Source organism: Bifidobacterium jacchi (assembly GCF_009078285.1).
Lineage (GTDB): Bacteria > Actinomycetota > Actinomycetes > Actinomycetales > Bifidobacteriaceae > Bifidobacterium > Bifidobacterium jacchi.
In genome coordinates, this window is record NZ_RQSP01000001.1 from 32994 (window position 1) to 75088 (window position 42095).

Below are 42095 nucleotides of genomic sequence, written 5' to 3' on the forward strand. Positions count from 1 at the left end.
ACGATGAAAGTCACGGTGAAAGACATATCGAGGCGTTCTCCAGTGAACAAAATTCGGGAGATAGCCGTTCTTCTCCCGAATTATGATCGCCGGGACGGTCCCAGTGAGCGTAAATCACCGGCGTATCGATCTAATATTTGAAAGTAAGAAATCTATCAGAAAAACACAAGAGCAACCGTCGACAATGCGTCGACAAACCGACAAACCGACAACACCCGCCCCAAAAAACAGCAAATCCAAGCAAAGCCAACCATCGCGCCACAGCGCGGTGATACAGTGACGGCATGCTTTCCTTTGAAAACGACTACTCATGCGCCGCGGCACCGGAAATCCTCGCGGCGCTCAACGAAACCCAGGCCGAGCAGTTCCCCGGATACGGCTCGGACCGACTGTGCGCAAGCGCCAAGGCGCGCATACGCACGGCATGCGACGCACCCGACGCCGACGTATGGTTCCTCGTCGGCGGCACGCAGACCAATCAAACCGTCATCGACGCGATCACCCCACCCTATGCCGGCGTCATCGCTGCCACCAGCGGGCACGTCAACGTGCACGAGGCCGGCGCGATCGAGGCGAGCGGCCACAAAGTGCTCACGCTCCCCCAGCACAACGGCAGGATCGACGCGGACGAACTCGACCGATACTGCGCCACGTTCTACGCCGACGCCAACTACGAGCACATGGTCTTCCCCGGCGCGGTGTACATCTCGCAGTGCACCGAATACGGCACGATGTATGCAAAGGCCGAGCTGGAACGCATCGCCGATGTGGCGCATCGCCACGGCATGCCGCTGTTCGTCGACGGCGCACGACTCGGCTACGCGCTGACCGCGAAGGGCAACGACGTGTCGCTGGCCGATCTTGCACGCATCGCCGACGTGTTCTACATCGGCGGCACCAAGGTCGGCGCGCTGTTCGGCGAGGCGGTCGTCTTCACGCACCACGGGTCGTTGAGCAACACGCCGAGGCACTTCCTGACGCTGATCAAGCAGCATGGCGCGCTGCTGGCGAAGGGCTGGCTGCTCGGACTCCAGTTCGACACGCTGTTCACCGACGATCTGTATCTGCGCATCGCACGCCGCGCGAACGTCGCCGCCGAACGCATCCGCGAAGCGCTGACCGACAGGGGATATACGCTCACGTTCGACGCGCCGACGAACCAGATCTTCATCACAGTGGACAAGGCGACGCGCGCGCGGCTCGAAAGCCGGGTGCGTCTGGGATTCATGGAGCAGGCGGACGCCGACCACGACGTGATCCGCATCTGCACCAGCTGGTCGACCACCGATGAGCAGGTCGATCAGCTGCTCGATCTGCTCTGATCACGGCATAGCGCACACGCCGCCACACGCCGCCGATCCCGCTGCTGCACGGCGATCAGCGTCGCCCGTTGTCCGCGATCGCCTCCCGCTCCATCGCGACGAATTTCGCGACCGAGGTCTCGACCGAATAATGCTCCTTGGTGTGTTCGGCATATCGTGCGCCCCACGCGGACAGCTCGTCGGGATGGTCGATCCACCAGTCGATGCGGCGTGCGAGCGCGGCCGCATCACGCGCGGGGAACAGCGAATCGTCAAGCAGCGCGAACTGCCCGGCCGCGCTCAATTCGGCCGAGGCGATCACCGGCACCAGCCCGGAGGCCATGCCCTCGATCACGCTGAGCGATTCGATGTCCACGATCGAGGGGTGCACGAACAGGTCGCATGAGCGCAACAACGCGGGCATGTCCTCGTTGCGGTGGAATCCGATCGAAGCGGGCCTCGACAGCAGCCTCCCGGCACGGAAGCGCAGATAGCGCAGCAACGGGCCGGTGCCGCAGATGATCAGTTCGATGTCCTTGGCATGTCGGCATCGCGCGACGGCCTTGATGAGCGTGATGTGGTCCTTCTCGTGGGTGAGTCTGCCCGACGCGACGATGCGGAAGGGCACCGGCGCCGGCTGACCCGCCGAACGCTGGCGTTTGGGGGTGAACACCGCCCGGTATCCATTGGAGATCACATGCAGCTTCGCCTTGTATCCGTGGGTGCGCAGCTGGCCGGCGATCATCTCGGTCGGCACATGGATGTGTTCGATGCGCCGATACAGCCAGAATCGAAACAGCGAGTACAGTAGGCTCGACACGCCGGGCAGATACTTGAGGGGGCCGGCCGAATAGGTGACGTTCTCCGGCTGCAGATGGAATCCGGCCGTGACCGCGATGCCCATGGACCGGGCGACCTTGTACGCGCAACGCCCGAACTTGAACGGCAGATAGATATGCACCACGTCGGCGCCGGCGAACGCGGTGCGAAACAGCGTCTCGCTTGGTTCGGCGAACTGCATCTGCTGCTTGGACGCCACCCACGAAACCAACGGCACCTTGTTGACGCGGGCCGGATACTCGGGCGCGCCGATGCCGACGAGACGGACGTGGTGCCCCTGACGCTCCAGCTCCCGTGCGTACTGCAACGCGGAATTGGAGGTGCCGTTGCCCTTGTTGCCGATCGTGTCCATGACCAGCACGATGGTCAGCGGCCCGTCGATCTCGGGGCGTGGACCGCTGCGCGCCGCCCATGCGCCACTCGTGTCGCCTACCGATTCAGGTTGCGTCTGTTTGCTTATCGCCATTGCCTCATGCTATCGCGCGGTATTGCCCAAAGCTGCGCGTCGTCCAGAGCTGTGTCGTCCAACGCCGTGTTTCCAATGATGCAGTTTCCAATGATGCAGTTTCCAATGATGCGCCCCCTTCATCGCGAACGCATCATTCGAGCCTTCCCCCAAACACAGCCAGTACGTTGGCCCGGTGCGGGTGTACCGCCCGGTACATTCCATGATTCCAGCCCGACCCCAGAGGCGCAAGCGCGTGGCCATACGAAAAATCTATGGGATGCCATCACATCCCGTCGTCCCCGGCTTGTCGCCGTCATCGCGACCAGGCAACGTCGGCGGCAACCGTCGACGCCGGCTGCGGACACTCTTCAATGACACAGCGGACACCCCTCAATGGCACAATGGTGGGGCGATCGAATCGAATCATTCCAGCGGCACGACGCAACGCCTCGCTGCCAGCCGACCCGGCGATCCGGCACGATCCGACGATCCAGCTCCATCCAACGATCCACTTCAATCCAACGGAGACAGGCAGATGAACGAACAATCCGGCACGCATACCGGCAATCAGGTCACTCGATCGGCTGCGCATACGGCCGAGCGGACGTTGGGCACGCCGCTGGGAATCCATCCCACACGCGTGCTGTTCCTCGGAGCCGGGGAACTGGGCAAGGAGGTGACCATCGAGCTGATGCGTCTGGGCGCATGGGTGTGCGCGGCGGACTCCTATGCGGGGGCGCCGGCGCAGCAGGTGGCGCACGAACGCCGCGTGCTGGACATGGCGAACGCCGAAGCGCTGCGGGCGCTGTTCGCTGAGGTGAAACCGGACATCATCGTGCCCGAGGTGGAGGCCATCGCCACCGATGTGCTGGGCGAGGCCGCCGCAACGGGCATTCAGGTGGTGCCGAGCGCGCAGATCGCCGCGATCTGCATGGATCGCGAGCGCCTGCGCGTGCTGGCTCATGAGGAGTTGGGACTGCCGACGACGCCGTATCGATTCGCCGGGTCGCCGCAGGAGCTGTGCGACCGGGCCGACGAGGTCGGCTATCCGTGCGTGGTCAAGCCGGTGATGAGTTCGTCCGGTCACGGCCAGTCGGTGGTCCGTTCGGCCGATGCGATCGAGGCCGCGTGGATCGAGGCGCAGGAGGGGCGTCGCGCCGCCGATGAGGGTGACGTGTCGCGCGTGATCGTAGAGGCGTTGGCTCCGTTGGATTATGAGTTGACGATGCTGACGGTCAGCTCATCCGCCGGCATCGTGACGTGCGCTCCGATCGGGCAGCGTCAGGAATCGGGGGATTATCGCGAATCGTGGCAGCCGGCCGGCGCGCCGCGACAGGTATTGGAGCAGGCTCATGGGATCGCCCGACGCGCCGTCGAGGGGCTGGTGGCGAAGGCGAAGCTGTCCGGCGAGACCGGATGGGGCGTGTTCGGCGTGGAGCTGTTCGTACTGACCGACGGGTCGGTGCTGTTCAACGAGGTGTCGCCGCGACCGCACGATACGGGTATGGTGACGATGATCTCGCAGCGGCTGAGCGAATTCGCATTGCATGCGCGCGCTATTCTCGGCATGCCGGTCACCGACGGGCATGTGGCGCTGTCGTTGCGCGACGGTCAGGTGGCTGCCAGTCATGCGATCGTGGTGGAGGGCGACGGCGAGGCCGAGTTCGGCAACGTCGCCGCGGCTCTTGCCGATCCGGACACCGATCTGCGCATCTTCGCCAAGCCCGAGGTGCACGGCCATCGTCGTATGGCGGTGGCGCTGGCCATCGGCGACAATGAGGCCGACGCCCGCGCCAGGGCCGGCCGCGTGGCCGACGCGCTGGATATCACGGTGCGGTAGCCGACATGACGGATGGCTGGCGGCAAGGCGGGAAACCGCCTGTCGCCAGCCATCCGGTGCCAGCGAATCGTCAGGATTCGTCGGCAATCACCAACGATTCGTCAACGATTCGTCAACGAATCGTCAGCCTCCAGCCTCCGCCAGCCGATCGCCAGCGGTCGGCTGTCAGCCATCAGTTCAGCATGGCCTCGATGTTGTTGCCGTCCGGGTCGTGGATGAAGGCTGCATAATAGGTCGGGCCGTAGTCCGGACGAGGGCCGGGCTGGCCATTGTCCGTGCCGCCGGCCTCAAGACCGGCCGCATGGAACGCCTTGACGGCGTCCTCATCCTTGGCGCGGAATGCCACGTGCGTCGGCACCACCGGATTGTCGCCCTTCGGGGACTCCAGCCAGACGCTGTCGCCGTCCTCGTCGTTGGCGAAGCACACGGCACCCGGGAATTCAGCCTTCTTCACATAGCCCAGCGGGGCCAGCAGCTTCCCGTAGAATTCCGCACGCTCGTTAGCGTCCTTGACGAACAGTCCAATGTGATCGATCATGACGAACCTCCTTGTATCATTACGTCACTTCCCATTATCGCCTTTGTCGTGACTGGTATCCGCGATTCGCCGATAATTCGTCTCAGAGGTCAAGATTCCTTCATCTCAACAACGGACACCAGGAACAGGCGCTCCGACCATGCCGGTTATCCCCGCCGATTGGTACCCTTTTACCGTTAGTTCACCCAGAAATCCGCTCTTCAGCACGATTTGGAAGGCAGTCATGGAGAAACTGGAAAAGCTCTACGAGGGCAAGGCCAAGCAACTGTATGCAACCGACGATCCCGAGATCCTGTGGGTCGAATACAAGAACACCGCCACCGCCGGCGATGGCGAGAAGAAGGAGGACTTCACCGGCAAGGGCCGTCTGAACAACCTCATCACGACCATCATCTTCGATCTGCTCAAGAAGCGCGGCATCGACAGCCACCTCGTCAAGCGTGTGAACGCCACCGGCCAGCTGGTACGCAAGGTGACCATGTTTCCGCTCGAAATCGTGCTGCGCAATGTGGCCGCCGGTCACTTCTGCTCGCGCCTCGGCGTGGAGGAGGGACTGCCGCTCAAGGAGCCGGTGCTCGAGTACTTCCTGAAGAACGACGATCTGCATGATCCGTTCGTCAACGACGATGATCTGGTGGCCCTCGGCGTGTGCACCCGCGAGGACCTGGCCGAGATCGCCCCGCTCGCCCGCAGGATCAACGAGGCCCTCATCGAGATCTTCGCCAAGATCGACGTCAAGCTCGTGGACTTCAAGATCGAGATGGGACGCACCTCCGATGGCACGCTGCTGCTGGCCGACGAGATCACCCCGGACTCCTGCCGCCTGTGGGACCAGCGTGACCATTCCGGCAAGGTGGAGCATCTGGACAAGGACCTGTTCCGCCGTGGCCTCGGCTCGATCATCCCGGCCTACGAGGAGATCGAGGAGCGTCTGGCCGAGCTGGCCAAGTCCGAAGGCATCGAAGTCGCCGAGTGATTCCCGTTTCGGGCTCCCTCCAAGGAGGGAGCCCGATTGTATCCTGACTGCTATTGAGGCTATTGAGAAAGGAACCCCATGGTTTTCCGCGTGTACGTGGAGAAGAAACCCGGCTTTGATGTCGAGGCGCAGCAGCTTGCCGGTGAGCTGCGCACCATCCTGGGCATCAGCGGCCTTACGGCCCTGCGCATCGTGAACCGTTACGATGCGGAAGGCATTTCCGAAGACCTGTTCAACCAGACCGTGCCCACCGTGTTCAGCGAGCCGCAGGTGGATGACGTGTCCTACGATCTGCCCGATTTCGGCGACGCCAAGGTGTTCGCCACCGAATTCCTGCCCGGCCAATTCGACCAGCGCGCCGATTCGGCGGCCGAATGCATCCAGCTCATCTCCCAAGGCGAACGCCCGACCGTGCGCTCCGCGAAGCTGTACGCCCTCGAAGGCGATCTGACCGATGCGGATGTCGAAGCCATCAAGCATTACGTGATCAACCCGGTCGAGGCACGCGAGGCCAGTCTGGACACCAAGGCGACCTTGAAGACCCAGGTGCCGGTGCCGGGCAAGGTGGAGGTCATCGCCGGATTCAACGAGATGGATGCCGAAGCGGGCCAGCGGTTCATCGATGAACGCGGGCTTGCCATGGATCTGGCCGATCTGGAATTCTGCCAGCGGTACTTCACCGAGGAGGGCCGCGAGCCCACCATCACCGAAATCAAGGTGATCGACACCTACTGGTCCGACCACTGCCGTCACACCACGTTCGGCACCGAGCTGGACGAAGTGGACATCGATGATGCCGTGGTCAAGGCCGCCTTCGACCGCTACATGGCGATGCGCCACGAGCTGGGCCGTGACGCCAAGCCCGTATGCCTGATGGACATGGGCACGATCGGCGCCAAGTGGCTCAAGAAGAACGGTATTCTGACCGGTCTCGACGAGTCCGAGGAGATCAACGCCTGCACCGTCAAGGTCAAGGTGGATGTGAACGGCGAGGATCAGGACTGGCTGTTCCTATTCAAGAACGAGACGCACAACCACCCCACCGAAATCGAACCGTTCGGTGGCGCGGCCACCTGTATCGGCGGCTGCATCCGCGACCCCCTGTCGGGCCGCTCTTATGTGTATCAGGCCATGCGCGTCACCGGCGCCGCCGATCCGACCGTGCCGGTGTCGCAGACACTCGAGGGCAAGCTGCCCCAGCGCAAGCTGGTGACCACCGCTGCCGCCGGCTATTCCTCCTACGGCAACCAGATCGGTCTGGCCACCGGTCAGGTGGACGAGATCTACCATCCCGGCTACGTGGCCAAGCGCATGGAGGTGGGCGCGGTCGTGGCTGCCACCCCGGCCGACCATGTGCGCCGTGAGACCCCGGCCCCGGGCGACAAGATCATCCTCTTGGGCGGTCGCACCGGCCGTGACGGCATCGGCGGCGCCACAGGCGCTTCCAAGGCGCACAACGTGGAGTCGCTGGAGCTGGACGGCGCCGAGGTGCAGAAGGGCAACGCTCCGGTCGAGCGCAAGCTGCAGCGCCTGTTCCGCCGCGGCGACGCCTGCCGTCTGATCAAGCGCTGCAACGACTTCGGTGCGGGCGGCGTGTCCGTGGCGGTCGGCGAACTGGCGGACGGCCTGTACGTCGATCTCAACACCGTGCCCAAGAAGTACGAGGGTCTGGACGGCACCGAACTGGCCATCTCCGAATCGCAGGAGCGCATGGCCGTGGACGTGGCCGCCGCGGACGTGGACGAGTTCCTGGGCTATGCCCGCGAGGAGAACCTCGAAGCCACGGTGATCGCCACCGTGACCGAGGACCCGCGCATGGTGATGACCTGGAACGGCGACGAGATCGTGAACCTCTCCCGCGAGTTCCTGGCCTCCAACGGCGCATCCAAGCATCAGGTCGTGCACGTCGAGGCGCAGCAGGCGTACGAGGTGCCAGCCGAATGGCGTTCCGGCACCCTCGACGAGCGCATGCACGCGCTCGTCACCAACCTCAATGTGGCCTCCAACAAGGGTCTGTCGGAGCGTTTCGACTCCACAATCGGCGCGGGCACCGTGCTCATGCCGTTCGGCGGCGTCAAGCAGCTCACCCCGAACGAGGCCATGGTGGCGAAGTTCCCGGTGTTCGGCGAGACCACCACCGCCTCCGCGATGGCCTGGGGCTTCAACCCGTACATCTGCGAGAAGAACCAGTTCACCGGCGCATACCTGTCCGTGGTCGAATCGCTGTCCAAGCTGGTGGCCGCGGGCTTTGAGCACGAGAAGGCGTACCTGAGCTTCCAGGAATACTTCGAGAAGCTGCGCGATGAGCCGGAACGCTGGGGCAAGCCCACCGCGGCCGTGCTCGGCGCGTTGATGGCCCAGGTGGACCTTGGCGCCGGCGCGATCGGCGGCAAGGATTCCATGTCCGGCTCCTTCGAGGATCTGGACGTGCCGCCTACGCTCATCTCCTTCGCCGTGGCCGTGGGCAACATGAAGCGCGCCACCTCCCCCGAGTTCAAGGGTGCCGGCCACCGCATCGTGCGCATCGCGCCGCGGTATCTGGCTGATGGCCTGACCCCGGACAAGGATGCGCTGCTCGACGCGTTCGCGCTGGTCGAGGAGCTGACCGACCCGTCGCACCACACCGCGCTGGCCGTGTCCACGCCGGGCTATGGCGGCACCGCCGAGGCCCTGTTCAAGATGACCGTGGGCAACGGCATCGGCGTGGACCTCAACGACGGCATCGCCGTGGACGACCTGTTCGCCCCGGCATACGGTTCGTTCATCGTGGAGCTTGCGGACAACGAGAAGATTCCGGCGGTCTCCAACCTGGTCGAGGTGGGCGAGATCGGCGTGACCACGGAGGATTATGCCTTCCGCGCCGCCGGCGAGACCATCGACCTTGCCGAACTGCAGAACGCATGGGAGGGCGGCATCGAATCCGTGTTCCCGTACCGGTCCAAGGGCGCGGAAAAGAACCAGACCGTGGAGACCATCGATTTCCACACTGAGGCATCCGGCGTGAAGAAGACCGTGTACACGGGTGCTTCCGTGGCCAAGCCGCGTGTGATCATCCCCGTGTTCCCGGGCAACAACTGCGAGTACGATTCCGCCGCCGCCTTCGAGCGCGCCGGTGCCGAAGCGCACACGCTGATCGTCAACAATCTCACCCCCGAGGCCGTGGCCGAATCCGCCGCAGCGCTGGTGGAGGAGATCAACAAGAGCCAGATCGTGATGATTCCTGGCGGCTTCTCCGGCGGCGACGAACCGGACGGCTCCGCCAAGTTCATCACCGCGTTCTTCCGCTCCCCGGCCGTGACCGAAGCGGTCCGCGATTTGCTCAAGAACCGCGATGGTCTGATGCTCGGCATCTGCAACGGCTTCCAGGCACTGATCAAGCTGGGGCTGGTGCCGTTCGGCGACATCGTGCCGATGACCGCCGAATGCCCGACGCTGACGTTCAACACCATCGGCCGCCATCAGAGCCGTCTGGTGCGTACGCGCGTGGCCTCCGACCTGTCCCCGTGGCTGGCCAAGACCTCGGTCGGCGACGTGCACACCGTGGCCATCTCCCATGGCGAAGGCCGTTTCGTGGCCTCCGACGAGGTGCTGGCCCAGCTCAAGGCCAACGGTCAGATCGCCACGCAATATGTGGACGAGGCCGGCGTGCCGGGCATGGATCTTGCGGTGAACCCGAACGGCTCTCTGCTCGCCATCGAGGGCATCACCAGCCCGGACGGCCGCGTGTTCGGCAAGATGGGCCATTCGGAGCGTTCCGGCAACGGCCTGTACGCCAACGTGCCCGGCGACAAGGTCCAGCCGATCTTCGAGGCAGGTGTGGAGTACTTCACCGCATGACACGCATCTGAGTCCGGTCTGATATCCGGCACATGAGCGCAAGGCTGTTGCCCGTCGGAAGAGATTGTTTTTCCGGCAGGCAACAGCTTTCCCGTTTTTCCAGATATTTCGGACTCCCCCTTGGCTCAGGGTCGCAACTGTATCGCAGGCTCATCGAACCGGAACTGTCCGCCGCCGGCATCACGATACCGATGACGCCGCTGCCCTCCACCAGTCCCGCCAACGCCTCGATGCGTCTGCCGAATCTCGTCGCCACCTATCGAGAAGCTTTTCGGGCTTTCCAATAGATACATGCAATCGGGAAAAGCACACAGCAAGCTTCATACGGAACCTCGACTGGATTACAGACGGTTGAGGTATTCCGTCGGGGTGATGGCTTCGACTGGGGAAAGCGCAAAATCTTTGACGTTGTTGGTGATGATGTATGCCGCATGGTCGCGTTCTGCGATTGCAGCAACGAAACTGTCCTCGGTGTCTTTGAATCCGTAGGAGAGCCCGCGAAGGATGGCCGTCTCGTCTAAAGCAGCGACATGGGCGATGCCCAAGCATAGGGATAGTGCCTGTCGGGCTTTGTCTCTGCTTTTCGTGTTCGATTCCACGATATAGGCGATTGTTGATGCTGCATGCGCTGGCATCAACAGCTCGAAACCTTCTCGTGCCGATAATGCGAGAATACGTGCTGAATCATCGCACAATGGTTTGCGGGCCAGTATCACGTCCAAAAAAATGTTGGTGTCGATAACGAGACGCTGCATCAGTGCTTCTCCATGAGATGACGGCGATAATCTGATTCATCGACCGGCCCGCTGCCAATGCCCATGAGTGAGGATACGGCAGGAGGAAGAGCGCCTGGGCCTGTAGACGGTGTGAGCGAATTCAAATATGATTCAACGATTGACGACAGGGTGCGTCCTTGTTGTTGCGCGTATTGTTTGCCGTTTTCGATTGCGGTTTCGTCCACGCTGAGTGTGAGTTTCGACATCACAACACCTCCCTTTTACGTATACTAGAAGTAATTATATACGTATAATGAAGGAAAAGACACAGCATCGCGAGTACAGCCGTCACCACGAGAACCATCGTCAACAACACCACAGACCTGGATAGGCCACAGACCGACGGCAGCTTCCATTCCAGCCGCTGCCGGCCGGTTCGCGCGCCACGTGGCAGGCGGACCACCAGATCAACGACCTGCTCACCGACGAGAACCTCGACAAGGTGGAGCGTCTGCGGGCCGTTGCCGACGGGCTCGGCACGAACCTCGCGGTGCTGTCGATGGCGTGGATCCTGCAGCATCCGCAGATCAGCTGCGTGATCGCCGGCGCCAGCAAGCCGAGCCAACTGGAGAACAACATCAAGACCTCCGGCTTCGTGATTCCTGCCGACGCGATGGCCGAGATCGACAAGATCACCGGCTTCCACCGCTTCGAGCGCCACGTGGGCTGAGCGGGTCGCACATCCCTACGCGAGGGGCGGACGTTCCATGCATGTTGGCATCGCAACGAGCGTCGTCAAGGGGCTCATACCGGCCGGCACGCTCAGATGGTCCGTCCTCCAAAGCTGAATGTGCGACAGGATCATGCCAGGCATGACTCCGCACGACCAACATGTCGTGCTCCACACGCATCCCATCGGCTAATTCGGGTCTCAGTAGCCTCAATGCTCTGATGGAGCCAGCGAGCGAACACGGAGGCGATCAATCGGCACAATGGCAACAGATACAGGAAGACGGCGAACGGTGTCGGCGAAACGGTCTTACATCGGAAACGGCCACCGGAAAACGGCCCGTACGAGCGTCAGAACGAGCCCGGCGCCTTGTAGGCCGAACCGTCGCTGGTGGAGCTGGCGAACGTTTGAAGATCACTCACCTTCGTCCGGGCGTCCGCGATCTGCTCACGCACGCGATCAAAGGCGGTGCCTCCCTTGCCGTTGCGCGAATCGACCGAACCGTGGCTGGACAGCACCGTGCGCACCCCGGCGGCAAGATCGGCCGGCACGAACGAGGCGAACGTGTCGATGAAGTCCTGATCGCTCAGATCCCACAGTTCCTGTCCTCGCCCTTCGGCGAGCTTGACGCACGCGCCGGACAGTTCGTGCGCGTGGCGGAACGGCACGCCATGCTTGACCAGCCATTCGGCGATGTCGGTGGCGAGCGCGAAGCCGGTGGGCGCCTCGGCCTCCAGACGGTCGGCGTCGAATCGCATGGTGCGCACCATGCCGGTGAACGCGGGAAGCAGCACCTCCAGCGTATCGACCTGATCGAACACGGCCTCCTTGTCTTCCTGCAGGTCGCGCGCATAGGCGGTCGGCAGCCCCTTGAGCGTGGCGAGCAGCCCGGTCAGGTCGCCGATGAGGCGTCCGGACTTGCCGCGCGCCAGCTCGGCGATATCGGGGTTCTTCTTCTGCGGCATGATCGACGATCCGGTCGAATACGCATCATCAAGCCGCACGAACGCGAATTCCTGCGTATTCCAGATGATGATCTCCTCGCTCAGACGGCTGATATCGACGCCGGTCATGGCGGCGATGAACGCGAATTCGGCCACGAGATCGCGCGCAGCGGTGCCGTCGATGGAATTGTCGGTCACACGGGAGAAGCCGAGCTCACGAGCCACGGCCTGCGGGTCGAGACCAAGCGTATTGCCTGCGAGCGCCCCGGAACCGTACGGGCTGGCGTCGATGCGCCGATCCCAGTCGGCCAGACGCTGCACGTCGCGCAGCAGCGGCCAAACGTGGGCCATAAGCTGATGGGCGAGCAGCACCGGCTGGGCATGCTGCATATGGGTGCGTCCCGGCATCACCGTATGACCGGCCCTCTCGCTCTGCTCGATCAGCGCTTCGGCGAGCGCGAGCAGCAGACCCGCGATCACGCGGGAATGGCGACGCAGCCACATGCGGATCAGGCAGGCGATCTGATCGTTGCGCGAGCGCCCGGCGCGCAGCTTGCCGCCGAGCTCGTCGCCGGCGATGTCGATCAGGCCGCGTTCCAATGCGGTGGCTTCGTCCTCGTCCTCCTCCACCGGAGCGAACGTGCCGTCGTCCACATGGCGCTGCAGCGTATCCAAAGCCTGCTCCATGCGCGCAAGCTCGTCGTCGGTCAGCAGTCCGGCGCGGCCGAGAGCCCGCGCATGGGCGCGGGAGCCGGCGATGTCGTCGTCGGCCAGGCGCCAGTCGAACTGGGTGGACTTGCTCAGGCGTGCCAGCTCGGGCGAAGGACCTGAGGTGAAGCGTCCGCCCCACAGGGCGAGGCGTTCGCCGTGGCTCTCATCGTGCTGCGAGGCCTGTTCGGTGCCGTGTGCGCCGAGTTCGCCGTTGTCGCCGGGTGCAGTGCTGTATTCAGGCATGGATGCGTGCTCCTTATGACGGATATGGATGAAACGGATATTGGTTATGACGGATATGGTGAATTCTGCTGCGTTTCAGCGTATCAGCGAGGGGAGCCAGCCGCTGCGCGCGGACCACGGACGCGCACCTGCCGATCTGCAGGGGAACGCGCATGGGAGCCGCAGTCACCGGCTGATCATGGTTCGCAGGCCGATCACAAGCCATGCACAGACTGATCGCAGGCCGGTCACAGGCTGATCGTGGTCAGCGGCATCGCGGAGTCGATCGCGAAATCAGGCGCGGAGGGAGTCACGCCGGCTTCGACGAGATTGACACCGAGCATGGCGACCATCGCACCGTTGTCGGTGCACAGCCGTATCTCGGGGATGCGCACGTCCACGCCGCAGCGCTCACCGTAGTCGAGCAGCTTGGCGCGCAGCTGCGAGTTCGCGGAGAATCCGCCGCCGACGATCAGCGTGTTCGACCCGTACTGCTCGCAACCGTGCATGGCCTTCTTCGCAAGCACGCTCGCCACGGAATCGGCCAGCGACGCGCACACGTCGTCCACGGGAATCTCCCGTCCCGCCGCCTGCTCGCCTTCGACCCATCGGGCCACGGCGGTCTTGACGCCGGAGAAGCTGAAGTCGTAGGGATGCGCGGCACCGGCACGCCCTTGGGTAAGGCCCTGCGGCACGCGGATCGCCTTCGGATTGCCCCGTTGGGCGTGACGGTCGATATGGGGGCCGCCCGGATAGGGGAAGCCGAGCAGTCGGGCCACCTTGTCGAAGCACTCCCCCGCCGCATCGTCCAGCGTGGTGCCGACCACATCGACATGCCGGGCGACGTCGCTGACATGCAGCAGCGACGTATGCCCGCCGGAGACGATGAGCGCGAGCGTATCCGCGGGGAACGGACCGAACTGCAGCTGGGTGACCGCAATGTGCCCGATCACATGGTTGATGCCGTAGATCGGCTTGCCGCTCGCCCATGCGAGCGCCTTGGCACCGGAGACGCCGACCGCAAGGCAGCCGGCCAGTCCCGGTCCTGCGGACACGGCGATCGCGTCGATGTCGGCGAGTTCCAGTCCGGCATCGGCGAGCGCCTGTGAGACGCATGGCACGAACGCCTCGGCGTGGGCGCGCGATGCGATTTCGGGGATGACGCCGCCGTAGCGCGCATGCTCGTTCATCGAGGACGCGACGACGTTGGAGCGCAGCGTACGCCCCTGGACGATGGCTGCGGCGGTTTCGTCACAGGTTGATTCGATGCCCAGTACGATCGGTTCGCTCATCACTGCTCCTCGTCCGCGGCGATTGCGCCGCTGTCGTTGCCGTCACTGCTGTCGGTGGTGTTCCCGCCGGTGTTTCCGCCTCCGCCAGCGTCTCCGCCAGCGCCGCCGTCGGTGCCGCGGTTGATGCCGCCGCTGGCGCTGAAGCCGACGATTCGCGGATTGAGATCGAGGGCCATGACATGCGCGTCGATGCCTTCCGGCTGATAGTAGCGGCGTCGCAATCCGATCGGCGTGAATCCGAATCGGCGATACAACGCGATGGCCGGCTCGTTGAGCACGCTGACCTCGAGCAGCATGCGATGGGCGTGCTGCTCACGGGCGCTGTCGATCATGCGAGTCATCAGCGCGGACGCGATGCCACGACGCTGGTATGCCTTGGCGACGCCGATGTCCATGATTTCCGCGTCATCGCCGTCGAACCAGTATCCGGCGAATCCGCGGACGTCGCTCACATCGAGCGACATCGGCGCGTCGGCGATACCGCAGCCCGTCCCCTCGGCGGTATCAGGAACGGATGCAGCCTCGTGGGATACATCGAACAGATAGGTGCGTGCCGGCGCGTCCAGCTCCTGACGTATCGCGTTCTCGCTCCACGCGTGTCTGCCGAACAGTTCGGTCTCCAGCGAACGTATTGCGCGCACCGCGCTCTGGCGGTCGAATCGATCCAGGGAGATGATCATCACTGCTGCCTTTCGGCGCCTGCATGACCGAGCACGTGCTTGAGCGGTGCGGGAATCTCGGCATCAGGGCGGCGCAGATACAGCGGTTCGACCGCAGCGTCCGGCCCATCAGCCGTGCCCGATGCCTGACGCGCCGCCGTCGATGCGGTCAGTGCCGTTGATGCGAACAGGGCAAGACCAGCGGCACCGGCATCCAGCACCGAACCGTCCACCACGCAGCCGAGATCGTTCAGCCCATGCCAGGACTGCGCATATTTCGCCACGCCGTGCCCGGCCACATCGACGGTGTAGCGCACGCCATCGGCCTCGGCGTGTTCGCGAACCACGGCGTTCACCCGTTCGACGAGCCGTTCGGGATAGTCGATGTCCATGTCAATCCAGCGCCGTCCGTCCGTATCGCCATCGACACCGCCATGCTCAAGTGCGAAATACAGCTGCTTGCGGCGTGCGTCGTTCACGCACAGCGTGACATGCCGTTCGGCGGCATCCGACTGCGGATTGATCTTCGGCACGTTCGCGAGGAATCCGATGCCGTCGAATCGCGTATCGGCATCATCCATGGCGATCCGCAGCATGTCATGCTGGGGATCGAGCACGTTCTGCCCGATGAGCCTGGCACCGGTCGCGAATGCGATGGCCTTGGCCGCGACGATGCCGACGCGCAGCCCGGTGAACGGCGCAGGACCGACGCCCACGACGATGGATTCGATATCGGACGGGCTCATCGAGGCCTTGTCCAGCGCCTTCGCGATGTTGATCTGCAATCGCTCGACATGGGTGCGCGAATCCGTCTCGACAATGGGCTCATGGCCGACCAGACCCACCGTCGAACCATATGACGTATCGATCACCAACGTGCAGCCCATACATCCTCCATCATTCGTACGCGTGCCGTACTCTGTCGCAAAGCCTACACGAGTCTACAACGATGCGTCCCGCAGACGCCGCCGCCACGATTCGCCGACCGGCACGCACGTGACGATGCGCACGCCATCGCCGGAGATCTCCTCGCCGCTGCCACCGGCCGCGCCAACGGCTGCCGCGCCATCACCTGCCGCGTCAACGGCTGCCGCGCCATCGCCGACCGCAGGACGCGCGATATGGATGTCGAGCCGCTCATCGGCCAGCGCGGCGGCCATCTGCTCGCCCCACTCCATCAGCACGACCGTATGATCGCCGGGGTCCTCAAGCTCCTCGTCCAATCCCAGCGATTCAAGCTCATCGAGAAGACGACCCACCGCGTCCTGACCGGGCGCGTAGGCGTCGCCCCCCAAGCGGTAGGCATCCACATGCACCAGGTGTGCGGGAGTGCCGTCGGCGAAACGGCCCCGCAGTTCGCGTGCAATGGTGAATGTGGGAGACACGATCGGCTCGCTGATGCCAAGCCCACGCCCGAATCCCTGTGCGAACGTAGTCTTTCCGGCTCCCAGCGGACCGGATAGCAGCAGCACGTCACCCCCCGTGGTCAGACGCGCGATCCGTTCGCCCAGCGCACGCATATCCTCATCGGTGGGCACCGTGATGACTGATTCCACAATCAACTCCTTCTCGACGACTATCGACGAATATCGACGAACTCCTATGCGTTCGACCGCATACGACCACACACGACACACTAACCGCATTCGAGATCATGTACACCGTCGGCGGCCCGCAAACGGCCTATACAGGCGATCTACAGGCGCCCCTTCGCGCTGATGGCAGTCAGACAACGCTCCAGAGCATAGAGGGGATCGCCGCCGCTGGTCTTGCTTTGCTCGTCGGCCCACGCCAGCATGCGGATGCAGGTGGCAAGCCCTTGCGAACTCCAGCCGGGAAGCTGCTGCCTGGTCATCCTCAGCGCCCATTTGCTCAACTTCGCCTCCGCCACGGAGAGCGCACCGGATTCGACCGCCGCCACCTTGGCCACCGTGCGCAGCTTCAACGCGAGCGCGCCGATCATGGCGATCGGTTCGACGCCCTGCTCGACCGCCGCCCGCATCTGGATGATCGCATCCGCTCCCCGACCGGCCATGGCGGTGTCGGCGACGGCGAATCCGGAGACCTGCGGATTGGATGACAGATACTGGTTGACGCGGTCCAAGCCGATCGGATCGTCATCGAAATCAAAGCACAGCTGATCGCACATCGCGGCCAGCTCCCCCGTGCGCTCCCCCAGCACGGCGACCAGCTGCTGCGCGGCCATCGGCTCGACGCGCCGCCCGTTGCGCTCGAATCTGCCGAGAACGAAGTTGAGCTTCTTCTCCGGATACTTCAGATCGGGAACCTCATCGCGTGCGGCCCCCGCCTTGACGAGGGCCTCGACGATGCGCTTGCCTTTGACTCCGCCGTCATGCTGGCAGATGACGATGCTGGCGTCATGCCCGGACGAACCTGCGGTCTGACGGCAGTAGGCGGCGATCGATTCGCCCAGCGCGTCGTCCGCATTCTGCAGGCCGGTCACGACGACCACCGACCGGTCGGAAAGCAGCGATGGACTGACCGCCTCGTCGAAGGCGTATCGGTCGGCGGTGGCCGCATCGAGCTCCACCAGATCGGCATCCGGATTCGCCTTCAACGCCGCATGCTTGAGATCCCGAACCATCTGATCGTTGAGATACGGATCGCCCCCGAATACGATGCGTACCGGCGCGCCCGCCCTTGCCCGTGTTGCCATCTCTCCAATGTCCCCGCAAAGCTGGACATCGCAAAGCCGGGCATCGCAAAGCCGGGCATCGCAAAGCCGGGCATATTCGCGCCATGCCGCGATGCGACGCGAACGGCACGCTCAGTGCCGTTCCGGATGCATGCGACTGGCGGCGGCACCGCGCTCCAGCATGTGATGCGACACGGCCGCCGAAACCGCGACGGCGAGACCCACCGGCACGAAGTAGCCGACCGGCGCGGCGGTCAGCTCCATCACCAGGCACATGGCCATCAGCGGAGCCTGCTGCGAGGCGGCAAGCAGCGCGGCGGCACCGATCAGCGCGCAGGATGTGATCGAATCCCACGGCATCACCAGCGTCCACAGCACACCGCAGAACGCCCCCAGCGTGGCGCCCAGCGCAATGCCCGGCTGCAGCACGCCACCCGAGGCACCGGAGCGGATGGTGGCCAGCGTGATCAGCGACTTGAGCGCGAAGGTCAGGGCGAGCACACCAAGAACGGTGAGCACGACGGTCAGGCTCGGCGCGGAGCCATCCGTCGAGGCGGAATCAGGAAAACCCAGCAGCGCCCACGACGACGTCCCCGATGCCACGCCGGACGTCTCGCTCAATGCGCCGCCGGCCGGGCGGGACGCATCCGGCGAAACCGAATCCAATGGCCAGGACGCGCCGAAGCCGAGCTGTGCGGCCGCCCGCCCGTTGCCCATGATCTGCGGCACGAAACATGCGACACCCGCCGTGGCCAGCCCCGCCAGAGGCATCTGCCAGAGCACCGCCGCCCCCTTGGGCTGATGGGTCTGCGCCCAGCTTGAGCCGCGTCGGAACCATGCTCCCGCCGCGCCGCATGCCGCCCCGATCAGCAGCGCGAACAGCATCAGCGTGATCGTCGGTTCGCTTTGCGCGGCGGCGATGCCGTAGAACGTATGACGTCCCTTGATCAGGGAGGCCGTATAGGCGGCCGTGGCGGACATGCCCAGCGCAAACGCCGCCCTGTCGATCGTCACATCGGCCAGCAGCATCTCCACGGCGAAGAACATGCCGGCAAGCGGCGCATCATAGACGCCGCCGAGACCGGCACCGGCCGCCACGGCGACGATCACGCGCCGGTCGCGCGAATCAAGCGCAAACAGATCGCAGAACCGCTGGGCGATCATCGCGCCGAGTTCGCGCGGCGCGACCTCCCGGCCGATCGACGCGCCCGAGCCGACGATGCCGATCTGCAGACAAACATGGACCACCGTCTGCCACCAGGGCATGCGCTCTCCGGCGACCGCGCGCTTGACGGACGGCACCTTCGTCGTCCTCGTGCGCAGCAGCCACCAGATCACCGCAGCCACGGAAAGACCGATCACCACGGAAACGGCACGACGCCACGATGGCACGCCGTACGGCCCCGGCATGGCGGAACCCTCCACATAGCCGAGCATCAGCCGTTCGATCGCGTACAGCAGCAACGTCAGCAGACCGGCGCCAGCTCCGATGACCACGCCCAACGCCAGCATGGCGAACGCATAGATGCCGAATCGGCGGCCCTGCCGATCCTCGCTTCGCCGCATCCTCGACTCTCCCATCGCACCTCCCGGATCGTCATGCCGCCTGCATCATGCCGCTATCAGCATGCCGCCAGCGGATGCGTCGATGGTCTGAGCGCTCCGCCTGCGGACGCCCCCATGATACGACCTGAGGGCTGACCTTCTGCAGGCCGACCTACTTGGGACCGGTCACGACACGGCTGGCACGACTGACACGGTGGCACGACTGGCGAAGACCAGAATCGAGGAGCCGATCTCGAGTCGTGCGCAACGATGATGCGCGACAATGGCGTGAACCAATGCAGCGAAACAAGTCAGGAAAGCATGCAGGAAAGCATGCAGGAAAACGCTGAGGCCGGGACCTCGTTGAAGAGAATCCCGGCCTCAGCGTTACACGCGACACCGCATCAAACGCGGCGATGGCTCACTCGGCGTCCGTGGCCGGAGCCTCATCGCCATTCTTGGCGGCGAGCTCGTCGGCGACCGCGGCGGCGGCGGACGCAGCCTCGACGCTTTCGTTCTCGACGGCCTCCTCGGCAGCCTCGTCATCGCCGAGGAAGGCGCTCAGATCGAGCGGCTGGCCTTCGCTGGTGAAGCTCACGGCACGCATGCCGGCGAGCAGACCCTTGGAACGGCCGACCTCCTGCACGGCCGAACCCAGCTGGCCGTTCTTGATGATCGCATTGATGAAGGCGTTCGGATCCATGCCGTACTGCTGGGCGATCGAGGCAAGGAAGTTGAACACGTCGGACTGGGAGACCTGCACGTCAAGCTTGCTGGCGAGCGTGTCGAGCACGATCTGATCGGTGAGATCCTTGACGACGGTCTTCTCCGCCTCGTCCTTCTGCTCGTCGGTGGCCTTGCTCGGGTCGCCGGTCACGTTCTTGAGCTGCTCCTGGACCATTTCGTCCTTGACGCCCTTCGGCACCGGGATGTCGAGACCCTCCTTGAGGCGGGCGAGGAACACGTCACGAGCCTCGGTGGCCTGACGGGCCTCGCCGTCACGCTCGATCTGCTTGCGGATGTCGGCCTTGAGCTCGTCCAGCGTGTCGAACTCGGAGGCATCCTGCGCGAAGTCGTCGTTGAGCTCCGGGAGCTCCTCGGCCTTCACGGAGTTGACCTTGACCTTGACGACGGCCTCCTGGCCCTCGTGCTCGCCGGCCTCCAGCTTGCCGTTGAACGAGGTCTCCTCGCCGGCGGACAGGCCGTCGAGCGCTTCGTCAAGGCCGTCAAGCATGTTGCCGGAGCCGAGCTCGTAGCTGATGCCCTCCTGGGACTCGACCTGCTTGCCGTCGATCTCGGCGGTCAGATCGATGTTCGCGAAGTCGCCCTTGGCGGCCGGGCGATCAACGCCGACCAGCGTGCCGAAACGCTGGCGCAGGGACTCAAGACGCTTGGCCACGTCCTCGTCGCTGACCTCGGGCTTGGCGACCTCAAGGGTCATGCCCTCCAGCTCGGGCAGCTCGATGTCGGGACGCTTCTCGACGGTGGCGACGAACTTGAGCTTGGTCTCGTCCTTCGCGGACTGCGGCACCTCCTGCACATCGAACTCAGGCTGGGCCATGGGGTGGATCTGCTTCTCCTCCAGAGCCTTGGAGTACAGCTCCGGAACGGCGTCGTTCACCGCCTCGCCGGCGACGGCGGCAAAGCCGATGCGCTGATCGATGATCGGACCGGGCACGTGGCCCTTGCGGAAGCCGGGGATGTTGACCTGCTTGCCGATCTGCTTGCGGGCGGCATCAAGGTAGGGGTTGAACTCCTCCGGGTCGACGGTGATGGTGAGCTTCACCTTGGTGGGCTCGAGGTTCCTGACGCTGATCTTCACGCTAAACGCTCCTGAAAACGTATGACTTCATTCCTGCCCTCTACGGGCAACCGTTACACTATAGCATGCCATAGGGATTGCAGGCCTGCGCGCCGATCAGTCCTCGCCGGCGCGCAGAGCCCGCGCGATCGGAGCCGCCAGCAGGTCGATCTGCCAGTGCCGCGCACCCTGCTGCGCGAGGAACGAGGGCACGTCGCGCGATGCGGGATCGTCGGTCCAGCACAGGTTGCGCACGATCTGCGGCTTGAGCAGGATCTCCGCCGGCGTATGCGTGTCGTCGGATGCCTGCACGATGACCTTGCGCACACGTTCCAACGCGTGCAACCGTGCGGGATGCCGGTCCTTCCATAGACGCGTCGAACGGGGCGCGTTGACCTCCATGTGACTCTGCTCGATCGTGGGGATGCTGGGCCACTGACTGGGCTTGAGCGCCATCGCCTCACGGATCGCCTCATGCCATTTCGAGGGCTTCACCTTGTTCTGGATGGGAATATAGCGTGCGAACATGCGATCCTGCTCGCCGCCGGTATGGATGCGGACGCGCTCGTTGAGCGAGCGTATCGCACGGAACTCGCGCCCGTTATGGGGCTTGTTCTTCGCTGCTTCGATGATCGAGGAATCCGCGAGCAGCAGCCCGGGCGCGATGTCGTATCGACGTGCGAGCGCGTCCCTGGTCTGCCACAGCGCCTTGGCGATCGCCAGAGCCTGCCCGTCATTGCCAAGCGCGGTAATGCGAGAGATGCGCATCCACGGCACAGGATGGGGCGCACGGGGGCGCATCCCCTCGTCAAGCGCGTATGCGAACTCCTCACGGGCCCAGTCATCCTTGCCCTGGGCCTTCAGATCGCGCTCCATGTGTTCGCGCAGTTCGATGAGCAGCTCCACGTCAAGCGCCGCATAGTTGCGCCAGTCGCGCGGCAGCGGCCGATACGACCAGTCGGCGGCCGAATGCTCCTTGGCGAGCGTGATGCCCAGATATCGCTCCGTCACCGCAGCCAGTCCGAAGCGGGACAATCCCAGAAGCCGAGCCGCGATCTCCGTGTCGAACAGCGCGGCCGGACGCATGCCGATATCATGGAATCCGGGAAGGTCCTGCAGCGCATCATGGATGATCCACGTCGCGTCCCCGACCGCGTCGTTGAACTCGTTCCAGTCGGCACCCTGCCGGCCCAGCGTGACCGGGTCGAACAGCATGATCCCGGCGCCGTCGCGTTTGAACTGCACCAGCCAGTCCTCATGGCCGTAGCGAAAACCGGACGCTCGCTCGGCATCGGCGGCAAGCGGACCGGCCGCCTTCGCCAGACGATCACATGCCTCATGGAAGCCGTCAAGCGTGTCGATGACATCCGGCACACCATCCCTCGGCTCGCACTGTAGCCTGGGCTCATCGATCAACGAACGTCTCCTCCTCGTCTCGCGAGGCCGATCCGGCGACACGACGTGCACGGACCGGCAAATCGCCCACTATGCTATCAGACGGCATCCACGACGCCGCCGACGCAGCGGCAATGCGTCGTGATGATGCAGGTCGGCGCGGAAGCACAACCATGGGATGCAGGACGCGAATGCAAGCCGGAACGCCAGCAGACGTCAGTACACAAACGTCAATATACAAGCGTCAGTACACGACGAAGCCGTGCGATTCGAACTGTTCGGTCACGCGCTTCTTCAATGCCGCGGACGGACCCTTCTGATGCTCCAGCGGGTACGGGATGCGCATCTCATGCCATTTCGGCCTGCCAAGCTGGTGGAATCCAAGCACGTCGATGTGCTCCACCGCATCGCCGAACGACTCGCAGATGCGTGCCACGTTCTCGACGTTCTCCTCGGCGTCGGTGAGCCCGGGCACCAACACGAAACGCACCCAGATCTTCTTGCCGGCCCGCGCCAGACGCCGACCGAAGTCGATGGTGGGCTGCAGCGTGCCGCCGGTGACCTTGTGGTACGTCTCCTCGTCGCCGGATTTGACGTCGAGCAGGCACAGATCGATGTCATCGAGCATCTCGTCGGTGTAGTTGGTGTTGAGGAACCCGGAGGTGTCGAGACAGGTGTGCACGCCCATCTCCTTGGCGGCGCGGAACACACGCGAGACGAACGCGGGCTGCATCATCGACTCGCCGCCGGAGAACGTGATGCCGCCGTGCGTTGCCTTGAACAGCTCCTTGTAGCGGTCCACTTTGCTGATCATGGCATCCAGATAGACGGGCTTGCCGTCGCGCATCTTCCAGGTGTCGGGGTTCTGGCAGTACTGGCAGCGCAGCGGGCATCCCGACATGAAGACGGTCATGCGCGTGCCGGGACCGTCCACCGACGTGTTGATGTCCCACGAGTGGACGAAGCCGATGTCACCGGATTTGAGCGCGACAATGCGGTCGCGCCGATCGAGGCCGATGGGCGATTCAAAGCCGGACAGACCGCCCATAAGGGTCTGCGAGGCGTAGGTCTTGGATTCGCGCAGCATATGCCGCGTGGTGGTGCGGAACTGGGTGCCGGGCATCGTTGTCCTCCTGTTCCTGAATACGATTGTCCGAAAATGGGTTGGGCCGGGCAAACGGAAGGGGCGGGACGAATCCCACCCCTTCATCGTTCTACCGTGTCACACGGTCGCGGTCATTCGACGAATCAGTCGGTGACGGCACCCTGGTGGAAGGTGCGGGAGATCACGTCGAGCTGCTGCTCGCGGGTGAGCTTGACGAAGTTCACCGCGTAGCCGGAGACGCGCACGGTCAGGTGCGGGTACTTCTCCGGATGCTCGACGGCATCCTCCATGGTCTCCTTGCGCAGCACGTTGATGTTGGCGTGGTAGAGGCCGTGGCCGTTGCCGGCATCCAGGATGCCGACCAGGTTGCCGATGCGCTCCTCCTCGTCGCGGCCAAGGCCGTCGGGGGTGATGGTGTTGGTCAGCGAGATGCCGTCAAGGGCGTCGTTGTAGTCGATCTTGCCGACCGAGAACATCGACGGCAGCATGCCGTGGGAGTCCATGCCGTTCTCCGGGTTCGCGCCCGGGGCATACGGGGTGCCCTTCTTGTGGCGGGACGGGAAGGAGCCGGTGTTCTTGCCGTATTCGACGTTCGAGGTGATGGTCAGAATCGACTGGGTCGGCACCGCGCCGCGGTAGACCGGCAGCCTCTTGACCTGTCCCATGACGGTCGAGACGACCCACTTGGCGATGTCGTCGGCGCGATCGTCGTCGTTGCCGTAGATCGGGAAGTCGCCGACCGTCTTGTAGCCGACCACCAGATCGTCGTCGGCGCCCTCCACGTACTCGTACTCGTGGCCGGGGGTGTCCTTGGCGTCCTTGTTGTAGATCGGGTAGACCTTGGCGTACTTGCATGCGGACAGCGAGTCGGCGGCGATGGACAGACCGGACATGCCGCATCCGAGGGTGCGGTACACCTCCTTGTCGTGCAGGGCCATCTCGATGGACTCGTAGGCGTACTTGTCATGCATGTAGTGGATGATGTTCAGCGCCTTGACGTAGGTCTCGGACAGCCATTCGAGGGCCTTCTCGTAGTTGGCCTTGACCTTCTCGTAGTCGAGGGAGCCGTCGGCCTCGGGCTGGATCGGATCGATCACGCCCTTGTCGATGACCTGCATGCCGGTCATCTCGTCGCGGCCGCCGTTGATCGCGTACAGCAGCGCCTTGGCGGAGTTGACTCGGGCGGCGAAGAACTGCATCTGCTTGCCGACGCGCATCGGGGAGACGCAGCAGGCGATGGCGGCGTCGTCGCCCCAGTGGGCGCGGATCTCCTTGTCGGACTCGTACTGGATGGCCGAGGTGTCGATGGAGATCTTGGCGCAGAAGCGCTTGTAGCCTTCCGGCAGCTTCGGATCCCAGAAGATGGTGATGTTCGGCTCGGGGCCCGGTCCGAGGTGCTCGAGGGTGAGGGTGTTGAGCAGACGGAACGAGGTCTTGGTGACCATCGGACGGCCGTCATCGGCGAAGCCGGCATCGGACCAGGTCGCCCAGTACGGGTCGCCGGAGAAGATGTTGTCGTAATCCTTGGTGCGCAGGAAGCGCACGATGCGCAGCTTCATGACGATGTTGTCGATGATCTCCTGGGCGTCGGTCTCGTCGATCAGGCCGGACTTGAGATCACGCTCGAAGTAGCAGTCGAAGAACGCCGAGTTGCGGCCGAAGGACATGGCGGCGCCGTCCTGGCTCTTGACCGAGGCGAGGTAGCCCATGTAGGTCCACTGCACGGCCTCCTTGGCGGTCTGCGCCGGACGGGTCAGGTCGAGACCGTACTCGTTGCCCAGAACGATGAGCTTCTTGAGGGCCTTGATCTGCTCGTCGTGCTCCTCGCGGAAGCGGATCCAGTGCTCGATCTCGGTCTCGGTGAAGTCGTTGCGGTACGGGACGGAATCCTTGTCGCGCTGCTTGAACTTGATGAGCGCGTTCACGCCGTACAGCGCCACACGACGGTAGTCGCCGATGATGCGGCCGCGGCCGTAGGCATCCGGCAGACCGGTGAGGATCTTGTTGTGGCGGGCGACCTTGATGTCCTTGGTGTAGACGCCGAAGACGCCGTCATTGTGGGTCTTGCGGTAGCGGGTGAAGATCTTCTTGATCTCCGGGTCCGGTTCCTTGCCGGCCTCCTTGATGGCCTGCTCAACCATGCGCCAGCCGCCGTTGGGCATCATGGCGCGCTTGCACGGCTCGTCGGTCTGCAGGCCGACGATCACGTTGTCGACCTCCGGGGACTCGATGTAGCCTGCCGGGAAGGCGTCGATGTCGGCCGGCGTGTGGGTGTCCACGTCGTAGACGCGCTGCTTGCGCTCGACGGCGAGGTAGTTGTCGTCAAGGTACTTCCACAGGTGCTTGGTCTTCTCGGTGGCGTTGGCGAGGAAGGACTCGTCACCGGTGTAGGGGGTGTAGTTCTTCTGGATGAAATCACGGACGTCGATGTCCTTCTGCCAGTTGCCCTCGACGAAACCGTCCCACGCCTTCGCCTGCAGCTCCTCGGCGGAGAGCGCGGCTGCTTCCACTGCGGTCATGTTCACTCCTTGTTGGGGTTGGCCAGCGCATCTTCACGCTGTCGTTACCGAAAATTCTAGTGGAGCAAACCTGACGATACGCTGAAACATGACGTGAGCTTACTCACATTTCGAGCATGTTACATATCGGTCCGATGCTCATCGCCATGCCGCGAATCCTCGTCCCCCGTCTCGGCATGCGCCGAAGCGGCAGCCGCATCGCCTTGCGAATCATCACCGGTCGCATCGTCGCCTTGCGCCGCATCGCCTTCCGCATCAGCGTCTTGCGCAAACTGCCCGGCGTAGCCGTCGCGATCCCATTTGCTCCACTTGCGATTCGTCTCCTCCCACAGAAGGTTCCGCTCCTTGACGATCTTCCACGCGTCGATCGCATCCTGACGGGACTTGTACGGCCCCATGCGCTGGGAGCTCGGCGACAGCATGCCGAGCTCCGGCTGCTCCTTGACCGTGTTGAAATACCATTGCCTGTCCGTCATGCCTGCTCCCTTCCATGCCTTGCATCATAGGTATTGTAGATCAGCATGGACCGGGGCGGCGCATTCGCCGCTACTCGCGGAACGCGTTGGTGACCGGCAGTCGGCGGTCGCGACCGAACGCGAGCGCGGTGACCTTGGGTCCAAGCGGATACTGGCGTCGCTTCCATTCGGCGCGATCGACCAGTCTCATCACCGTGTCCACGGTATGCACGTCGAAGCCGTCCGCCAGCAGATCCGCCCGACCGTGCGCATGCTCGATGTAGGCGGCCAGCACCCTGTCGAGCAGCTCGTATTCCGGCAGCGAATCTGAGTCCTTCTGCCCGGGCCGCAGTTCGGCGCTCGGCGGCTTGAGAATCGAATTGATCGGAATCATCACGCCGTCGGGCACAGGCACGCCCGCATTGCCCTCCTCGTTACCGACGATCGACAGTCCGCCGACGCCCATGCCCGCCGCGGCGGCGCGATTGCGCCAGCGGGCGAGCTCCCAGACGCGGGTCTTGAGCAGATCCTTGATCGGCGCGTAGCCGCCAACGGCGTCGCCGTAGATCGTCGAATAGCCGCAGGCGAGCTCCGACTTGTTGCCGGTGGCCACGGCGAGCAGTCCCTTCGAATTCGAATAGGCCATGACGATGACGCCGCGAATGCGCGCCTGAAGGTTCTCCGCGGCGACGCCCTCCAGCGACAGCTGGCTTTGGAAGGCATTGAACAGCGGTTCGATGGGCTGCACGTCGTAGTGCGCGCCGATGTTGGCGGCGAGATCGGCGGCATCGTCCTTCGAGCCGTCCGACGAATACATGGACGGCATGGAGATGCCGTGCACGTTCGAGCCGCCCACCGCGTCTGCGGCCATCGCCGCGACCAGCGCCGAATCGATGCCGCCGGAAAGCCCGAGGCACACGCCGGAGAACCGGTTCTTGGCCATGTAGTCCTTGAGCCCCAGCACGCAGGCGGTGTACACCTCCTCATCCGGGTCGGGCTGGGCGGCGATCACGCCCGGCGTCTGATGCGCAGCGGACGTATCGAGATCGAAGATCCCCAGATGCTCGACGAACATCGGCGAGCGTTCCAGCAGCGTGCCGTCGGTATCCACGACGAAGCTGCCGCCGTCGAACACCAGATCGTCCTGGCCGCCCACCTGGTTGACGTAGATCAGCGGCGCGTTCACCTCTGCCGCACGTCGGGACGCCAGATCGAGCCTCGTGTGGGTCTTGCCCTCCTCATACGGAGAGCCGTTGATCGTCAGCAGCACGTCCACGCCTTCGCGCGCGATCCGCGCGACAGGACCGCCGTCCTGCCAGATGTCCTCGCAGATGGCCACGCCGACGCGCACGCCGTCGATGTCGAGCACGGTGGCCTTGTCGCCGGCAGCGAAGATGCGGAACTCGTCGAACACGCCGTAGTTGGGCAGAAAGTGCTTGTCGTATCCGGCCCACACCGTGCCGTCATGCAATACGACAAGCCGGTTGCGCGGACGATCGGAGGCGTGGTCGGTGCCGACCGTGCCCACGACCACATACAGATCGCCCAGTCCGTCGGCCTCAAGCTCGGTGGCGAGCCAGTTGGCCTTGTCCCATGCGGCTCTGCGGAATGTGGCGCGCAGGGCGAGATCCTCGATCGGATATCCGGTCAGGGTCATCTCCGGGAACGCGACCACACCGGCGCCTTGATGCGCGGCGAGTCGGGCGTATCTCATGATGCGTTCGGCGTTGCCGTCGAGGTCTCCGACGCATGTATCGATCTGGGCGAGGGCGAAACGTAACTGAGTCATACCGGAATCATACACGCACCAGCGCGGATATGTGGGCGATGTGCGCAACAGCGTGCACAATGGCGTACCCACGCAACAGGGGCCGGTCCCTCGCCACCTTGGTGATTCGGTGACGAGGAGACCGGCCCCTGATTCAGCCTTCAGCCGCGCACATCAGCGCACGCAGCGGCGTTCGCTCACTCGGCGTCGCGATAGCCGTTCGGGTTCTTGGTCTGCCAGTTCATCGAGGACGCGGCCATGTCGTCGATGCCCAGCTCGGCCTTCCAGCCAAGTTCGCGCTCGGCCTTGGAGGAGTCGGCGTAGCATGCGGCGATGTCGCCGGGACGACGCGGCTTGATGACGTACGGAATCGCGTGGCCGGCGGCCTTCTCGTAGGCAGCGATGACCTGCAGCACGGAGTAGCCGTGGCCGGTGCCGAGGTTGTAGGTGAACACGCCCGGCTCGTCGATCTTGTCGACCACAGCGACGTGGCCCTTGGCGAGGTCGACGACGTGAATGTAGTCGCGCACGCCGGTGCCGTCCGGAGTGTCGTAGTCGTCGCCGAAGACCTGCACGGCCTTGAGCTCGCCGATGGCGACCTTGGCGACGTACGGGGTGAGGTTGGCGGGAATGCCCTTCGGATCCTCGCCGATCAGGCCGGACTCGTGCGCGCCGACCGGGTTGAAGTAGCGCAGGATGACGACGGTCCACGAGTCGTCGGCGACATGCACGTCGCGCAGGATCTGCTCCTCGAACAGCTTGGTGGTGCCGTACGGGTTGGTGGTGCCGCCGGTCGGGGTCTCCTCGGTGATCGGCAGCTCCTTCGGCGTGCCGTACACGGTGGCGGACGAGGAGAAGATGACCTTCTTCACGTTGGCCTTGCGCATGGCCTTGAGCAGCACGATGGTGGAGTTGAGGTTGTTGTCGTAGTACTCGATCGGCTTGGCGACGGACTCGCCGACCGACTTGAGGGACGCGAAGTGGATGACCCAGTCGATGTGGTTCTCGCTGAAGATCTGATCCATGAGCGCCTCGTCGCGCACGTCGCCTTCGTAGCGCTTGATCTTCTTGCCGGTGATCTGCTCGACACGGTCGAGGGACTTGGGCGAGGAGTTGCAGTAGTTGTCGACGCACACCACGTCGTAACCCTTGTTCAGCAGCTCGACATCGGTGTGGGAGCCGATGTATCCGGCACCGCCGGTGACCAGAATGGTCGTCATGTTGTTCTCCTTGTGATGGTTCCACGGGCCGGCGCATCGCTCGCCTGACGCGCGCCCCGCCGCCCCTGCCTTGGCTCTTCCATCATATCATATTCTAACAATTTCTACCAGTTTCTACCAAAATCGAACATCGGCGTGTTCAAGTGAACATCGCTCGACGCCCCATCCCCCGTAACCCCCGTATCCATGCATACGGAGCACAACACGCATACAGCGCATACGACGAGGGTCCCGCCGAGTCGTTCATCCAGACTCGACGGGACCCCCTATCGACTCACGGCGTCATGCGCACCGCTGATGCGCATCCGTTCAGGCGTTGAACCCCAGACGCTCCAGGAAGGCGAGCGTCGTCTCCTTGCGCTTGAACACCGCGGTGTTGCCGAGAATGCGTTCGCAGATGCTGCCAAGCTCATCGTGCACGGCCTCGCGGATCGCATCACGGTCGCGATTGCCGTTCAGCGCGGCTGACAGCTCGTCCCATTCGAGCGAGAACTCGGACACCTCGTCCGGCAGCGGTTCGCCGGCGGCGAGCGCGTCCTCGATCCTGCCCAGCTGGTCGATCAGACGACCGGGCAGAATGAACAGACCCTGCGCCTCGATCAGACCGATCGGCTCCTGCTTGACGGGCCAGAACTCGGGATGGGCGTGGAAGATGCCCTCAGGGTACTCGTCGCTGACCGCGTTGTTGCGGAAGATCAGGCTCATCTCGTAACCGCGGCCGGTGATGATCGCGCTCGGCGAGAGGGCCGATTGGCGGTTGCCGTCCGCATCGTGGCTGACGATGCCGTTCGCCTCGTCATCGTAGCCGACCCACGCCTCGCGGATGAGGTCGGACACCTCGATGATCGTGTCGCGCGACTTGGAGACCACGCGCACCGCGGTTCCCGGCCAGTCGAGGATCTCCACGACGGCATCGGGATAGGCGTCGATCGTCAGCGTGCGCCATGCCGGTGCCTTGTGCATCGGCAGCAGCTCGCCGCCGCCCTGATAGTGGTCGTGGGCGAGCACCGAGCCGCCGATGCGCGGCAGTGCGGCGTTGCAGCCGAGGAAGTAGCCGGGGAAACGGTCGACGAAGTCGAGCAGATGGCCGAACGTCGAGCGGCTCACGTGCATCGGCGTGTGCTCCTCGTTCACGCAGATGCCATGCTGGTGGAAGTAGCCGTACGGGGAGAACTGCCAGAACCAGGGCTCGCCGCCGAGCGTCACGGGGATGGTGCGCAGCGTGCGCTTGTCGCGCCCGGCGAAGCCCTCGTTGGCATGGCAGATGGTGCATGCCGGGTATCCGCCCGACACGGCGTTGCCGGCGGCGGCCTTCTTCATGTTCTTGAACTCGGGCTTGGCCATGTTGATGGTGACGATCAGACCGTGCGAGTCGAAACGCGGATTGCGATCGAGCACCGCGCGCTTGACGTAGGTGTTGTCGACGCAGTAGTCGTAGAACCACCGCATGGCCTCCATGCCGCCATCCGCCTTTTCGATCGACTCGAAGCGATCGTCAAGCTGCGATGGGGTCTGCGACAGCACGCCCATGACGGCATCGGCATACGACGGGCCCTCATGCGCCTCGAACAGCCCGGCCGCGACAGCGGCCGCGCGGAAGTTCGCCAGCAGCTCCCCCGGCGTGTTCACGTCGAGCGCCGTCTCGTCCACAACCGTGCCGGTGGGACGATAGGAGTCGAGCGAGAACATCTCGAAGATGCGATTGCGCGCCAGATCGGCGTCGCGCGGATCGAGACCGAGCCGCTTGCCGGCGAAGTCAACCAGCGCGTCGATGCTCGCATACACCGCATCCAGTGCGGTCGCACAATCCTGCGCCGCCATCAGCGATCGCCTCCGGCCATGATCTCCTCGACGATGGCGCGAGTCTCATCCGCCTTGGCCTCCATCTCCTGCACCAGCTTGATCTGCGTGCGGGAGCGGACAAGGTTGTGCTCGGGATACTTGGTGGCGAAGTAGGTGTCGCCGGCCAGATAGTCGGCGAGGAAGCGCATGCCGCATTCCATGGTCATCATCTTCGCGCCGGTCGGCAGCAGCTCGGCCTCGCGCGGCGTGATGCTGTCGCGCACGGCGCCGACGAAGCCCTCGGCGTAGGCGCGGAACAGCTCGGTGCTGAAGTGCACCTTGTCGAGATCCTTCTCGTCCTCCAGCGCGGTGGACGCGCCGAAGCGGATGGAGTCGCCGAAGTCGTAGAGCATGGAGCCGGGCATGATGGTGTCGAGATCGATGATCGCGCGGGCCTTGCCGGTGGTCGCATCCATCAGGATGTTGTTGAGCTTGGTGTCGTTGTGCGTCACGCGCAGCGGGATGGTGCCGTCCGCAAGACCCTTGGTGATCGTGTCGTATTCGTCGGCGTGGGCGAGATAGAAGTCGATCTCCTCGCGGCAGGTGTCGGCACGGCCCTTGACATCGGCCTCGAGCGCGGCCTTGAAGTCGGCGAAGCGGTGCGGCGTGTCGTGGAAGTGGGCGATGGTCTCGGTGAGCTGGGAGGCGTCGAACTCGGCCAGATACGTCTGGAACTCGCCGAAGGCGGCGCCGGACTCGCGGAACACCTCGATGTTCGGCACGAGGTTGTAGGAGACGGTATGCTCGATGAAGGCGTATACCCGCCAGGCACCGCGCTCGTCCTGGATGTACGACGCGCCGTCGGTGGTGGGGATGATCTCCAGCGTCTCCTTGCCGTGCTCGCGCAGGAACGCGGTGACCAGTTCGATGTTGCGCATCAGATGCACGGTGTCGGGGAAGATCGACGTGTTCATCCGCTGCAGGATGTAGCGCTTGGCGTCGGTCACCAGCAGGTACGTCTCGTTGATGTGGCCGTCGCCGTACGGCTCGATGCTCTCGACGGTGCCGTCGATGCGGAAGCAGGCGGCGATGCCTGCGAGCGTGGGATCAATTGCGGTCATGGAAACCTCTTTCTTCTGTTCGAGGGTATGGGCTCAGGATGCCGCGCCACGCCGTCAACGCGCCCGCAGGGTTCCGTCCAGTCCTCTTCGCCCCGTCGGAACCACTTGATCCGCCGTGCGCATGACTGACGCACGGACCTGCGTATCAGGCACCCCGTTATTTGTAAATAATACTAACAAAATAGACGAATCGCCATCCTCGGCGTTTGCTCCGCCCCGGCACCGAGAACGAAGACGACGTGTGCCGGATACCCGAGCGCGGGCGCACGGCACTCAGACGTCCGGCGCCCGCAACAACATCAGATCGTCTTCAGCTGCGCGGCGATCTGCACGGCCTCGACGCTCGCCTCGGCCTTGTTGCGCGTCTCCTGCCATTCGTTCGCGGGCACCGAATCGAGCACCAGACCCGCGCCCGCCTGCACACTCGCCTGATGGTCGCGCAGGAACGCGGTGCGGATGGCGATCGCCATGTCCATGTTGCCGGAGAAGTCGAAATAGCCGACCGTACCGCCGTAGATGCCGCGATCGGCCACTTCCAGCTCGTCGATGAGATCGATCGCGCGCGGCTTGGGCGCTCCGGAGAGCGTGCCCGCCGGAAACGCCGACTTGAACACGTCGAAGGCCGTCAGCGAAGGGTCCACCACACCGGTGACGGTCGAGCAGATGTGCATGATGTGGCTGAACCGCTTGATGTCCATGAGCTTGACCACTTCGACGCTGCGCGGCACGCACACCTTGCTCAGATCGTTGCGCGACAGATCCACCAGCATGATGTGCTCGCTGCGCTCCTTGGGGTCGGCGAGCAGTTCGCGGGCGAGACGCTCGTCCTCCTCGGGCGTGGCGCCACGCGGTCGGGACCCGGCGATGGGGAAGGTCAGTGCACGGCCGTCATCCACCTTGATCAGCGTCTCGGGGCTTGAGCCGATGACGTTGAAGTCGCGGCCCTGGGCGTCGGTGAGCGTCATGAAATACATGTACGGACTGGGATTGAGCGTGCGCAGCACCCGGTACACGTCGAACGGATCGGCCGGCGAATCGAGATCGAGTCGCTGGGAGATGACCGTCTGGAACACATCGCCGTCGACGATATGGCGTTTCGTCTCCTCCACCCAATGCTCGTATTCCGCCTTGGGCGTGCGGAACCGCAGCTGCGGCGTCGGCGCATCCGGATCGAGCATGCTGACGCGGGATTCGCCCTCCACCGGCGTGGCGGCGCGCCGCTGCATGTCGGCGAGTCGCGCAATCGCCTCGTCGTAGGCGGCGTCGGCGCGCGTGGGACGGTCGTCCACATTGACCGCATTGGCGATCAGCCAGACCGAACCGGACACATGGTCGACGACGGCGATGTCGGTCGCGAGCGCCAAGGCGAGCTCCGGCTGCCCGGTCTCGTCGGGGGCGGTGGCCCTGAGCTTCGGCTCCCAATGACGGATCGCATCCCATCCGATCGAGCCGACCAGTCCGCTGGTCAGGTTCGGCAGTCCCTTGACGCGCGGCGCCTTGAGCACTCTCAGCGCCTCGTGCGCCACGTCGATCACGTCGCCATGTTCGGGAACACCAGCCGGAACACGACCGATCCAACTGGCCTGTCCGTGATCGGAGCGCAGCTGCGCCATCGAATCGACCCCGATGAAGCTGTATCGGCTCCATGAGCCACCGTATTCCGCCGATTCGAGAATGAAGGTGCCGGTTCGCCCGCCGGCAAGCCGCTCATAGAAGCCGACCGGGGTCAGCGAGTCGGCGAGCAGACGGCGCACGATGGGAATCACTCGGAAGCCGGCATCGGCGAGCCTGTGGAATTCCTCACGATCGGGCCAGGTGCCGCCCCAGCCGAGATGCTCGACGCTGCACTTCGCATCGTGCCTCTGCTCGCAGAGCGTACCGCCGACCGTCTCGTCCACTGCCTTGCCTGCCATGCATGTCCCCTTTCGTTGCTGCCCGTGCGTACGGCTCCGTCCATTCGAGCCCGCACTGCCCATCCTCGATCCCATGAAGATCCTGAAGATCATGAGAATCCCGAGAATCCCGGACGGTGTTCCAATACATCCTATGCGATCACTATGCGATCGCCGCGCCGGCCTCGTCGGGGCGGTGCCCGACCACCACCGGCAGCGGACCGCCCTGCTCGAAGCAGGAGCGTTTGCCGGTGTGGCACGCCGCGCCGACCTGATCGACCTCGACCAGCAGCGCGTCGCCGTCGCAGTCAAGCGACACCGCCTTGACGTACTGCACATGCCCCGACGTATCGCCCTTGCGCCAGTATTCCTGACGCGAACGCGACCAGAACGTCACGCGGCCGCTGGTCAGCGTGCGTCGCAGCGCCTCGTCGTTCATGTAGCCGACCATCAGCACCTCGCGCGTGTCGTACTGCTGCACCACCGCCGCGACCAGCCCCTTGTCGTCGCGCTTGAGCCGCGAAGCGATGCGCGGGTCGAGCGTGTGCGCATTGTCGTACGCAGCGGCGGCGCCCGCATCACCGGCATCGGACCGTTCAGCGGAATCGTTCACCTTGAAATCGTTCACTACGGATTCGCTCACTTTGGATTCGTTCACGTCGGATTCCCCCATGCCGTTGCCTCACCTGACCGTATATCCCGCGCCCTTGAGCGCATCCTTGACCTGACGGATGGTCACCAGACCGTAGTGGAAGATCGACGCGGCGAGCACCGCGTCGGCACCCGCCGCGATCGCCGGCGGAAAATCCGAGGCCTTGCCCGCGCCGCCCGACGCGATGACCGGAATGTTCACCTCGCGGCGCACCGCGCGGATCATCTCCAGATCGAATCCCTCCCGGGTGCCGTCCGCGTCCATCGAATTGAGTAGAATCTCGCCGGCACCCAGCTCGGCGGCTCGCCGCGCCCACCAGATCGCGTCGATGCCGGTGGATTTGCGACCACCCATCGTCGTGACCTCGAATCCGGACTGCGTATGCCGTTCGCCTCGTTCGCGCCGCGCATCAACCGACAGCACCAGCACCTGATTGCCGAAGCGTTCGGCGACCCTGCTGATCAGCGTCGGATCGTTGATGGCGGCGGTGTTGACGCCCACCTTGTCCGCGCCGCAGCGCAGCAGCGAATCCACATCCTCGGGCGTGCGCACGCCGCCGCCGACCGTCATCGGGATGAACACCTGTTCGGCGGTGCGGCTGACCACGTTCACCATGGTCTGACGATGCGAGCTGGATGCCGTCACGTCAAGAAAGGTCAGTTCATCGGCGCCCTGACGGTAGTACTCCCCCGCCAGTTCGACCGGATCGCCGGCGTCCTTGAGATTCTCGAAATGCACGCCTTTGACCACGCGCCCGGCATCGACGTCCAGACAGGGGATGACTCTGACGGCCAACGTCATGATCGCCTCCGATTCCGCTCGTATCGCCCGCATGCGCGGGGCCCGTATGCTCGTTCTCGCCGCATCCGCGGCAACGGACAACAGGTTAGCGTGGCCCGGTTACAGCACACGCGGGCCGTCCGCTGCATGGACCATGCCGCCGAGACGCCGACGCACAGCGCATCCCGCCTATACTGGATATCGCGAGATCAGACATCGCGACACCGGCGGCATCGGGACGCGCCACGTGGCACGTGGCAGCCCGCCACGCGCCACGAGCCACGCACCGCGTAACAGCCCGAATCAAGCCGGTCACATCACCGTGATCACAACGCATTCACACCGCATTGGTCACATGACAGCGAGGAGGCCCCCATGACAGCATCAACCCAGCCAACGCAGCCCACGGCAACATCGCAGCCCGCAGCCGGCACGCAGCCCGCCCGGACAGTCGTCCAGCCGCTGCCCGCGCATCAGACGTCGATCACACTCAACAACGGCACGGTCATTCCCCAGGTGGGACTCGGCGTGTTCCGCGTGCCGGACGGCGAGACGACCGTCAATGCCGTCACCGCCGCACTGGAGGCCGGATACCGTCACATCGACACCGCTCGCGTCTACGGCAACGAGGCGTCCGTGGGCGAGGGGCTGCGTCGCTCCGGAGTGCCGCGCGAGGAGGTGTTCATCACCACGAAGCTGTGGAACGACGACATCCGCGCGCATCGCGCCAAGGACGCGTTCAACGAGAGCCTGGAGCGTCTCGGCGTCGACTACATCGACCTGTATCTCATCCACTGGCCGGCCGACGGCTGGCAGCAGGCGTGGTCCGATCTGCAGGACATCTACGCCTCCGGTCGCGCGAAGGCGATCGGCGTGAGCAATCTGCATCAGCATCATCTCAACGATCTGCTGGCGATGGGCGGCGTCAAGCCGGCGGTCGATCAGATCGAGTCCTCGCCGCAGTTCACGAATCAGGAACTGGTCGACTTCGTCCATGGCCATCACATCGACGTCGAGGCGTGGAGCCCGCTGGGCGGCACCGGCGGCGATCTGCTTGCCTCGCCGCTGCTGGCCAGGATCGGCGAGAAGTACGCCAAGTCGGCCGCTCAGGTGGCGATCCGCTGGCATATCCAACGCGGCGTGATCGTGCTGCCCAAGTCGGTGCACGCCGACCGCATCCGTCAGAACATCGACGTGTTCGACTTCGAGCTGACCGCCGACGACATGGCGGCGATCAACACACTGAGCACCGGTCACCGCAACAGCGCCGACCCGGACAACTTCGACTTCTGATTTCTTCGACTTCTGATTTCAGGGGGCTGAGCCGTTACGGCTCTGCCGAACCGCCACGGCTCTCTTCCCCAGTCGGATTCGCCGGCCCCCTCATCATCAGATCATCAGATCATCAGAGGGGGCCGATCCTCAGTACTGCCAGCGCTCCGTCAGATCACGTGGTATTCGCGCAGCAGCGTGGCGATGTCGGTGCCGTCGAGCTTCTTGAGCACCTTGGACAGCACCGCGCGCTCCACGAAGTTGAGCTTCATGTCGGTCACCGGCTTGCCGTCGCGCAGTTTGACCGTGGCGTTCAGCAGGTTGCGCACGTCATAGACACTGCCCCACACCTCCGGCACACCACGATCGACATCGAGCAGGGTGTACACCGCCTCCATGCCGGTGCGCATCGAGTACTCGGTGGTGAAGATCGTGTCGCGCGGGGTTTCGGCGAACTGACCGAGAAACGCGAAGTTGACGGCGCCGTCGGGCACCACGTCGGGCCGGTCGCCGGCGGCGCGCGGCATGAAGAACGCGGTGATGTACGGCATCATGACCGGTACGGTGTTGGCATGGCTCTTGGCAAGCGACTCGATCTTGTCGGTCGGCACACCCATGTGGTAGAGCCACTCTTCGCAGATCTCCTCACCCGTGCATTCGGTCATCGGCTTCTTGATGTAGTTGCCGGGCTTGTCGGGGAACAGGCCGTACACCCACACGCACAACTGGTCCTTGGGCTGGTCGCGGAACTGCTGCTGACGGTTGAGCGTCCAGCTCATCAGCCAGTTGGAATCGGTGACGGTGACGATGCCACCGGTGACGACCTTGCCGGTGAACGGGTCGCGCTTGCAGATGCGCTGAATGTATGGCGGAATCTCCTTGTCGAGTGTGGTGACGGTGGCGCTCATCCACTTGGTGGCCTGCGGATCGGAGCAGAACGTGTCGGGATGGCCGAAGCTCGGGTCCTGGGCGGCGATGCGGCGCCACATGTCCCAGCCGCCGCCGGGCTTCAGGTCCGGGTTCCAAGCGGCCGGCGAGTGCTGCGAGCCCATCGTGGAGTTCTCCACGCAGCCACCGTTGGTGATGAATACGTAATCGTTCTCGGTCAGATCGATCGACGACTTCTCACCCTCGTGATCAAGGTCGATGCGCACGGCAAGCTTCTTGGTGGGGCTGGAGTACGGATTGCGCTTGAACACGCCGGACGTGGCCTGGATCTTCAGAATCGTGTCCTGTCCGACGCCGGTATGCTCACGTTTGGGACCGTCTCCTCCGCCGATGGCGAATTCGACGTTCTCGACCTTGGTGTCGTAGCGGAAGTCGACGCCGGCCGCCTCCAGATACTTGACCATCGGCAGAATCATCGACTCGTACTGGTTGTAGCGGGTGAAACGCAGTGCGGAGAAGTCCGGCAAGCCTCCGATGTGGTGGATGTAGCGCTTGATGTAGAGCTTCATCTCCAGCGCGGAGTGCCAGTTCTCGAAGGCGAACATCGTGCGCCAGTACATCCAGAAGTTGGAGTTCAGCACTTCGTCGTCGAAGAAATCGGTGATGGGCTTGTCATACAGCTTCTCATCCGGCGTGAAGAACAGCTTCATGATCTCCTGCGCGGCCTTGTCGGACAGCCCGAACCTGCCGTTGGTGCCGGCATCCTTGCCGAGATCCTTGGTGGCTCGGCATAGGGAGTAGTTCGGGTCCTCCTTGTTGAGCCAGTAGTATTCGTCGAGCACCGACACACCCTCGGTCTCGATGGAGGGAATGGACCGGAACAGATCCCACATCACCTCGAAATGGTTGTCCATCTCGCGACCGCCGCGCATCACGTAGCCGAGGCCGGGGATCTCTGCACCATCGCAGGCACCGCCGGGTACCGAATCCTTTTCGATGATGTGGATGTTCGCGCCGGGCACCTGCGCGTCGCGTACCAGATAGCATGCCGCGGACAACGCCGCAAGACCCGTGCCGATGATGTAGGCGTGCTTGCCTTCGACGCCTGCCGGCTTCTTCGGACGGGCGAACGCCTCGTAATTGCCGTTGGAATAGTACATGTTCCGCCTCCTGTGGTATGGCCGCCTCTTCAGGTGGCCACCTGTGGTGTGAGCGCCTGTGCTGTGAGCGCTGTCGTCCCGGCCGATCGCGTTGCAGGCTGCCCCGCACCGACAGCACCGACTGGACCGTCATTGCCACCATTGTGCCCTGTTTCCACTTCCCTCTCGATAGACAATCGTAGGGTGTGTCGTCGCAAAACGACAGTCGGCGGTCAACGTCGGCGGTGTCAACGTCGGCGGCACAGTGGCGCGCATCGCTGTGCACGCATTGCTGCGCACGCGACGTCCCCGCCACGCGAAAGGTCGGCCATGTTTGCGAATATCATGAGATCGGCAGACGAATCGACGACTACCGAGCATCGGTCACCGACTACCGGCCGCGGCACGTCGATATCGTCACATCACGACGACCATCATCGACCATCACGAAAAGGAAAGAGCATTCCCATGGCACTGACCAAAAAGCAGACCAAGCAGCTGCGCGCACTGTCGAACCCGTTGAAGCCGCTGCTGTTCATCGGCAAGAACGATCTGACCGACGCGGCAGTCAAGCAGGCGAGCGAGACGATGGACAGCCACGAACTGCTCAAGGTCGCCGTGCAGGACGGTTCCGGTCTGACCGCGCGCGAGGCGGCGGACAAGCTCGCCGGTCAGATCGGCGCCGAGGTCGTGCAGGTGATCGGCAATCGCTTCGTGCTCTACCGCGAGACGAAGCGGGACGACATCAAGAAGATCGTGCTGATTCGCGAATAGCGGGCCGGGCAAGCCGGGCCATCCTGGGCAAGCCGGGCGAGCCGGATAAGCTTGGCCAGTCAGGCATGCCGAGTAATCCGGATAGCGGATGCCATCCGTGCAGTGCCGCATGCACTGCTGCAGCCAGCACTGCCGCGCAATCAGCCGCATTCAACCGCTGCATGCAGTGTCGCAGTCGCACTGCATGCAGCACTGCTTTCAGCGCAGCACCCAGCACCGCATTCAGTGTTGAATCGCGAAGGTGAAGACCTCATAACCGTTCTCATCGGAGACGGAGAACGTACCGTCCCTGTTTCGCTTCCACGACCCGGTATTCGTCGCTTCCACGTTGCCGAGCATGGTTAGGCGAACCGTCAATGTGCCGTCGGCCTTGACATCGATGGTCTGCGGCAACGCGTATCCCATGATCGTCAGCGACAATTGCCAGCGGCCGACCGGGTTGTCGTCGGCGACCCCGTCCGGTATGGTGACGGTCACCTGCATGCTGTTGATGATTTGCTGCGCCTGGTCATTGGAGATCGAGCCAAAACCAAACGTGGCGATCTGGGAAAGCGTCTTCTGCACGTTGTTGCCGGTCAGCGCGATACCGCTCGCCTTGTAGGTGGTGTTGCCGTTCTCGCTTGACTGTCTGGCCAGCTTCGCGCTCAGCTTCAACTCGTTCTCGTGCCCGTCCTGCGTGAGGCTCAGTCCACCACCGTTGTCGATCGTCATGCGAAACGTGTTCCCACCTTGGGAGACGACGTATGAGCCGGCGATCTTCGGCGCGGTCAGCATGGGAATCAGCCAGAACACGGCGGCGACTGCGAGGGCGACGACAAGAGCGACGGCAGTGACGATGATCGCGATTCGGCCCCGGTGTCGCGACGCTACCGGCGTCGCGACTGCCGGATACTGCGGTTGCATGGGGACGGGCGCCGTCGACGCAACTGGCGGCACCGCCGGCGCAACAGGAACAGTGGGCTGTGCGGGAACCGATAGGGGCACCGGCATCGTTGCCGATACTGGCGCCGACGGCGGCACCGGCACTGCCGGCTGCGCGCCGATCGGCGAAACCGGCATAGTCGGCATGCCGGTAGTGATAGGCCACTGCGTCGCGGCACCCGGTACCATGGCAGGCTGGAGCATGGCAGACTGCGGAACGGACGGTTGTATGGCAACCGGCTGCGCGGCTGTGTTGGATTGCGCCGTTGCGTTGGGCTGCGCCGTCAAGTCAGGCTGCACGGCATCGGACCGCACTGCAACCGGGGACCCGCATGACTGGCAGAATGCCGCCCCCTGAACAAGCGGCTGCCCGCATGATGCACAGAATCGCATGATGACCACCTTCCCCCTGCATATTTTGGGATATGCATGACTCGCGATGCGGCACTGTTCGTACCCGATTCACCCATCAGTATCCCAGCATGAGCAGACGCATGAGCAGACCGTAGGCAGATTCCCGGATTCGATCCAGCGAATGCAGCGAGTCACCCTATACATTCCGATCGAAACGCTCCAACTGCGGCCGGAACTTCGTAAAATCCTTGCGCTGGGACACCGCTTAGCGCAATCATTTTACGAACTCCACTCTTTCCGAGAAATCCTTGCGCTACGAGGATGGTTAGCGCAAGGATTCTACGAACTCAAGGCGGATCCCTAGAAATCCTTGCGCAAACACGGTTCGACACTCGGTTTCAACGCACGGTTCAACAAAGACAAGCGTGATGAGACAAGAGGCACAAATGGGACCTTTTTAACACTGCGCCCCACAAAGCAGTGGCTGATTCGTGGTACGCAGCGCGGCATTGGGCCGTTTTCGCGTTGCGTACCACCTATGTCTCGTCCTTCGTCGTTCGTGTCATTGAGAGCACTGGCATAAACCGCCATGTTCCAACGATTTAACCTGAACATCACCTAAAAGCATACTGAGATGTGGGAAGAGCCGTGGTACGCAACGCCTCAGCGAATACTATTCGGGAAAAAGACCCATTGCTCCAGAATTACGTTCACTGAGTTCTCGGCAGCGATCGAAATTCGGGAGATCAACGATCTTTTCCCGAATTATGATCGCCACGAACCCATACACCGACCGTTGCAGCCACGCGATTCAATGTAAGCGGTCACATCGCATCACTTGGCTGGATTGACAGCCACGCGATGAAAAAAACGACGATTTCGACATCGCGTGGCTAACCACGCAACCACACCACGCAATGTAACCGATCACATGGCTGCAAAAACGACACAAACAACGCGATGTGACCGGTCACACACCACCCCGCGGCAAAACACGCAGCC

31 protein-coding genes and 3 pseudogenes are annotated in these 42095 nt (G+C 63.8%); 8 read left to right on the forward strand and 26 right to left on the reverse strand.

The annotated features are described in order from the left end of the window. Positions 1–284 precede the first annotated feature (284 nt). A complete protein-coding gene (locus EHS19_RS00145) occupies positions 285–1322 on the forward strand; it encodes a threonine aldolase family protein (protein WP_151915783.1) in 1038 nt (345 codons plus the stop codon). Positions 1323–1377: 55 nt separating this feature from the next. Here the strand turns inward: EHS19_RS00145 and EHS19_RS00150 are convergent, their stop codons facing one another. After that, on the reverse strand, positions 1378–2493 hold the full coding sequence (locus EHS19_RS00150; protein WP_241676983.1) for a glycosyltransferase: 1116 nt from the start codon (positions 2491–2493) through the stop codon (positions 1378–1380). 631 nt (positions 2494–3124) lie between these two features. Between EHS19_RS00150 and purT the strand changes: the two genes are divergently transcribed. After that, positions 3125–4429, forward strand: a complete 1305-nt coding sequence (purT, locus tag EHS19_RS00155) for a formate-dependent phosphoribosylglycinamide formyltransferase (RefSeq protein ID WP_151915785.1) — start codon at positions 3125–3127, stop codon at positions 4427–4429. A 172-nt stretch (positions 4430–4601) separates the two neighbouring features. On the opposite strand, the gene EHS19_RS00160 is transcribed toward purT, so the two are convergent. After that, positions 4602–4967 (reverse strand): VOC family protein, encoded by a 366-nt coding sequence (locus EHS19_RS00160; protein ID WP_151915786.1) that lies wholly within the window; start codon positions 4965–4967, stop codon positions 4602–4604. Between the two features lie 223 nt (positions 4968–5190). Here EHS19_RS00160 and purC point away from each other — a divergent pair, with 223 nt between their 5' ends. The 3 genes and pseudogenes from purC to EHS19_RS11190 form a co-directional block, all read left to right on the forward strand. Continuing rightward, positions 5191–5943 carry a phosphoribosylaminoimidazolesuccinocarboxamide synthase gene (purC, locus tag EHS19_RS00165; protein ID WP_151915787.1) on the forward strand — a complete coding sequence of 251 codons (753 nt, stop codon included), beginning with the start codon at positions 5191–5193 and terminating at the stop codon, positions 5941–5943. 78 nt (positions 5944–6021) lie between these two features. Next, positions 6022–9780: a phosphoribosylformylglycinamidine synthase gene (locus tag EHS19_RS00170; protein ID WP_151915788.1), complete on the forward strand. Its 3759-nt coding sequence runs from the start codon at positions 6022–6024 to the stop codon at positions 9778–9780. Between the two features lie 131 nt (positions 9781–9911). Further along, positions 9912–10067: pseudogene (locus EHS19_RS11190) on the forward strand (DNA-deoxyinosine glycosylase); the annotation flags it as partial. A 54-nt stretch (positions 10068–10121) separates the two neighbouring features. Here EHS19_RS11190 and EHS19_RS00180 read toward each other — a convergent pair. Both EHS19_RS00180 and EHS19_RS00185 read right to left on the reverse strand, forming a co-directional pair. Then, positions 10122–10535: a PIN domain-containing protein gene (locus tag EHS19_RS00180; RefSeq protein ID WP_151915789.1), complete on the reverse strand. Its 414-nt coding sequence runs from the start codon at positions 10533–10535 to the stop codon at positions 10122–10124. Then, positions 10535–10762 (reverse strand): DUF6364 family protein, encoded by a 228-nt coding sequence (locus EHS19_RS00185; RefSeq protein ID WP_151915790.1) that lies wholly within the window; start codon positions 10760–10762, stop codon positions 10535–10537. Before EHS19_RS00185 ends, EHS19_RS00180 begins: the two co-directional genes overlap by 1 nt. Positions 10763–10962: 200 nt before the next feature. Between EHS19_RS00185 and EHS19_RS00190 the strand changes: the two genes are divergently transcribed. After that, the gene (locus tag EHS19_RS00190; RefSeq protein WP_151915791.1) at positions 10963–11226 is read left to right on the forward strand and encodes an aldo/keto reductase; all 264 of its coding nucleotides are present in this window, start codon (positions 10963–10965) and stop codon (positions 11224–11226) included. Positions 11227–11576: 350 nt separating this feature from the next. Here the strand turns inward: EHS19_RS00190 and argH are convergent, their stop codons facing one another. From argH to hisF, 19 genes and pseudogenes are all read right to left on the reverse strand, one after another. Then, positions 11577–13124, reverse strand: a complete 1548-nt coding sequence (argH, locus tag EHS19_RS00195) for an argininosuccinate lyase (protein ID WP_241676973.1) — start codon at positions 13122–13124, stop codon at positions 11577–11579. Positions 13125–13351: 227 nt separating this feature from the next. Next, positions 13352–14395 (reverse strand): tRNA (adenosine(37)-N6)-threonylcarbamoyltransferase complex transferase subunit TsaD, encoded by a 1044-nt coding sequence (gene tsaD, locus EHS19_RS00200; RefSeq protein ID WP_151915792.1) that lies wholly within the window; start codon positions 14393–14395, stop codon positions 13352–13354. Then, positions 14395–15075 carry a GNAT family N-acetyltransferase gene (locus tag EHS19_RS00205; protein WP_151915793.1) on the reverse strand — a complete coding sequence of 227 codons (681 nt, stop codon included), beginning with the start codon at positions 15073–15075 and terminating at the stop codon, positions 14395–14397. The genes tsaD and EHS19_RS00205 overlap by 1 nt, the downstream gene beginning before the upstream one ends. Continuing rightward, positions 15075–15941, reverse strand: coding sequence for a tRNA (adenosine(37)-N6)-threonylcarbamoyltransferase complex dimerization subunit type 1 TsaB (gene tsaB, locus EHS19_RS00210; protein WP_151915794.1), 867 nt, complete (start codon positions 15939–15941; stop codon positions 15075–15077). The genes EHS19_RS00205 and tsaB overlap by 1 nt, the downstream gene beginning before the upstream one ends. Before the next feature lie 54 nt (positions 15942–15995). Continuing rightward, a complete protein-coding gene (gene tsaE / locus EHS19_RS00215) occupies positions 15996–16613 on the reverse strand; it encodes a tRNA (adenosine(37)-N6)-threonylcarbamoyltransferase complex ATPase subunit type 1 TsaE (RefSeq protein ID WP_421744991.1) in 618 nt (205 codons plus the stop codon). Positions 16614–16750: 137 nt separating this feature from the next. Next, entirely contained in the window at positions 16751–17731 is a 981-nt protein-coding gene (holA, locus tag EHS19_RS00220) for a DNA polymerase III subunit delta (RefSeq protein WP_151915796.1), read from the reverse strand. A gap of 111 nt (positions 17732–17842) precedes the next feature. Next, positions 17843–19276: a chloride channel protein gene (locus EHS19_RS00225; protein WP_151915871.1), complete on the reverse strand. Its 1434-nt coding sequence runs from the start codon at positions 19274–19276 to the stop codon at positions 17843–17845. 400 nt (positions 19277–19676) lie between these two features. Next, positions 19677–21077 carry a trigger factor gene (gene tig / locus EHS19_RS00230; RefSeq protein WP_151915797.1) on the reverse strand — a complete coding sequence of 467 codons (1401 nt, stop codon included), beginning with the start codon at positions 21075–21077 and terminating at the stop codon, positions 19677–19679. A gap of 96 nt (positions 21078–21173) precedes the next feature. After that, positions 21174–22472, reverse strand: a complete 1299-nt coding sequence (locus tag EHS19_RS00235; protein WP_151915798.1) for an HRDC domain-containing protein — start codon at positions 22470–22472, stop codon at positions 21174–21176. 223 nt (positions 22473–22695) lie between these two features. Then, positions 22696–23574: a pyruvate formate-lyase-activating protein gene (gene pflA / locus EHS19_RS00240; protein ID WP_151915799.1), complete on the reverse strand. Its 879-nt coding sequence runs from the start codon at positions 23572–23574 to the stop codon at positions 22696–22698. Between the two features lie 125 nt (positions 23575–23699). Further along, positions 23700–26075, reverse strand: a complete 2376-nt coding sequence (locus EHS19_RS00245; RefSeq protein WP_151915800.1) for a formate acetyltransferase — start codon at positions 26073–26075, stop codon at positions 23700–23702. 296 nt (positions 26076–26371) lie between these two features. Continuing rightward, positions 26372–26551 (reverse strand): annotated as a pseudogene (locus tag EHS19_RS11660) (hypothetical protein); the annotation flags it as partial. A gap of 70 nt (positions 26552–26621) precedes the next feature. Beyond that, positions 26622–28319, reverse strand: a complete 1698-nt coding sequence (locus EHS19_RS00255) for an NAD+ synthase (protein ID WP_151915801.1) — start codon at positions 28317–28319, stop codon at positions 26622–26624. Positions 28320–28495: 176 nt separating this feature from the next. Next, complete coding sequence (galE, locus tag EHS19_RS00260; protein WP_151915802.1) at positions 28496–29518, reverse strand: UDP-glucose 4-epimerase GalE; 1023 nt, start codon at positions 29516–29518, stop codon at positions 28496–28498. Between the two features lie 309 nt (positions 29519–29827). Continuing rightward, the gene (locus EHS19_RS00265) at positions 29828–31339 is read right to left on the reverse strand and encodes a UDP-glucose--hexose-1-phosphate uridylyltransferase (protein WP_151915803.1); all 1512 of its coding nucleotides are present in this window, start codon (positions 31337–31339) and stop codon (positions 29828–29830) included. Next, positions 31339–32421 (reverse strand): phosphotransferase enzyme family protein, encoded by a 1083-nt coding sequence (locus tag EHS19_RS00270; RefSeq protein ID WP_151915804.1) that lies wholly within the window; start codon positions 32419–32421, stop codon positions 31339–31341. Before EHS19_RS00270 ends, EHS19_RS00265 begins: the two co-directional genes overlap by 1 nt. Before the next feature lie 299 nt (positions 32422–32720). Further along, positions 32721–34334 carry a chorismate-binding protein gene (locus tag EHS19_RS00275; protein WP_151915805.1) on the reverse strand — a complete coding sequence of 538 codons (1614 nt, stop codon included), beginning with the start codon at positions 34332–34334 and terminating at the stop codon, positions 32721–32723. A gap of 142 nt (positions 34335–34476) precedes the next feature. Further along, positions 34477–34926 (reverse strand): phosphoribosyl-AMP cyclohydrolase, encoded by a 450-nt coding sequence (gene hisI / locus EHS19_RS00280; RefSeq protein ID WP_151915872.1) that lies wholly within the window; start codon positions 34924–34926, stop codon positions 34477–34479. A gap of 69 nt (positions 34927–34995) precedes the next feature. Next, a complete protein-coding gene (gene hisF / locus EHS19_RS00285; protein WP_151915806.1) occupies positions 34996–35766 on the reverse strand; it encodes an imidazole glycerol phosphate synthase subunit HisF in 771 nt (256 codons plus the stop codon). 354 nt (positions 35767–36120) lie between these two features. On the opposite strand from hisF, the gene EHS19_RS00290 reads away from it, so the two are divergent. Next, a complete protein-coding gene (locus EHS19_RS00290; RefSeq protein WP_151915807.1) occupies positions 36121–37038 on the forward strand; it encodes an aldo/keto reductase in 918 nt (305 codons plus the stop codon). Between the two features lie 149 nt (positions 37039–37187). Here the strand turns inward: EHS19_RS00290 and EHS19_RS00295 are convergent, their stop codons facing one another. Then, positions 37188–39065 (reverse strand): oleate hydratase, encoded by a 1878-nt coding sequence (locus tag EHS19_RS00295; protein ID WP_151915808.1) that lies wholly within the window; start codon positions 39063–39065, stop codon positions 37188–37190. A gap of 447 nt (positions 39066–39512) precedes the next feature. Between EHS19_RS00295 and EHS19_RS00300 the strand changes: the two genes are divergently transcribed. After that, complete coding sequence (locus tag EHS19_RS00300; RefSeq protein ID WP_151915809.1) at positions 39513–39818, forward strand: YhbY family RNA-binding protein; 306 nt, start codon at positions 39513–39515, stop codon at positions 39816–39818. A gap of 222 nt (positions 39819–40040) precedes the next feature. Here EHS19_RS00300 and EHS19_RS00305 read toward each other — a convergent pair whose 3' ends face one another. Together EHS19_RS00305 and EHS19_RS11665 are read right to left on the reverse strand one after the other, a co-directional pair. Then, positions 40041–40721, reverse strand: a complete 681-nt coding sequence (locus EHS19_RS00305; protein ID WP_151915810.1) for a hypothetical protein — start codon at positions 40719–40721, stop codon at positions 40041–40043. A 342-nt stretch (positions 40722–41063) separates the two neighbouring features. Next, positions 41064–41132 (reverse strand): annotated as a pseudogene (locus tag EHS19_RS11665) (zinc-ribbon domain-containing protein); the annotation flags it as partial. Positions 41133–42095 lie beyond the last annotated feature (963 nt).

What these genes read in the sequence shown, in the direction of transcription:
- EHS19_RS00145 (WP_151915783.1), top strand. Translation starts at nt 285, where the DNA reads ATGCTTTCCTTTGAAAACGACTACTCATGCGCCGCGGCACCGGAAATC.
- EHS19_RS00150 (WP_241676983.1), bottom strand. Translation starts at nt 2,493, where the DNA reads ATGGACACGATCGGCAACAAGGGCAACGGCACCTCCAATTCCGCGTTG.
- purT (WP_151915785.1), top strand. Translation starts at nt 3,125, where the DNA reads ATGAACGAACAATCCGGCACGCATACCGGCAATCAGGTCACTCGATCG.
- EHS19_RS00160 (WP_151915786.1), bottom strand. Translation starts at nt 4,967, where the DNA reads ATGATCGATCACATTGGACTGTTCGTCAAGGACGCTAACGAGCGTGCG.
- purC (WP_151915787.1), top strand. Translation starts at nt 5,191, where the DNA reads ATGGAGAAACTGGAAAAGCTCTACGAGGGCAAGGCCAAGCAACTGTAT.
- EHS19_RS00170 (WP_151915788.1), top strand. Translation starts at nt 6,022, where the DNA reads ATGGTTTTCCGCGTGTACGTGGAGAAGAAACCCGGCTTTGATGTCGAG.
- EHS19_RS00180 (WP_151915789.1), bottom strand. Translation starts at nt 10,535, where the DNA reads ATGCAGCGTCTCGTTATCGACACCAACATTTTTTTGGACGTGATACTG.
- EHS19_RS00185 (WP_151915790.1), bottom strand. Translation starts at nt 10,762, where the DNA reads ATGTCGAAACTCACACTCAGCGTGGACGAAACCGCAATCGAAAACGGC.
- argH (WP_241676973.1), bottom strand. Translation starts at nt 13,124, where the DNA reads ATGCCTGAATACAGCACTGCACCCGGCGACAACGGCGAACTCGGCGCA.
- tsaD (WP_151915792.1), bottom strand. Translation starts at nt 14,395, where the DNA reads ATGAGCGAACCGATCGTACTGGGCATCGAATCAACCTGTGACGAAACC.
- EHS19_RS00205 (WP_151915793.1), bottom strand. Translation starts at nt 15,075, where the DNA reads ATGATCATCTCCCTGGATCGATTCGACCGCCAGAGCGCGGTGCGCGCA.
- tsaB (WP_151915794.1), bottom strand. Translation starts at nt 15,941, where the DNA reads ATGGGCTGCACGTTGGTGATCGATACGTCATATGGTTCGACGGTGGGT.
- holA (WP_151915796.1), bottom strand. Translation starts at nt 17,731, where the DNA reads ATGGCAACACGGGCAAGGGCGGGCGCGCCGGTACGCATCGTATTCGGG.
- EHS19_RS00225 (WP_151915871.1), bottom strand. Translation starts at nt 19,276, where the DNA reads ATGCGGCGAAGCGAGGATCGGCAGGGCCGCCGATTCGGCATCTATGCG.
- pflA (WP_151915799.1), bottom strand. Translation starts at nt 23,574, where the DNA reads ATGCCCGGCACCCAGTTCCGCACCACCACGCGGCATATGCTGCGCGAA.
- EHS19_RS00245 (WP_151915800.1), bottom strand. Translation starts at nt 26,075, where the DNA reads ATGACCGCAGTGGAAGCAGCCGCGCTCTCCGCCGAGGAGCTGCAGGCG.
- EHS19_RS00255 (WP_151915801.1), bottom strand. Translation starts at nt 28,319, where the DNA reads ATGACTCAGTTACGTTTCGCCCTCGCCCAGATCGATACATGCGTCGGA.
- galE (WP_151915802.1), bottom strand. Translation starts at nt 29,518, where the DNA reads ATGACGACCATTCTGGTCACCGGCGGTGCCGGATACATCGGCTCCCAC.
- EHS19_RS00265 (WP_151915803.1), bottom strand. Translation starts at nt 31,339, where the DNA reads ATGGCGGCGCAGGATTGTGCGACCGCACTGGATGCGGTGTATGCGAGC.
- EHS19_RS00270 (WP_151915804.1), bottom strand. Translation starts at nt 32,421, where the DNA reads ATGACCGCAATTGATCCCACGCTCGCAGGCATCGCCGCCTGCTTCCGC.
- EHS19_RS00275 (WP_151915805.1), bottom strand. Translation starts at nt 34,334, where the DNA reads ATGGCAGGCAAGGCAGTGGACGAGACGGTCGGCGGTACGCTCTGCGAG.
- hisF (WP_151915806.1), bottom strand. Translation starts at nt 35,766, where the DNA reads ATGACGTTGGCCGTCAGAGTCATCCCCTGTCTGGACGTCGATGCCGGG.
- EHS19_RS00290 (WP_151915807.1), top strand. Translation starts at nt 36,121, where the DNA reads ATGACAGCATCAACCCAGCCAACGCAGCCCACGGCAACATCGCAGCCC.
- EHS19_RS00295 (WP_151915808.1), bottom strand. Translation starts at nt 39,065, where the DNA reads ATGTACTATTCCAACGGCAATTACGAGGCGTTCGCCCGTCCGAAGAAG.
- EHS19_RS00300 (WP_151915809.1), top strand. Translation starts at nt 39,513, where the DNA reads ATGGCACTGACCAAAAAGCAGACCAAGCAGCTGCGCGCACTGTCGAAC.
- EHS19_RS00305 (WP_151915810.1), bottom strand. Translation starts at nt 40,721, where the DNA reads ATGCAACCGCAGTATCCGGCAGTCGCGACGCCGGTAGCGTCGCGACAC.